General features: G+C 57.4%; 61 protein-coding genes and 1 pseudogene (1 of these 62 running past the window's edge). 30 read left to right on the top strand and 32 right to left on the bottom strand.

The genetic code is table 11. The annotated features are described in order from the left end of the window. Positions 1 to 1,517, bottom strand: partial view of a D-2-hydroxyglutarate dehydrogenase YdiJ gene (gene ydiJ, locus ACQ4MY_RS11005; RefSeq protein ID WP_440095081.1) — the 5' portion only. 1,510 nt of this gene lie to the left of the window's left edge; 1,517 of the gene's 3,027 nt are visible here — the first part of the coding sequence; its start codon is at positions 1,515 to 1,517; the stop codon falls past the left edge of the window. Positions 1,518 to 1,675: 158 nt separating this feature from the next. Here ydiJ and ACQ4MY_RS11000 point away from each other — a divergent pair, with 158 nt between their 5' ends. Continuing rightward, complete coding sequence (locus ACQ4MY_RS11000) at positions 1,676 to 2,560, top strand: LysR substrate-binding domain-containing protein (protein WP_440095080.1); 885 nt, start codon at positions 1,676 to 1,678, stop codon at positions 2,558 to 2,560. A gap of 97 nt (positions 2,561 to 2,657) precedes the next feature. Here the strand turns inward: ACQ4MY_RS11000 and ACQ4MY_RS10995 are convergent, their stop codons facing one another. Both ACQ4MY_RS10995 and ACQ4MY_RS10990 read right to left on the bottom strand, forming a co-directional pair. After that, positions 2,658 to 3,932, bottom strand: coding sequence for a glucarate dehydratase family protein (locus ACQ4MY_RS10995; protein ID WP_440095078.1), 1,275 nt, complete (start codon positions 3,930 to 3,932; stop codon positions 2,658 to 2,660). A 30-nt stretch (positions 3,933 to 3,962) separates the two neighbouring features. Further along, complete coding sequence (locus ACQ4MY_RS10990; RefSeq protein ID WP_008085802.1) at positions 3,963 to 5,330, bottom strand: MFS transporter; 1,368 nt, start codon at positions 5,328 to 5,330, stop codon at positions 3,963 to 3,965. Between the two features lie 120 nt (positions 5,331 to 5,450). On the opposite strand from ACQ4MY_RS10990, the gene ACQ4MY_RS10985 reads away from it, so the two are divergent. Further along, entirely contained in the window at positions 5,451 to 6,350 is a 900-nt protein-coding gene (locus ACQ4MY_RS10985; RefSeq protein WP_440095076.1) for a LysR family transcriptional regulator, read from the top strand. A gap of 143 nt (positions 6,351 to 6,493) precedes the next feature. Here ACQ4MY_RS10985 and ACQ4MY_RS10980 read toward each other — a convergent pair whose 3' ends face one another. Further along, positions 6,494 to 7,084 (bottom strand): DUF6338 family protein, encoded by a 591-nt coding sequence (locus ACQ4MY_RS10980; protein ID WP_440095074.1) that lies wholly within the window; start codon positions 7,082 to 7,084, stop codon positions 6,494 to 6,496. A gap of 164 nt (positions 7,085 to 7,248) precedes the next feature. Next, positions 7,249 to 8,454, bottom strand: coding sequence for an NAD(P)/FAD-dependent oxidoreductase (locus ACQ4MY_RS10975; RefSeq protein ID WP_440095072.1), 1,206 nt, complete (start codon positions 8,452 to 8,454; stop codon positions 7,249 to 7,251). Positions 8,455 to 8,746: 292 nt separating this feature from the next. On the opposite strand from ACQ4MY_RS10975, the gene ACQ4MY_RS10970 reads away from it, so the two are divergent. Next, on the top strand, positions 8,747 to 9,295 hold the full coding sequence (locus tag ACQ4MY_RS10970) for an RrF2 family transcriptional regulator (RefSeq protein ID WP_440095070.1): 549 nt from the start codon (positions 8,747 to 8,749) through the stop codon (positions 9,293 to 9,295). A gap of 79 nt (positions 9,296 to 9,374) precedes the next feature. Here the strand turns inward: ACQ4MY_RS10970 and ACQ4MY_RS10965 are convergent, their stop codons facing one another. Next, entirely contained in the window at positions 9,375 to 9,710 is a 336-nt protein-coding gene (locus tag ACQ4MY_RS10965; protein ID WP_008085810.1) for a hypothetical protein, read from the bottom strand. Positions 9,711 to 9,896: 186 nt separating this feature from the next. Here ACQ4MY_RS10965 and ACQ4MY_RS10960 point away from each other — a divergent pair, with 186 nt between their 5' ends. Beyond that, positions 9,897 to 10,136, top strand: a complete 240-nt coding sequence (locus tag ACQ4MY_RS10960; RefSeq protein ID WP_008085812.1) for a hypothetical protein — start codon at positions 9,897 to 9,899, stop codon at positions 10,134 to 10,136. A 65-nt stretch (positions 10,137 to 10,201) separates the two neighbouring features. Here ACQ4MY_RS10960 and ACQ4MY_RS10955 read toward each other — a convergent pair whose 3' ends face one another. Further along, complete coding sequence (locus ACQ4MY_RS10955; RefSeq protein ID WP_440095069.1) at positions 10,202 to 10,399, bottom strand: DUF2188 domain-containing protein; 198 nt, start codon at positions 10,397 to 10,399, stop codon at positions 10,202 to 10,204. 223 nt (positions 10,400 to 10,622) lie between these two features. On the opposite strand from ACQ4MY_RS10955, the gene ACQ4MY_RS10950 reads away from it, so the two are divergent. Next, positions 10,623 to 10,985 carry an NUDIX hydrolase gene (locus ACQ4MY_RS10950; protein ID WP_158830865.1) on the top strand — a complete coding sequence of 121 codons (363 nt, stop codon included), beginning with the start codon at positions 10,623 to 10,625 and terminating at the stop codon, positions 10,983 to 10,985. A gap of 4 nt (positions 10,986 to 10,989) precedes the next feature. Here ACQ4MY_RS10950 and ACQ4MY_RS10945 read toward each other — a convergent pair whose 3' ends face one another. The 3 genes from ACQ4MY_RS10945 to ACQ4MY_RS10935 all read right to left on the bottom strand — a co-directional run bounded on the left by ACQ4MY_RS10945 (position 10,990) and on the right by ACQ4MY_RS10935 (position 13,322). Beyond that, on the bottom strand, positions 10,990 to 11,232 hold the full coding sequence (locus ACQ4MY_RS10945; RefSeq protein ID WP_008085818.1) for a DUF1652 domain-containing protein: 243 nt from the start codon (positions 11,230 to 11,232) through the stop codon (positions 10,990 to 10,992). A 111-nt stretch (positions 11,233 to 11,343) separates the two neighbouring features. Then, positions 11,344 to 12,243, bottom strand: coding sequence for a polysaccharide deacetylase family protein (locus ACQ4MY_RS10940; RefSeq protein ID WP_440095066.1), 900 nt, complete (start codon positions 12,241 to 12,243; stop codon positions 11,344 to 11,346). Positions 12,244 to 12,374: 131 nt separating this feature from the next. After that, a complete protein-coding gene (locus ACQ4MY_RS10935; RefSeq protein WP_440095065.1) occupies positions 12,375 to 13,322 on the bottom strand; it encodes an ABC transporter substrate-binding protein in 948 nt (315 codons plus the stop codon). A gap of 295 nt (positions 13,323 to 13,617) precedes the next feature. Between ACQ4MY_RS10935 and ACQ4MY_RS10930 the strand changes: the two genes are divergently transcribed. From ACQ4MY_RS10930 to ACQ4MY_RS10915, 4 genes are all read left to right on the top strand, one after another. After that, complete coding sequence (locus ACQ4MY_RS10930; RefSeq protein WP_440095063.1) at positions 13,618 to 14,598, top strand: aliphatic sulfonate ABC transporter substrate-binding protein; 981 nt, start codon at positions 13,618 to 13,620, stop codon at positions 14,596 to 14,598. Positions 14,599 to 14,660: 62 nt separating this feature from the next. Next, positions 14,661 to 15,500: an ABC transporter permease gene (locus ACQ4MY_RS10925; RefSeq protein ID WP_440095061.1), complete on the top strand. Its 840-nt coding sequence runs from the start codon at positions 14,661 to 14,663 to the stop codon at positions 15,498 to 15,500. A 47-nt stretch (positions 15,501 to 15,547) separates the two neighbouring features. Then, positions 15,548 to 16,228: an SOS response-associated peptidase gene (locus ACQ4MY_RS10920; RefSeq protein ID WP_440095060.1), complete on the top strand. Its 681-nt coding sequence runs from the start codon at positions 15,548 to 15,550 to the stop codon at positions 16,226 to 16,228. A 345-nt stretch (positions 16,229 to 16,573) separates the two neighbouring features. After that, a complete protein-coding gene (locus ACQ4MY_RS10915) occupies positions 16,574 to 16,846 on the top strand; it encodes a hypothetical protein (protein WP_158830860.1) in 273 nt (90 codons plus the stop codon). Positions 16,847 to 16,893: 47 nt separating this feature from the next. On the opposite strand, the gene ACQ4MY_RS10910 is transcribed toward ACQ4MY_RS10915, so the two are convergent. The 4 genes from ACQ4MY_RS10910 to ACQ4MY_RS10895 form a co-directional block, all read right to left on the bottom strand. Beyond that, positions 16,894 to 17,040 carry a hypothetical protein gene (locus tag ACQ4MY_RS10910; protein ID WP_178116848.1) on the bottom strand — a complete coding sequence of 49 codons (147 nt, stop codon included), beginning with the start codon at positions 17,038 to 17,040 and terminating at the stop codon, positions 16,894 to 16,896. 63 nt (positions 17,041 to 17,103) lie between these two features. Continuing rightward, complete coding sequence (locus ACQ4MY_RS10905) at positions 17,104 to 17,415, bottom strand: AzlD domain-containing protein (RefSeq protein WP_440095314.1); 312 nt, start codon at positions 17,413 to 17,415, stop codon at positions 17,104 to 17,106. Then, positions 17,415 to 18,113: an AzlC family ABC transporter permease gene (locus ACQ4MY_RS10900; RefSeq protein WP_440095058.1), complete on the bottom strand. Its 699-nt coding sequence runs from the start codon at positions 18,111 to 18,113 to the stop codon at positions 17,415 to 17,417. The genes ACQ4MY_RS10905 and ACQ4MY_RS10900 overlap by 1 nt, the downstream gene beginning before the upstream one ends. Then, complete coding sequence (locus tag ACQ4MY_RS10895; protein WP_440095057.1) at positions 18,106 to 18,258, bottom strand: hypothetical protein; 153 nt, start codon at positions 18,256 to 18,258, stop codon at positions 18,106 to 18,108. Before ACQ4MY_RS10895 ends, ACQ4MY_RS10900 begins: the two co-directional genes overlap by 8 nt. A gap of 38 nt (positions 18,259 to 18,296) precedes the next feature. Here ACQ4MY_RS10895 and ACQ4MY_RS10890 point away from each other — a divergent pair, with 38 nt between their 5' ends. Both ACQ4MY_RS10890 and ACQ4MY_RS10885 read left to right on the top strand, forming a co-directional pair. Then, complete coding sequence (locus tag ACQ4MY_RS10890; RefSeq protein WP_440095055.1) at positions 18,297 to 19,232, top strand: GGDEF domain-containing protein; 936 nt, start codon at positions 18,297 to 18,299, stop codon at positions 19,230 to 19,232. Between the two features lie 52 nt (positions 19,233 to 19,284). Beyond that, the gene (locus ACQ4MY_RS10885; protein WP_158830856.1) at positions 19,285 to 19,665 is read left to right on the top strand and encodes a DUF2784 domain-containing protein; all 381 of its coding nucleotides are present in this window, start codon (positions 19,285 to 19,287) and stop codon (positions 19,663 to 19,665) included. Here the strand turns inward: ACQ4MY_RS10885 and ACQ4MY_RS10880 are convergent. Beyond that, positions 19,662 to 20,189: a DUF3087 domain-containing protein gene (locus ACQ4MY_RS10880; protein WP_440095054.1), complete on the bottom strand. Its 528-nt coding sequence runs from the start codon at positions 20,187 to 20,189 to the stop codon at positions 19,662 to 19,664. The two genes, ACQ4MY_RS10885 and ACQ4MY_RS10880, sit on opposite strands and share 4 nt — an antisense overlap. A 223-nt stretch (positions 20,190 to 20,412) precedes the next feature. On the opposite strand from ACQ4MY_RS10880, the gene ppnN reads away from it, so the two are divergent. Next, positions 20,413 to 21,786, top strand: a complete 1,374-nt coding sequence (gene ppnN / locus ACQ4MY_RS10875) for a nucleotide 5'-monophosphate nucleosidase PpnN (RefSeq protein ID WP_105704980.1) — start codon at positions 20,413 to 20,415, stop codon at positions 21,784 to 21,786. 218 nt (positions 21,787 to 22,004) lie between these two features. Further along, positions 22,005 to 22,739 (top strand): substrate-binding periplasmic protein, encoded by a 735-nt coding sequence (locus ACQ4MY_RS10870; protein WP_440095053.1) that lies wholly within the window; start codon positions 22,005 to 22,007, stop codon positions 22,737 to 22,739. Between the two features lie 261 nt (positions 22,740 to 23,000). Here ACQ4MY_RS10870 and ACQ4MY_RS10865 read toward each other — a convergent pair whose 3' ends face one another. Beyond that, positions 23,001 to 24,395: an FAD/NAD(P)-binding protein gene (locus tag ACQ4MY_RS10865; protein WP_440095052.1), complete on the bottom strand. Its 1,395-nt coding sequence runs from the start codon at positions 24,393 to 24,395 to the stop codon at positions 23,001 to 23,003. After that, entirely contained in the window at positions 24,396 to 24,959 is a 564-nt protein-coding gene (locus tag ACQ4MY_RS10860) for a helix-turn-helix domain-containing protein (RefSeq protein ID WP_440095051.1), read from the bottom strand. An 85-nt stretch (positions 24,960 to 25,044) separates the two neighbouring features. Here ACQ4MY_RS10860 and ACQ4MY_RS10855 point away from each other — a divergent pair, with 85 nt between their 5' ends. The 7 genes from ACQ4MY_RS10855 (at position 25,045) to ACQ4MY_RS10825 (ending at position 32,258) form a co-directional block, all read left to right on the top strand. Then, positions 25,045 to 25,983, top strand: coding sequence for a DMT family transporter (locus tag ACQ4MY_RS10855; protein WP_440095050.1), 939 nt, complete (start codon positions 25,045 to 25,047; stop codon positions 25,981 to 25,983). Between the two features lie 217 nt (positions 25,984 to 26,200). Next, entirely contained in the window at positions 26,201 to 29,119 is a 2,919-nt protein-coding gene (locus ACQ4MY_RS10850) for a monovalent cation/H+ antiporter subunit A (RefSeq protein ID WP_440095049.1), read from the top strand. After that, entirely contained in the window at positions 29,119 to 29,463 is a 345-nt protein-coding gene (locus ACQ4MY_RS10845) for a Na+/H+ antiporter subunit C (RefSeq protein WP_008085854.1), read from the top strand. The genes ACQ4MY_RS10850 and ACQ4MY_RS10845 overlap by 1 nt, the downstream gene beginning before the upstream one ends. Then, the gene (locus ACQ4MY_RS10840) at positions 29,460 to 31,139 is read left to right on the top strand and encodes a monovalent cation/H+ antiporter subunit D (protein WP_440095047.1); all 1,680 of its coding nucleotides are present in this window, start codon (positions 29,460 to 29,462) and stop codon (positions 31,137 to 31,139) included. The genes ACQ4MY_RS10845 and ACQ4MY_RS10840 overlap by 4 nt, the downstream gene beginning before the upstream one ends. Beyond that, positions 31,136 to 31,624: a Na+/H+ antiporter subunit E gene (locus ACQ4MY_RS10835; RefSeq protein ID WP_008085858.1), complete on the top strand. Its 489-nt coding sequence runs from the start codon at positions 31,136 to 31,138 to the stop codon at positions 31,622 to 31,624. The genes ACQ4MY_RS10840 and ACQ4MY_RS10835 overlap by 4 nt, the downstream gene beginning before the upstream one ends. After that, on the top strand, positions 31,621 to 31,899 hold the full coding sequence (locus tag ACQ4MY_RS10830) for a K+/H+ antiporter subunit F (protein WP_007910754.1): 279 nt from the start codon (positions 31,621 to 31,623) through the stop codon (positions 31,897 to 31,899). Before ACQ4MY_RS10835 ends, ACQ4MY_RS10830 begins: the two co-directional genes overlap by 4 nt. Further along, entirely contained in the window at positions 31,896 to 32,258 is a 363-nt protein-coding gene (locus ACQ4MY_RS10825) for a Na+/H+ antiporter subunit G (protein ID WP_008085860.1), read from the top strand. Before ACQ4MY_RS10830 ends, ACQ4MY_RS10825 begins: the two co-directional genes overlap by 4 nt. An 83-nt stretch (positions 32,259 to 32,341) precedes the next feature. Here the strand turns inward: ACQ4MY_RS10825 and ACQ4MY_RS10820 are convergent, their stop codons facing one another. After that, positions 32,342 to 32,782, bottom strand: a complete 441-nt coding sequence (locus ACQ4MY_RS10820; RefSeq protein WP_440095045.1) for a DUF3995 domain-containing protein — start codon at positions 32,780 to 32,782, stop codon at positions 32,342 to 32,344. A gap of 94 nt (positions 32,783 to 32,876) precedes the next feature. Here ACQ4MY_RS10820 and ACQ4MY_RS10815 point away from each other — a divergent pair, with 94 nt between their 5' ends. The 3 genes and pseudogenes from ACQ4MY_RS10815 to ACQ4MY_RS10805 all read left to right on the top strand — a co-directional run. Next, the gene (locus tag ACQ4MY_RS10815) at positions 32,877 to 33,266 is read left to right on the top strand and encodes a DUF2946 domain-containing protein (protein WP_008087349.1); all 390 of its coding nucleotides are present in this window, start codon (positions 32,877 to 32,879) and stop codon (positions 33,264 to 33,266) included. A 92-nt stretch (positions 33,267 to 33,358) separates the two neighbouring features. Then, on the top strand, positions 33,359 to 35,491 hold the full coding sequence (locus ACQ4MY_RS10810; RefSeq protein WP_440095044.1) for a TonB-dependent receptor: 2,133 nt from the start codon (positions 33,359 to 33,361) through the stop codon (positions 35,489 to 35,491). Between the two features lie 111 nt (positions 35,492 to 35,602). After that, a pseudogene (locus ACQ4MY_RS10805) lies at positions 35,603 to 35,704 on the top strand (hypothetical protein); the annotation flags it as partial. Between the two features lie 116 nt (positions 35,705 to 35,820). Here ACQ4MY_RS10805 and ACQ4MY_RS10800 read toward each other — a convergent pair. The 3 genes from ACQ4MY_RS10800 to ACQ4MY_RS10790 form a co-directional block, all read right to left on the bottom strand. Next, positions 35,821 to 36,834, bottom strand: coding sequence for an ABC transporter substrate-binding protein (locus tag ACQ4MY_RS10800; protein WP_440095043.1), 1,014 nt, complete (start codon positions 36,832 to 36,834; stop codon positions 35,821 to 35,823). A gap of 127 nt (positions 36,835 to 36,961) precedes the next feature. After that, positions 36,962 to 37,159 carry a hypothetical protein gene (locus tag ACQ4MY_RS10795; RefSeq protein WP_440095042.1) on the bottom strand — a complete coding sequence of 66 codons (198 nt, stop codon included), beginning with the start codon at positions 37,157 to 37,159 and terminating at the stop codon, positions 36,962 to 36,964. Next, positions 37,156 to 37,605 carry a hypothetical protein gene (locus ACQ4MY_RS10790; RefSeq protein ID WP_177323325.1) on the bottom strand — a complete coding sequence of 150 codons (450 nt, stop codon included), beginning with the start codon at positions 37,603 to 37,605 and terminating at the stop codon, positions 37,156 to 37,158. The genes ACQ4MY_RS10795 and ACQ4MY_RS10790 overlap by 4 nt, the downstream gene beginning before the upstream one ends. A 479-nt stretch (positions 37,606 to 38,084) precedes the next feature. Here ACQ4MY_RS10790 and ACQ4MY_RS10785 point away from each other — a divergent pair, with 479 nt between their 5' ends. Further along, on the top strand, positions 38,085 to 38,306 hold the full coding sequence (locus tag ACQ4MY_RS10785; RefSeq protein ID WP_256677687.1) for a hypothetical protein: 222 nt from the start codon (positions 38,085 to 38,087) through the stop codon (positions 38,304 to 38,306). Between the two features lie 48 nt (positions 38,307 to 38,354). Next, a complete protein-coding gene (locus tag ACQ4MY_RS10780; RefSeq protein WP_440095040.1) occupies positions 38,355 to 38,591 on the top strand; it encodes a DUF2789 family protein in 237 nt (78 codons plus the stop codon). Positions 38,592 to 38,597: 6 nt separating this feature from the next. Here ACQ4MY_RS10780 and ACQ4MY_RS10775 read toward each other — a convergent pair whose 3' ends face one another. The 3 genes from ACQ4MY_RS10775 to ACQ4MY_RS10765 form a co-directional block, all read right to left on the bottom strand. Next, complete coding sequence (locus ACQ4MY_RS10775) at positions 38,598 to 38,801, bottom strand: hypothetical protein (protein WP_008084245.1); 204 nt, start codon at positions 38,799 to 38,801, stop codon at positions 38,598 to 38,600. Positions 38,802 to 38,914: 113 nt separating this feature from the next. Further along, complete coding sequence (locus tag ACQ4MY_RS10770) at positions 38,915 to 40,138, bottom strand: methyl-accepting chemotaxis protein (RefSeq protein ID WP_440095313.1); 1,224 nt, start codon at positions 40,136 to 40,138, stop codon at positions 38,915 to 38,917. 605 nt (positions 40,139 to 40,743) lie between these two features. Then, on the bottom strand, positions 40,744 to 41,148 hold the full coding sequence (locus tag ACQ4MY_RS10765) for a TraR/DksA family transcriptional regulator (RefSeq protein WP_008084239.1): 405 nt from the start codon (positions 41,146 to 41,148) through the stop codon (positions 40,744 to 40,746). Positions 41,149 to 41,590: 442 nt separating this feature from the next. On the opposite strand from ACQ4MY_RS10765, the gene ACQ4MY_RS10760 reads away from it, so the two are divergent. The 5 genes from ACQ4MY_RS10760 to ACQ4MY_RS10740 all read left to right on the top strand — a co-directional run bounded on the left by ACQ4MY_RS10760 (position 41,591) and on the right by ACQ4MY_RS10740 (position 48,309). After that, entirely contained in the window at positions 41,591 to 42,499 is a 909-nt protein-coding gene (locus ACQ4MY_RS10760; RefSeq protein WP_440095038.1) for a MurR/RpiR family transcriptional regulator, read from the top strand. A gap of 62 nt (positions 42,500 to 42,561) precedes the next feature. Continuing rightward, the gene (locus ACQ4MY_RS10755; protein ID WP_440095036.1) at positions 42,562 to 43,167 is read left to right on the top strand and encodes a glutathione S-transferase; all 606 of its coding nucleotides are present in this window, start codon (positions 42,562 to 42,564) and stop codon (positions 43,165 to 43,167) included. Between the two features lie 2 nt (positions 43,168 to 43,169). Further along, a complete protein-coding gene (locus tag ACQ4MY_RS10750; protein ID WP_440095034.1) occupies positions 43,170 to 44,285 on the top strand; it encodes a DNA alkylation repair protein in 1,116 nt (371 codons plus the stop codon). 153 nt (positions 44,286 to 44,438) lie between these two features. After that, complete coding sequence (locus tag ACQ4MY_RS10745; protein ID WP_440095033.1) at positions 44,439 to 46,958, top strand: DEAD/DEAH box helicase; 2,520 nt, start codon at positions 44,439 to 44,441, stop codon at positions 46,956 to 46,958. 223 nt (positions 46,959 to 47,181) lie between these two features. Further along, positions 47,182 to 48,309: a PIN domain-containing protein gene (locus tag ACQ4MY_RS10740; RefSeq protein WP_440095032.1), complete on the top strand. Its 1,128-nt coding sequence runs from the start codon at positions 47,182 to 47,184 to the stop codon at positions 48,307 to 48,309. Between the two features lie 251 nt (positions 48,310 to 48,560). Here the strand turns inward: ACQ4MY_RS10740 and ACQ4MY_RS10735 are convergent, their stop codons facing one another. From ACQ4MY_RS10735 to ACQ4MY_RS10700, 8 genes are all read right to left on the bottom strand, one after another. Next, on the bottom strand, positions 48,561 to 48,953 hold the full coding sequence (locus tag ACQ4MY_RS10735; protein WP_440095030.1) for a DUF6124 family protein: 393 nt from the start codon (positions 48,951 to 48,953) through the stop codon (positions 48,561 to 48,563). A gap of 178 nt (positions 48,954 to 49,131) precedes the next feature. Continuing rightward, the gene (locus ACQ4MY_RS10730; protein WP_008083877.1) at positions 49,132 to 49,497 is read right to left on the bottom strand and encodes a DUF6124 family protein; all 366 of its coding nucleotides are present in this window, start codon (positions 49,495 to 49,497) and stop codon (positions 49,132 to 49,134) included. A 503-nt stretch (positions 49,498 to 50,000) separates the two neighbouring features. After that, entirely contained in the window at positions 50,001 to 50,654 is a 654-nt protein-coding gene (locus ACQ4MY_RS10725; protein WP_440095029.1) for a DUF2931 family protein, read from the bottom strand. Next, positions 50,654 to 52,195, bottom strand: coding sequence for a phospholipase effector Tle1 domain-containing protein (locus tag ACQ4MY_RS10720; protein ID WP_440095027.1), 1,542 nt, complete (start codon positions 52,193 to 52,195; stop codon positions 50,654 to 50,656). Before ACQ4MY_RS10720 ends, ACQ4MY_RS10725 begins: the two co-directional genes overlap by 1 nt. A gap of 139 nt (positions 52,196 to 52,334) precedes the next feature. Beyond that, entirely contained in the window at positions 52,335 to 52,505 is a 171-nt protein-coding gene (locus tag ACQ4MY_RS10715; protein ID WP_440095026.1) for a DUF6124 family protein, read from the bottom strand. Positions 52,506 to 52,617: 112 nt separating this feature from the next. Beyond that, positions 52,618 to 53,010 (bottom strand): DUF6124 family protein, encoded by a 393-nt coding sequence (locus tag ACQ4MY_RS10710; RefSeq protein ID WP_440095025.1) that lies wholly within the window; start codon positions 53,008 to 53,010, stop codon positions 52,618 to 52,620. 193 nt (positions 53,011 to 53,203) lie between these two features. Beyond that, on the bottom strand, positions 53,204 to 53,569 hold the full coding sequence (locus tag ACQ4MY_RS10705) for a DUF6124 family protein (protein WP_008083877.1): 366 nt from the start codon (positions 53,567 to 53,569) through the stop codon (positions 53,204 to 53,206). Positions 53,570 to 54,013: 444 nt separating this feature from the next. Next, positions 54,014 to 54,521, bottom strand: a 508-nt coding sequence (locus ACQ4MY_RS10700) for an IS3 family transposase (protein ID WP_440095024.1), incomplete at its 5' end; no start/stop codon positions are given.

Below are 54,521 nucleotides of genomic sequence, written 5' to 3'. Positions count from 1 at the left end.
GGCGCGTATTCCGAACGCAGACCTTTGCCGTGCTCGCCCCACAGCAGACCGCCGTAACGCTGGGTCAGCGCCGCGACGCCATCGGACACCGGACGCACCAGCGCGGCTTGCTGCGGGTCTTTCATGTCGAGAATCGGCCGCACGTGCAGCACGCCCGCATCGACGTGACCGAACATGCCGTACTGCAAACCGTGGCTGTCGAGCAGGTCGCGCAATTCGGCGATGTACTCGGCCAGATGCTGCGGCGGCACCGCCGTGTCTTCGACAAACGGCTGCGGCCGCGCTTCACCGGCGACGTTGCCGAGCAAGCCCACCGCCCGTTTGCGCATGCCGTAGACCTTGTTTACCGCCGCGTGACCGACCGCCAGTGTGTGGCCCAGACGCTCGACCGTGCGGTCGCTGCTCAAGTGCTCGACAAACGCCTCGACCCGCCGTTGCAACTCTTCCGGATCGTCACCACAGAACTCGACCAGATTGATGCCCAGAGTCGGCCGCTCGGCACTCGCCGGGAAGTATTCGGCGACACCGTGCCAGACGATGTCCTGCATCGCCAGCAGCAAGACTTTCGAGTCGACGGTTTCGATCGATAACGGCTTGAGCGCCATCAACGCCCGCGCATCACGCAAGGCGTCCATGAATCCGGCGTAGCGGATGTTCACCAGCATCGTATGCGTGGGGATCGGCAGCACATTCAGGCGTGCCTCGACCACGAAACCCAGCGAGCCTTCGGCGCCGCACAGCACGCTGTTGAGGTTGAAACGGTTGTCCGCTTCACGCAAGTGCGCGAGGTCATAACCGGTCAGGCAACGATTGAGATCGGGGAAGCGTTCTTTGATCAGCTCACCCTGCTCATCAATGATCTGCCGCGCACAGCGATAGACTTCGCCGACGCGATCTGTGCGGGCGCAGAGCGCTTGCAGTTCGCGCTCTTCCAGCGGCTGACCGTGCAAACGCTCGCCACCGCGCAAGACCATGTCGAGTTCAAGCACATGGTCGCGGGTCTTGCCGTAGGTGCAACTGCCCTGCCCGCTGGCATCGGTGTTGATCATGCCGCCGACGGTGGCGCGGTTGGAGGTCGACAGCTCAGGGGCGAAGAACAGCCCGGCAGATTTCAGTGCGGCGTTGAGCTGATCCTTGACCACCCCGGCCTGCACGCGCACCCAGCGCTCCTCGACGTTGATTTCGAGAATGCGGTTCATGTGCCGCGACAGGTCGACGACGATGCCATCGGTCAACGATTGGCCGTTGGTACCGGTGCCGCCGCCGCGTGGGGTGATCACCACGTGTTGATAGGCCGGCTCGGCGATCAGTCGCGCCACCCGCGCGACGTCATCGGCGTCCATCGGAAACACCGCCGCTTGCGGCAAGCGCTGATAGATCGAGTTGTCGGTCGCAAGCACCACGCGGCTGGCGTAATCGGCGCTGATTTCACCGCGAAAACCGCTGTTCTTCAGCGCATTCAGGAACTGTTGGTAATCGGCGGCCAGGGCTTTGGCGGGGGACAGCTGGGCAATCATCGGTCAGGAAATCTCGGTCAACATCGGGCTATGTGGCGCTGAACAGTTGTACGCAACGAATGATTGCGTCAGGCTGCGCCATCTAATGGTGCCCATGTTCATTGCTGAACGACCTTGGGACAACCGTAAATTCGACCCGCTATTGATGACTTTTACGAATGAATCCGCGCACGCTCACACCGTCGATGTCGTTATTGCTGGCGTTCGAGGCTGCCGCACGCCATGAAAGCTACACCCGCGCGGCGCATGAACTGTCGCTGACGCAAAGCGCGGTCAGCCGGCAAGTGCAGATTCTCGAGAAAATGCTCGGCATGCGCTTGTTCACTCGTGAAGGCCGGCAAGTGGTGCTCACCGACGTCGGGCGCATGTATCAGCGCGAGCTGGCAGAGGCGTTGGGGCAAATTCGCAGCGCGACATTGCAGGCGATGGCGTTTGGTTCCGGCGTTCACAGTTTGCGCCTGGCGACGCTGCCGACCTTCGGTTCGAAGTGGCTGCTGCCGCGACTCAAGGATTTCTACAACGCCCACCCAGGCATGACGGTGCACTTGCATTCGCGTATCGAAGCGATCGACTTTGATACCAGCGAAATCGATGCGGCGATTTGCGTCGGCAGCGGAGAATGGCCGGGGCTGACCGCCCTGCCCCTGCACACCGAAGAGCTGGTGGTGATCGCCAGCGCGCAGCTCTCGGCTGCCGAGCGTGATGACGCCGAACAGCGGATCGCCGGGCAACTGCTGCTCAACGTCAGCAGCAATGCGCAGGCATGGGCGGAATGGTTCAGTCATCACGGCCTGGCCCACCGCAGCATGCGCATCGGCCCGAGTTTTGAGATGACCTCGCACTTGATTCAGGCAGTGCGGGCGAATATCGGGGTGGGGTTGGTGCCGCGGATTTTGGTGGAGGATGAGTTATTGAATGGTGATCTGCTGCAACTCGGGGAAGCGATTACCAGCCGACGCAGCTATTACCTGGTGTATCCGCCGCGCAATGAAAATCTGCCATCGCTGAAAGCGTTTCGGGATTGGCTGGTAGAAACGTTGTAGCCGAGAGGACGCCAATCGCGAGCAGGCTCACTCCTACAGTTGGAATACGCTTCCCTGTAGGAGTGAGCCTGCTCGCGATGCCGTCAATTCAGACACCTCAAAACCTCGGTTTGACCGCCTTCCAGTCCGGCTTATAGCGTTGCATCTGCCGCACATCGTCACGCTGACGAATCCCGCACGTCAGGTACTGATCATGCAGCTTGCCCAACTGCTCGTGATCCAGTTCCAGCCCAAGCCCCGGCGCTCGCGTGATCTTCACGCAGCCGTCGACAATCGGCAGCTTGCCGCCCTTGATCACTTCTTCATCCGGCTCCTGCCACGGGTAATGCGTGTCGCAGGCGTAATCCAGATTCGGCACGGCCGCCGCCACATGCGCCATCGCCATCAGGCTGATGCCCAGGTGCGAATTGGAATGCATCGACACGCCAACGCCGAACACATCGCACATCTTCGCCAGCGTCTGCGTGTCGCGCAGGCCGCCCCAGTAATGATGGTCGGCGAGGACGATCTGCACGCTGTTCTGCGCGACACTTCTGCGGAACTCTTCGAAATCGGTGACCACCATATTGGTCGCCAGCGGCAGGCCCGTGCGCTTGTGCAATTCGGCCATGCCGTCGAGGCCCGGGGTCGGGTCTTCGTAATACTGCAGATCATCACCGAGCAACTCGGCCATGCGAATAGAGGTTGCCAGTGACCAGTTGCCGTTCGGATCGATGCGCAACGGATAACCGGGAAAGGCTTTTTTCAAGGCCTTGATGCACGCCACTTCATGCTCCGGCGGCAATGTACCGGCCTTGAGCTTGATGCTTTTGAAACCGTACGACTCGATCATCCGTGCAGCCTGCGCAACGATTTGCTGCTCGCTGAGCGCTTCGCCCCAGTTATCCGGTTTGTACGGCGAATCGACGTGCTGTGCGTACTTGAAGAACAGATAGGCACTGAACGGCACCTCATCGCGTATGGCGCCGCCGAGCAGGTCCACCAATGGCACGTTCAGGTAATGCGCCTGCAAATCGAGAAAGGCCACTTCGAACGCCGAATAGGCGTTGCTCACCGCTTTGCTCGCGTGGGAACCGGGTGCCAACTCGGCACCGGCAACACTGGCCGGTTTGTTGGCCGCGACGGTGGCCTGCACGATGGCGCGCAACTGGTTGAGGTTGAATGGATCGAGGCCGATCAGCTGCGACTGCAACTGCTGCTGGATCGCCAGCGCCGGGGCGTCGCCGTAGCTTTCGCCGAGGCCGATGTAGCCGTTGTCGCTTTCGATCTCGATGATCGAACGCAGGGCGAAGGGTTCGTGGATGCCGCTGGCGTTGAGCAACGGCGGATCACGGAAGGCAATCGGGGTCACGGTTACGCGGGTGATTTTCAAGGTAACGCTCCTGACAGATCAACAATCAATTCAATGGCTCGCGGCCGGGCTGGCCGTCACGACAACGGCGGCCCCGTCATGCGGCTTTGCAAGGTTTTTACCTTTTGCGCCGGGCGCCGTGCGGGCAAAAAAGATCACCACGGCGGCGATCAGCGACGTCGCGGCCAGGCCATACAGACCGCCCTCGATGGAGCCGGTGGTTTGCTCGAGAAAGCCGAACGCGGTGGGCGCCACGAAGCCGCCGAGGTTGCCGATCGAGTTGATCAATGCGATCACCGCAGCGGCGATGCGCGCATCCAGATAACTTTGCGGAATCGGCCAGAACAGCGCCGACGCTGCCTTGAAACCGATGGCCGCGAAACAGATCGCGACGAAGGCGAAGATCGGCCCGCCGGTGGTCGACATGAACATGCCGATCGCCGCGATCACCAGCGTCAGGGCGACCCAGGCTTGCTGAAACTTCCACTTGCCGGCCATCGCCGCGAAGCCGTACATGGCGACAATCGAGATAATCCACGGGATCGAGTTGAGCAGGCCGACCTGAAAGTCGCCGAGGTTGCCCATCTTCTTGATCATGCTCGGCAGCCAGAACGTCGCGCCGTAAATGGTCAGGGCGATGGAGAAATAGATGAAACAGAACAGCGCGATCTGCCGATCCGCCAACAGTTTGAACATCGACGGCTTGGCCTCTTGCACCGCCTCACGGGCTCGCTGCTCTTCGGCAATCGCCGCGACCAGCGCTTCACGCTCCTCTTCGCTCAACCATTTGGCCTGACGCGGATGCGATTGCAGCCAGAACCACACAAACCCACAGAGCACCACGGATGCCGCACCCTCAATCAGGAACATCCACTGCCAGCCATGCAGGCCCAGCCCGCTGATGTGCAGAAGCGCACCGGACACCGGGCCGGAGATCACCGAGGCAATCGCCGAACCACTGAGAAATACCGCCATGGTCTTGCCGCGCTCAGAGGCCGGCAGCCATTGGGTGAAGTAATAAATGATCCCCGGAAAGAACCCCGCCTCCGCCGCGCCGAGAATAAAGCGCAGCACGTAGAAACTGGTTTCACCTTTGACGAACGCCATGGCCATGGCGGCGGCGCCCCAGGTGAACATGATCCGCGTCAGCCAGACCCGCGCGCCGTAGCGTTGCAGCAGCATGTTGGACGGCACTTCGAACAGTGCGTAGCCCACGAAAAACAGCCCGGCGCCAAGCCCATAGGCCGCAGCGCCGATGCCCAGATCGGTTTCCAGGTGGCTGCGCACGAAACCGATATTGACCCGATCGATGTAGTTGACGATGAACATCACCACGAACAGCGGCAGCACATGGCGCTTGACCTTGGCGGCGGCACGGGCGAGTACCGTGACATCCGGCGAACTCTGCAGGGTTTTCAAGAGGCGACTCCCGATCTTGTTTTTTTAGGGATGGCGTGAAGCGATGGAGTCGATCATGGACGGCGATCATTGATCCCGTCTAATCTAACTTGGCATTCGATTGATACCTGGATTAGATCAATGTTCGAACTCACCCAACTACGCTGCTTCACCACCGTCGCCACGGAACTGAACTTTCGCCGCGCCGCCGAGCGACTGAACATGACCCAGCCACCGCTGAGCCGGCAGATCCAGTTGCTGGAACATCACCTCGGCGTCGAACTGTTTACCCGCAGCACGCGCAGCGTCGCGCTCACGGCGGCAGGCCGGGCTTTCTTCATCGAAGCACAGAACCTGCTCGAGCGCGCCCAGCAAGCCGCCGTCACCGCCCGACGGTTTGCCGAGGGCGATATCGGTTCGGTGAACATCAGCTTTGTCGGCAGCGCGGTGTATGAATTTTTGCCCAAGGTCATCGCCGAAGCCCGGCTGAAACAGCCGCAGGTGAAAATCGATCTCTCGGAGATGAACACCTACCAGCAGCACGAAGCACTGCGCGCGCGACGCATCGATCTGGGCATCGCCCGCGCTCCGTTGCTGGAGCCGGGCTACGCCACCGAATGCCTGGTGCGTGAACCGTTTGTGCTGGCAGTGCCGAGCAATCATCAACTGGCGACTGCGCTTGAAGTATCAGTCGGTGATCTGGATAAACAGCCGTTCCTGATGTACTCCCACGCTGCCTATCCGCCATTCAACGAACTGCTGACCGGCATGCTGCGCTCAGCCCGGGTCGCGCCGGATTATGTGCAGTGGCTGGGGTCGTCGCTGACGATTCTGGCGCTGGTCAACGCCGGCATGGGCCTGGCGCTGGTGCCGCGCTGCGCCACCAGTGTGGTGTTCCGGAATGTGGTGTTTCGCGAGATCGATCTGGGTGAAGGGGTGCAGAGCGAATTGCACCTGATCTGGCGGGAGAACAACGACAACCCGGCATTCGCGATGTTGCTGGAGGCGATTCGCCGGGCGGTGAAGGAAGGTTGGGGCTGAAAGGCGCTAGTTCTTCAGTGGGGGTGGCGCGCTCGGTGCTCTGGGCTGTGGATTCGCCACTGGTTTCCCGTCAGGCCCTGTGAATCGGCGCGCCACATTCGGTGGCATCGGTTGCGGTGCTCTAGCGGTCATGATGAACCCTCTTATGTCGGACTGAATTCAACCCATTTGACGTTCCCGGAATCTATCAACAAATACTCGGCGCCAAAAGCCGTCTCTGTCCCGTCAGCATTCAACCAGCGTGGATTTTGCATCACGAACTGACCACTTGTGGATTCCGGAGGCCACTCGACAGGCCAGCCAAAAACGCGTCTTTCGTCGTTCAAATGAAGCGTGATGAGTCGATGGTGCTGGGCGAAAAAACTGAACCATTCGCTCGGATAGGAAGATTGTTTCGTGACATTTCGACGGCGCAACCAGCTATGCAACCGATCATTCGTAGCCAGATAACAAGACAACAATCCAAGCGAACCGGACACCATAAATGCGCACAGCGTTTCTGACTTCGCATCCCATTGCCCTATGGAAAACCCTTTTGCACCTACCCAAAAACACAGAGTGGACATCCCCATTACGGCACCCTGAATCACAAATGTGAAGATCAGCGCCTGCACGATCTGACCGAATGTGTCAGGTCGCTTGAACGCTGTCAGGGCATAAAAAATCCACGTCGATAAAAACCCGGGAATCAAATACTGCAACAGCGGAATAACATCTTTCACCAGATCATCCATGATCCAAGCTCCTTGAAACAGCCAACAAACAAAAATGCCAGCCCCTCCCGGGGGCTGGCACTCAAAAGCCTAGTCGCTGCAGAAAAAACCCTCTGCCAGCAACTGTCACAGCGCATTGCGAACCGCCTCCAGCGCATCAGATCCGCGCCCTTCTCTGCCGTGGCTCAGGCGACCACAGGAATCATCGGATCCGCCGCTGCCAGCGCACTCACGCGATCAGCCGCCGGCGGATAGATCCATTGCGTATTGATTTGGGTCTTCAAGGTTTTGCCTTCCTGCTTGACCAGTTTCACCTGACGATCCCAGCCCTCGGTGTACACCGCGCCCCAGGCACCGAGGTCCAGGCAGGTCACGTACTTCGGCTGGCTGTACGGTGTCGGCTCGACCCCGAGCAGTTGCGCAGCAACGTTGTTACCGGCGTGCCGACCCAGCGAAATCGCGTGCTGGCAGGTCATCAGTGCATAGTTGCCGATATCGTCGGTGGCCGCGTAAGCCACGTCACCCGTGGCAAAGATGTCGTCCTGGCCGATCACTTTCAGGTGGGAATCGACATGCAGGCGACCCTGCTTGTCGCGCTCGGCCGGAATCTGCTCGGTCAACGAACTGGCGCGCACACCTGTAGTCCAGATCACCGTTTTCGCCTTGAGGTGCTGGCCGTCAGACAGTGTCACGCCACTGGCATCGACCGACTGCACCGAGACACCCAAACGCCATTCGACGCCCAGTTCTGCACTGGCCTCGATGATCGACTGGCTGATTTCTTCGCCCATCGAAATACCGATCTTCTGCCCGCGATCCACGATGATCACCTTGAGATCGGCCTGCTCACCGAGTATTTCGCGCAGACGCCCTGGCATTTCGGTCGCGGTTTCAATCCCGGTGAAGCCGCCACCAGCGACGACCACGGTGTTGCGTGCCGGACTCTCAGGCAGGTCTTTCAGGGATTTCAGATGCGTTTCCAGGCGGATTGCCGCCTCGATCTGATCAACGTCAAAAGCATGCTGCGCGACGCCCGGCGTGGCGGACTGAACCAGACCACTGCCACTGGCCAACACCAGCTTGTCGAAGTGGAAGGTTTTTTTGCTGCCGGAGGCATCGGTATAACCGACAGTTTTGGCCGCCACGTCGATGGTCTCGGCCGCTCCTTTGATGAAGTGAACGCCGACCGCTTCGAACAGTTCGTCCAGCGGTGCTGCCAGTTGATGAGCGTTCGGCTCGTAGAAACGTGGGCGCACACGCAGTTCCGCCTGGGGTGCGAGCACGCTGATTTGAACATCGTCACGGCCATGAATATCGACCAGACGTGTCGCGCTCAATGCCGACCACATGCCGCCAAAACCTGCGCCGATGACCAGAATCTGCTGCTTCATTTGTGAATCTCCAGAAAAGCCGTGCCCTTGAAAAGCGGCGTCATGAATAGGTCCGGAGGTGTTTGCTCTCGCTCCGATAGCGCCGACTGTATTGGTCGGATATAAATCCAACAAGTCAGATTATTCGATTGGTTTAATCTAATTAACCGATACTTAAACGCTCACATTTAACAGAAAAACCCTCAAATACATGGGTTGCAAGCCCGTAAAACGCTAAATCTGGCCAATCCAGCGGATTGCCGATCGCCGCTCGGACTGCTAGTATTTACGACAAATCAAGTCGGACTTATCTATGTCTCTTTACAGTGCAGGCGTCGAATACGGTATTCATTGCCTGGCCTTTCTGGTTGGCAACGGCGGTGACAGCCGCGAGGCCAGCGTGCGTGATCTCGCCGAATTGCAGGGCGTGCCAGTGGAGTATCTGGCGAAGATTTTCACCAAACTGGCCAAGGGCAAACTGGTGGTAGCCAGTGAAGGCGTGCGCGGCGGCTTCAGCCTGGCGCGGCCGGCTGATGAAATCACCTTGCTGGATATCGTCAACGCCATCGACGGGCGCAAGAATATTTTCGAATGCCGCGACATTCGCGGGCGTTGCGCGCTGTTTGAGGGTAATCCACCGGAATGGGCGATCGAGGGTACCTGTTCGATCCATGGTGCGATGATGACCGCGCAAAAACGCATGGAAGAAGCCCTCGCCCAACAAACCATCCTCGACATTGCGCGCAAGGTCGGGCGCAAGGCGCCGGCGCAGTTCGGCCAGCAAGTCGAGGACTGGATTCAGGATCGGCGGGAAAAAAAGGGCAACGTTGGCAGTATCCCGCTCACCGACATTTCAGACTGACGGCCTCGTGTCAAAAAGTCGAAAAAAAAGCAGAAGCCGTTGACCCGGCTTCTGCTTTTTTTGCACCTGAAAACAGTCGTTACAGGCAGTCGCGCACCGATTTGCGCAACGAACCCGACTTGGCCCACGGTGGCCCCTGGTACAAGGACACCCGGCTGCCATCCTTGTATTTGACGATGTCGAGAATTTCGTCAGCGGTAATGACGCTCGGCGCGGTGATGCGATAACCGTTGGAGATCGACGTTTGCGTAGTCTTGGCAACGTCTTGCTGCCACAACGGTAATACACACGCGGCATAGTCTTTGGGGGCCTTGCCACTGATCTTGCTGACATTCGGCTCACCCGGTACCAGTGACGCCGGCAACGAGCACCCTGCCAACATGACCAACGCCAAACTCCCGATCCACATCCGCATGGTGTTTCCCTGCTCTGAAAAAAAGCGAATGTAACGTGTAACCGGGTGTACATCCATCGTGGCACAGCGTCTTTGCGAAACTTTGGACAATTTTTCACAACCGCTCAGCCCAACGACAGGCAAGCCTTGCACCGCTGGCGGAAAATGCGACTACTATTTTCTACCGAGAACGTTCTGGAGGTGATCATGCGGCTCAATGAATACGAACACGAACTTCAACGCGACCTGCAAAGTGTCGCATCGGACCTGAGATGGTCGGCAGTCGACCTTAAACGTATCGCTGAACAGTTGCGCAAATCCGGCAATGAAGCGGACGCGCAGACTGTATTGAGATCCTGCGAAGTACTGCAAAGCGATGAAGAGCGCTTGCAGCTTTACGCCAAAGAAGTGAAAGCACGCGCCATCAGTCGAACCAAAGTGCACTGATCCCGAGCTCCACCCGACCCCAAACAACAGCCCCGGTCTATACCGGGGCTGTTTTTTTTCGCCAATCAGCTTGTTTTGTGACTTTGCACGCGTGTCGGGCGTTTTTGGTAGCCAGGCAGTGCTGCGGCATACGCCAGCGCTTCCTCTTTGCTGGCAAACGAGGCCAGACGATCGCCCTGGGTGCAAACCCGCCATGGGCCGTTATTTACGCTGAGCACGTCATACCCGTTCATGTGCATCTTGTTCAGCATCGGAATGCTCATGGGCACCTCCTTTTTGCTAACGGTGGATTCAGCTTCACGTTCTAACCTTACACCCGGATCCAAATCGGATGCCAACCGGGTGTCGCCAACGCAACAAGTCAAAGTGCCGGCACTTTTCACTCAGTCAAGCGCTCCTACACTCAACGGGAACCTTTAAATCCGGGCGCGGCTCGAATATTGCAGTTTCATTACATTTTCGTGACAAGCAGTAAACAGGTAACAGATGAAAGTACGTGCCACCGTCATTTGCGAACAGGATCGCCACATTCTCCTGGTGCGCAAACCCCACTGTCGCTGGACTTTGCCCGGCGGCAAAGTCGAGCCAGGGGAAACCCGAGCCCATGCGGCTGTGCGCGAATTGCAGGAGGAAACCGGGCTGGACGCCGACGATGTGCTGTATCTGATGGAACTGCAAACCGGCGGCACAAGGCATCACGTCTACGAAGCTTCAGTGCTGAACATCGATGAGGTGCGCCCGCAGAACGAAATCATAGATTGCATCTGGCACCCGCTGGACGCGGTGCAGAATCTCAATACCAGCGAGGCGACGCTGCGCATCGTGCAGGCTTTCCAGCGTCGCTTATAGGGGCTCAGCCCGCGAAGGCTCGGCGCCCCGCCGTCATTTCGGTGCGCAACTCGCCGATGAAGTTGGAAATGTCACGGATGGTGACGAGGTGCTCCGGGGAAACGCCATTGAGCAGTAAGTCCACCCGGCCACTTTCCGGCTCATACACCTTGATCTGCAAAAGCCCCTGTGCGGATGGCGTGCAGTCACATTTGAGCGCAGGAAAGCCGGACTCGACGATGCGGCAAATGTCGGTAATCGCAAGCATGGGCGGACGCCTCGCAGGCGGTAAATCGATCGATCCGTTGAGCATAGATGAGCAATGTGTGTCGTGCTCGATACAAAAATGCCAACTGGATCACAACTTTCATTTACCTCTTCATTCAGCGTCGTGATTCCAGATCCAGTTCCAGATGCCGGGCAGCTCCACCGCTTCCGAACTTTGCTGAACCGTTCGCGCCAGCGCGGCTTTCTCCAGGGCAGCGTGATCATCATAGAACGGCTTGTCCGCCAATCTCACCCCCGTCGCTGCGGCGCTGTCGAGCAGGATCTGCAGGTATTCGCGCGCATGCCGCGCGGTGTAACGGTTGAGGTCATGAAAGGTCACCACCACCGGAATCACGCCATCGACCGTCGGAAACTTACCCAGCGCCACCTCTTCCCGCACGACCGACAGTTGCCGCAGCATGTTTGCCCGGCGACGCGGGCTGGCATTGAATCCCCAGATTTTGCCGTCATTGGCGCTTATATCCGTGAGTAAAACGTGTAAGCCATGCTGCTGATAAGCGGCAAACGTGCGCTTGTCATAATTCCAGAATGGCGGGCGCAGCAATGTCGGCGGCGCCCCGGTGATCGCCGCGATATCAGCCGTGCCGTGAGTCAGCGATTCTTCAAGTTCTTGCGGATCGAGCGAGCGATGGTTGGTGTGCCAATGCGTGGCGGTGTGAAAACCGAGGATATGCCCTTCTGCGTATTCGCGACGCATGATGCCGCGGCCAATGTCGCTGTTGCCGGCGCGGGGGGCGCGGGTCTGGACGAAAAACACCGCTTTGATGCCGGGTTGCAGCGGATTGTCCTTGAGGCTGTCGAGCACGGTCGCCGATGGGTTCCAGAAACTCGACGCACTGGGGCCATCATCGAACGTCAGCAGGAAGCGCACGGGCGCCTGGGCCTTGAGGCGTGTTTCGGTTTGCGCGGTCATTTCGATGGGCGCGGCGATGCAGCCGGCCAGCCCTAGGGCAATCACCGCGGCCCACACAAGTTTGAATCCGGAGGTCATGTTTTGCCTTGCTTTCGACCACTGTGGTCAGGTTGTCGACTGGCAAAACTCCCTCGCCCTCATCCATCCTTGTGCCCGGCGCTACGAGCCGAGGTTGGATAAGGTACACAGGGTTTGGTTCCGACGCTCGTTCAGCGCGCAAACGCTTGTTGGAAAGAGTTGTCGATGATCCCCGCAGTCGCCAACGGTGTCGGCAGCGCTTTGACCTTGAACAGGAAGTCTGCGGTGCTTTGCAGGTCCGTCGCGGCTTGCTGATCCACCGGCCCGACGGTCATGTGCGCCTGGCGCAGCCAGTGCCGGGAAACCTGCTGATCGAGATTGGCCTTCTTCGCCCACAGATCGGCGTATTCATCGGTATGGTTGTCAACCCAGGCCCGCGCCCGCTTCAAACGCCCGAGAAAATCGGCGATCGCCTCTCGCTTGCTGTCGATCGACGGCGTCGAGGCCGCGATAGCGCTGAGCCCCGGCATCAGGTTTTTGGCAGTGAGAATCGGCCGTGCGCCGGAGAACAGGATCTGCTGGGAAATGTACGGTTCCCAGACCGGGAAGGCATCGATGCTGCCCTGCGGCAATGCGGCGGCGGCATCGATCGGCATCAATTTGACGAAGTCGACATAGTTTTCCGGCAGACCGCCCTGCTCCAATGCGCGCAGCGTCAACTGTTGACTCCACGCCCCCGGCCAATAGGCGACTTTCTTGCCCTTCAGGTCGGCAATGGTTTGCACCGGCGAGTCCTTCGGCACCAGCAGGGCAATGGTGTCGGGGTTCTGCCGTGAAACACCGATGAGTTTCACTGGTGCCTGTTTTGCCGCCAGAAACAGAAAGCCCGAGTCTCCGAGAAAGCCCAGATCCAGCGATCCAGTCTGCAAGGCTTCTGCCAGCGGCGCTGCGGCCTGAAAGTGTTTCCAGTCGACGGTGTAAGGCGCGTCCTTCAAAACCCCGGAGGCTTCCACCGAAGCGCGGATGTTGTAGTAATTCTGATCACCCACGTGCAGGACTAACGGCTCGGCGGCGTAGGAAAGTGGTGAGGTAAATAAAGCCGCGGTCAGCGCGCGACGTAGGAAACGGGAAAGCTTCATGGCGAGTCCTGCAAAGAGGGTTTGCATAGACCATAACGCTCTTAATATTTACTTTTGAAATTCGATTAACGCATAAGCTCAGCACCGTCACTATCGACTGTTGGCTGAGCAACAGTGGCCGTCCACACTGTTCCACCCGCAACACCTGAATACTCCTCCCAAGCAATAAATCCCCCGTATTCCGGGGCTTTGGCGCACATGGCACAGAGCCTGCAATATTCCATTCATGCAGGAAGCATTCGATAAAAATATCTTTTTGGACATAAGAAACCTGTGCCTTCGCCGGAGCGCGCCCATGACATCGTTCTTCCCTCGTATCAAGACACTGCTGGCTGCCAGCGCCATTGCCCTGAGCCTGCAACCCATCGCTCATGCCGCCGAAATCGCACCGGCGGAGGTGCACCTTGATTACGCCTATTACTCGCCGGTGAGCCTGGTGCTGAAGAATTTCGGCTTCCTCGAAAAGGCCCTGCCCAACACCAAAGTCAGCTGGGTGTTGAGCCAGGGCAGCAACCGCTCGCTGGAATACCTCAACAGCGGCGGCGTTGATTTCGCCTCCAGCGCCAGCCTCGCGGCAGTGCTGAGCCGTGCCAATGGCAGTCCGATCAAATCGGTTTACGTCTACAGCCGCGCCGAATGGACTGCGCTGGTGGTGCGCAAAGATTCGCCGTATCAATCCATCGCCGACCTCAAGGGCAAAAAGATCGCCGCGACCAAAGGCACCGATCCTTACCTGTTTACCTTGCGCAGCCTGCAACAGGCCGGCTTGAAAAAAGACGACGTCGAACTGGTGCACCTGCAACATCCCGATGGCCGCACGGCGCTGGAAAAAGGCGATGTCGACGCCTGGGCCGGCCTTGATCCGCATATGGCCGCCAGCCAGGTGCAGGCGGGTTCGCGCTTGCTCTACCGCAACCCGGCCTTCAACAGTTACGGGGTGATCAGCGTCACTGAGCAGTACGCCAAGGAGCATCCGCAAACCATCGAGACGGTGATCAAGGCCTACGAACAGGCCCGCGACTGGGCGCTGAAAAACCCTGACGCGTTCGCCGCCCTGCTCGCCAAGGAATCCGGACTGCCGCTGGACGTGGCCAAATTGCAGCTGTCGCGCACCGACCTGAGCAGCCCGCAACTGACGACAAACGATGTCAGTGCCTCCAAGGCTGCCGCGCCGATTCTGGTCTCCGAAGAGTTGGTGCGGCGTGGGGGGAATGTCGATCAAGTCATCGATCAATTGCTCGACAGCGGTGTGCAGCAAGCCGTCGCCCGCCAGTAACCGAACAGCTTCATGACAAATCCGCGCCCGTCGCGGTTTTGTCGTGAGCGGAGCCCGATTTCATGAACAGTCACAGCAAACAGCTGCCCGCGCCACTCGCCGCGCCGCGACACACGTCGCCCTTTCATCCGACCTGGCAGCGCCGTTTCAAAGGTCTGGCCTTACCGCTGCTGATCGTTGTGCTGCTGGAAATTATCGTACGCATCGGCTGGCTGCCGTCCTACCAGATGCCCGCGCCCAGCGAGATCGCCCTGACCCTCACCGACCTCGCCGAAGGCGCCTTGTGGAAGCACATCGGCGCGAGCCTGATTCGCGTGCTGTTGGGCTTCGCCATTGGCGCCAGTCTGGCGTTGGTATTTGCCGCGTGGGTCGGTTTGAGCCGCGAAGCCGAGGCGTACCTGGAGCCGACGTTCGCCGCCCTGCGCGCAATTCCGAGTCTGGCCTGGGTGCCACTGTTGTTGCTGTGGCTGGGCATTGATGAAACCTCGAAAATCGTCTTGATCGCCATTGGCGCGTTCTTCCCGGTGTACGTCAACGTCGTCGCGGCCATTCGCAACATCGATCGCAAACTGGTCGAGGTCGGTCATATCTACGGCTTCAGCCGCCTGCAATTGGTGCGGCGAATCTTGCTGCCCGCCGCCCTGCCCGGTTTGTTCACCGGGTTGCGCAGCGGCATGAGTCTGGCGTGGATGTTTCTCGTTGCGGCCGAGTTGATCGCCGCCACCAAAGGCCTGGGATATCTGCTCAGTGACGGCCGCGAAACCTCACGGCCGGACATCGTACTGGCGGCGATTATCGTGCTGGCCTTGCTCGGCAAGCTCAGCGACGGAGTGCTGGCGGTGCTCGAACGACGCTGGCTGAAATGGCGCGATACGTTCACCGGTCAGGGCGCACAGGATTGAGTGCGAAGAAGCAACTACGCTGAAATTTCCTACCGGAGATTCAGCCCATGTGCGGAAGACTCTCGCAGTACCGAGGCATCCACGACTTTGTCGCCGTCCTGAGCATTCCCGATGCGCTGATCAATCATGTCGGCGACGCACCATTGGCTCGCTACAACGCGGCACCGACCACCGCACTGGCCGTGCTCCATCAGCAGGGGCAAACGCTCTACGCCGACAACCTGCGCTGGGGTTGGCGTCCGCATTGGGCCAAGGATCGCGCCGCGCCAATCAATGCGCGGGTGGAGAAAGTCGCCCATGGCCCGTTCTTTCGCGCGATCTGGCGCCATCGGCTGATCGTCCCCGTCGACAACTGGTTTGAATGGGTCGATGACGACAACAAAACCCGACAACCCTGGCTGATTCGTCGGGCAGATCAAGGTCCGGTTTTCTGCGCAGCCATCGGTCAATGTCCTACGCCCGAGGCGCAGGCTCGGGACGACGATGGTTTCGTGATCATCACCGCCGACAGCGTGGGCGGCATGCTCGATATCCATGACCGACGGCCAGTGGTGTTCCGCGCAGCATTGGCGAACGAATGGCTCGACCCGGCGACGCCCGCCGAACGCGCCGAGCAAATGCTCCTGTTCGAAGGCGAAAGTCCTGAAACCTTCGAATGGCACAAAGTCGGCAAAGCAGTCGGAAACTCACGCAATCAGGGCGCCAACTTAATTATTCAGCAAGCCTAAACATCCCCCAACCTCCCCCGTTCACTCATGTAGGAGCTGCCGAAGGCTGCGATCTTTCGACGTTGATTCTTCGCAAACATTATCAAGATCAAAAGATCGCAGCCTGCGGCAGCTCCTACCGGTGAGCCGTTGGCGTTACAGGGGGTGTTTCATCCTTGAGACAGCTTGAATAAAACAGTCGTTTGAGTGAACTAACCGCCTGTCTGACATTTCAATCGTCATACATACATTTAGAAGCACTACGGCTAGCATGCGCGCCGCATTTCCGATTGGTATACCAGTTGACCAAAGAGTCAAGAAACCAGGAATCCACAACAACTTTTACAAGCCTTGCAGAGAAATAAGTTGCGCGACGATTTTGCAATCAAACAGGTCAGCGGCCTGGAGTGTGTTTATCTGTCGATGACAGAACGCTTTGAACTCGACTGTTTTATCGGCCACTACATCAAGACCCGAAACCTGCGTACCGTTCCCGACATCGAACGCGTCCTGCGCACCACCCTCGAAGGGTATCCCGGTCATCCGCCGGTGATGGTCAACGAGTTGAATGCCTGGATCGACAGAACCTTGGGATATCGGGCTTCACACCCCGATTTCACGCAGTTGGACGATCTCTGACACAACAAAAAGCCCCGCATTTGCGGGGCTTTTTTTGTGGTAACTGGTCAAAACTTGCGGTCAGGATCTGAAAGCTCTCTGCCGTCATCGTGCTTCCAGGTTTGTTCCTTGTGCTTCTCCCGCTCTATTTCTTCTTGCGTCGGCTCATCGTTGTCTTCGTCATCCGGTTCCGGATGCTTCTGCTCAGTCGCCATGCTCGCCTCCTGTCACAAGTAAAGGGTCATCCTTACAGCGTAGAACAGTTTCCATCAGACAACTTACAACCACCAACGCAGTAAAAAGAAGACCGCCATGCTCAATAACATGCTGAGCAAGGTATTGCGTGTGTAGATCACCAGGGCAATGGCCACCAGCGAACTAAGCAAATAAGGGTTGTCCCACTGCAGATTCAGCTGTTTGTCCGGCATGAATACGATCGGCCCGCAAATGGCGGTGAGCATGCCCGGCACCGCAAACCCGAGAAACTGCCGAGCATTGCTGCTCAAACGCACCGGCAAGCGCGGTTCGAGAAACACGTAACGGTTGAGGAACACCAGAATGCCCATGCCGAATATCACTGCCCAGACCATCATGCGCGCCCCCGATACAGCTTGTTGCAGATAAACCCGGCGGTCATGCCCGCCAACCCCGACAGCACCAGCGCCGAACCCCATTGCCAGTAACTGAACAGCACCGAACAGAACAGCGATACCGCCACGCAAACCACCGTCGGCACGTTACGCACCACTGGCGTGATCAAGGCAATGAAGGTGGCCGCGATCGAGAAATCCAGCCCGAGATGTTCCAGCCCCGGAATGCTGCTGCCCAAGACGATGCCAGCGAGGGTGAAGAGGTTCCAGGCGATGTAAAACGTCAGGCCGACGCCCAGCGCATACCAGCGATTGAACTGTTGGTGATCATGCTGACTGGTCAGCGCGAACAATTCATCGGTGAGCAAAAAGCCCAGTCCGATCCGCCAACGCCCCGGCAGCGGTGAAATCACCGAGCGCATGCTCATGCCGTACAACAAATGCTGCGAGGTCAGCAGCAACGTCGTCAGCAAAATCGAGAAAATCCCTGCGCCGCCCTTGAGCATGCCGATCGCCACCAACTGCGCAGCGCCAGCAAAGACAATGCTCGACAGGCCCTGACCTTGCAGCGGCGTAAGGTTGGCTTCAATCGCCATGGAACCGGCCAGCAGCCCCCATGGCGCGGTGGCCAGTGACAGCGGCATGATCGCCGCAGCGCCGCGAAGAAAAGCACTGCGCGGCATGAGTGAGTCAGACATAACGCTCTTCAACCGAGGAAACAGTCGCCAACTCTGCCAGTAATGGCTGTTTTTTGGCTTGAACAATCTTGCGCACTTGCAAGAAATCTCCGCAACGTCGCCGTTCATCGGCTTGCTGCTTGCAAGCATTGCGCGCCAACAACATGCTGGCAGCGCATTTTCCCTCCGAGACCGTGCCCCGCCATGACCGCCATCGACAGTGACGTGTACAAGACTCTGCTGGAATCGACCAAAGCCATCCCATGGCGGATCGACTGGCAAACCATGACCTTCAGCTACATCGGCCCGCAGATCGAAACCCTGCTGGGCTGGCAGCAGGACAGCTGGGTCGGGGTCAACGATTGGGTCGAGCGCATGCACCCGGATGATCGTGATTACGTCGTCGAGTTTTGCGTTTCGCAATCCCGCGCCGGCGTCGATCACGAGGCCGACTATCGCGCCCTGACCCGCAGCGGTGATTACGTGTGGATCCGCGACGTCGTGCACGTGGTGCGCAAGGACGGCGAAGTCGAGGCGCTGGTGGGGTTCATGTTCGATATCAGCGAACGCAAGAAAACCGAAGAACACCTGATCCGCCTGCAAAAGCAACTGGAAGAGTATTCGTTCCAGGACGGCCTCACCGGCATCGCCAACCGGCGGATGTTCGACACCGTGCTCGAACGCGAGTGGGTCAGCGCGCAGCGCAGCGGATTGCCGTTGTCGCTGCTGATCCTCGATATCGATTATTTCAAGCAATACAACGACCATTACGGCCATCTCAAAGGCGACGAATGCCTGCGCCAGGTGGCCAAGACGCTGTCGCTGGCGGCCAACCGACCACGGGATTTCATCGCACGGATCGGCGGTGAAGAGTTCGTCTGGCTCTTGCCGGAAACCGACGCCGAGTCAGCGCGCCTGGTGGCGCGCAAATGCCTGCACCTGATACGTCAACAGCAGATTGCTCATGCACATTCGCCGGTTTCGTCACTGGTCAGCCTGAGCCTTGGTGTCGGTACCGTGCAGCCGGCAATTGCCAGCGATCCCCTGCCCTTCATCGAACAAGTCGACAAACTGCTCTACCAGGCCAAACACAATGGACGGATGCGCGCCGAGTTTGCCGACTTTCGCAGTGAGCGATAACGCGCTCGCTGGCGTAACATAGCGGCCATCGCAACGACGTCAGGGAGACACCATGCTGTACCGAATCGCAGCCGACGGGCTGGTGCTGTTTCATTTGTGCTTTATTTTGTTCGTGCTGTTCGGCGGACTACTGGTGCTCAAGTGGCCGCGTTTGATGTGGCTGCACTTACCCGCAGCCGCCTGGGGCGTGGCGGTCGAAGTGCTGCACCTGACCTGCCCGCTGACGTACTGGGAAAACCTCATGCGCCACGCCGCCGGGCAGACCGAATACGCCGGCGGCTTCATCGAGCATTACATCTGGCCGATCATCTACCCTGCCGGGCTCACTCCGCAGATTCAACTGGCGCTTGGCAGCGTGGTGCTGGCGGTCAATCTGCTGGTCTACGGTCGCCTGTTCCGCGCATGGAAACTGCGCAGCAAGCAGGCGCTTTAACGCGAAGCCTGTTTGAGGTGTTCCAGCCACGCTGGATCCAGGCGCGTCTGTTCGGTATCGAGACCCAGCGCCTGCATCCGCTCCTTGTGCGCCTCGACTTCGCGCCACAGTTGCCCATGATCACTGGAGTTGCCATCCAGTTCATGCATCTGCGTCAGCCCCAGATGGTAGAAACGCAGCACTTTCATGGCCGTCGGATCATTCTTCTCGACGGCTGCCGTCACCTGATGCATCACATTGGTGATGCTCATCAGGCTGCGCTTGAGCCGCCAGCTGTACACCGCCGGGGCCATCCAGGTCTGATGCCAGAAGCGCCCGCGCAGCAAACCCGCCGTCAGCAAAAACGCCACAAACACGCCGCCGACATTGAACCGCAGGTTATCGCCGCCGGGCTCGCCGAACAGCGCCACCGCGACGCTGGAAAACAACATCGTCAGCACCAGGAACAGCACGGCGATGATGATCGTGCTGCGGCGGGTCTGCTGGCGAAAGGTGGCGGCATCCATCGGCTGAATCTCGAACATCACAAATGACTTCCTTGAGCGACAAAAGGGGCAATCAAAAAAACTCGTCGGCGCATTATCGCCTCCACGAGGGATTTAGCTATGCTGGGGCTCCTTTTCATCTTTTCAGCGTCCAACGGGGACATGGCGGTACAGCGCAGATCGTGCCATCTTCATTCATGGATACACACTATTCGGATGCCATCGCCTAGTCTTGAGATGACATCGTTTTAAGGATCATTGCATGACCCAACGACACGTAATCAATGCCTCGGTCAGCCCGAAAGGCAGCCTGGAAACCCTTTCTCAACGTGAAGTTCAGCAACTGAGCGAAGCCGGATCCGGCAGCACCTACACCCTCTTCCGCCAGTGCGCCCTGGCCATCCTCAACACCGGCGCCCATGTTGATAACGCCAAGACCATCCTCGAAGCCTACAAGGACTTCGAAATCCGCATTCACCAACAGGATCGTGGCGTACGCCTGGAGCTGTTGAACGCTCCGGCCGATGCCTTCGTCGACGGCGAAATGATCGCCAGCACCCGGGAAATGCTCTTCAGCGCCCTGCGCGACATCGTCTACACCGAAAACGAACTCGACAGCCAACGCATCGACCTGACCACCTCGCAAGGCATCAGCGACTACGTCTTCCACCTGCTGCGCAACGCACGCACCCTGCGTCCGGGCGTCGAGCCGAAGATCGTGGTGTGTTGGGGCGGCCACTCGATCAACACCGAAGAATACAAATACACCAAGAAAGTCGGCCACGAACTGGGCCTGCGCAGCCTCGACATCTGCACCGGCTGCGGCCCCGGCGTGATGAAAGGCCCGATGAAAGGCGCGACCATCGCCCACGCCAAACAGCGTATTCATGGCGGCCGCTACCTCGGCTTGACCGAGCCGGGCATCATCGCCGCCGAAGCGCCAAACCCGATCGTCAACGAGCTGGTGATTCTGCCGGACATCGAGAAACGTCTGGAAGCCTTCGTGCGCGTTGGCCACGGCATCATCATCTTCCCGGGCGGTGCCGGTACTGCTGAAGAATTCCTTTATCTGCTCGGCATCCTGATGCACCCGGACAACGCCGGCCTGCCGTTCCCGGTCATTCTCACCGGGCCGAAGCACGCTGCGCCGTATCTGGAGCAGCTCGACGCCTTCGTCACCGCCACCCTCGGTGAAGCCGCCAAGCAGCACTACGAGATCATCATCGACGACCCGGCCGAAGTGGCGCGGCAGATGACTCAAGGCCTGAAAGCGGTGAAGCAGTTCCGTCGCGAGCGCAACGACGCGTTTCACTTCAACTGGCTGCTGAAGATCGACGAAGGCTTCCAGCGCCCGTTCGATCCGACCCACGAAAACATGGCCAACCTGAAACTGCACCGTGACCAGCCACCGCATGAACTGGCGGCGAATCTGCGTCGGGCGTTCTCCGGGATCGTTGCCGGCAACGTCAAGGACAAGGGCATTCGCCTGATCGAAGAACACGGGCCGTATCAGATCCGTGGTGACGCAGCGATCATGCAGCCGCTGGATGCACTGCTCAAAGCCTTCGTCGCCCAGCACCGGATGAAACTGCCGGGCGGCGCGGCGTACGTGCCGTGCTACCGAGTCGTGGCATAACCCCCGGGTAGGGGTGAGCCTGCTCGCGATAGCGGTCTGTCAATCAGCATCAATGTTGATTGATTCGCCGCCATCGCGAGCAGGCTCACTCCTACAGCTTTTATCCATCCCGCCTAACCGATCCGTCCTGTTTTCTGACACAAAAGCCCCGCAGATTCCTCACGACAGCCACCCTCGGCCCGTACTAAGCTGCGCGATTGTTTTTTCAGGGACGTTTCATGAAACGGATTGCCGCGTGTCTGCTCTCACTGTTGGCCCTCACGGCCAACGCGGCGGATCTGCAAATGCTCAGCGACAACCACCCGCCCCTGCATTTCCTGCAAGGTGATCAACTGGTCGGCTACGGCGTCGACGTGGTCCGTGCGCTGGCCGAGCAAACCGGTGATCAGATCCACCTCCAACAAGTGCCGTTGCTGCGCGCGCTGCATCTGGCCAGTGAGCATCCGGACACCGGTGTGTTCACCGTGTTGCGCACCGATGAGCGCGACAATCGCTATCAGTGGGTCGGGCCGTTGATTGAAGTGGAAACTGCCCTGTACGCCCAGGACAACCAACACCCGCCGGTGCACGATTTGCGCGAAGCCGATGCAATCGGCCGCATCACCGTGCCGCGCAAATGGCTGGCCTACAGTTTTCTGCAACAGCAAAACCTGAACAATCTCTACGGCGTAGAAACACCCGAGCAGATGATGCGTCTGTTCAGTCTTGGCCGAACCGACTTCGTGGTCTCCGACACCTTGTCGATCGCCTCACTGGCGCGCGGCCAAGGCATGGAACCCGGGCGCTTGCAGTATCAGATCCCGCTGATGAAACAGGACACCTACATCGCCTTCTCGCTGCAAACCGATCCGCACCAGGTCGCCCGCTGGCAACGCGCCCTGAACAAATTGCGCGCCAATGGTCGGCTGGAACAGCTGCGTCAGCGCTGGCTGGTAGGTGCACTGCCAAGATAGCTACTGGCTCAAAAGGCCCCATCGCTGGCAAGCCAGCGCCCACAGGGATTCAGGGGGCTCAAGATTAATGGCTACACACAATCCCTTGTAGGAGTGAGCCTGCTCGCGATCGCGGTGTATCAGCCTGGATGAATGGGGCTGACACACCGCTATCGCGAGCAGGCTCACTCCTACAGGGATCTGGATTGAATGAGGACTTTGTGGCGGCAGCAGAAACCTGTGGGAGCTGGCTTGCCAGCGATGGGGCCAATTCAGGCAGCCTCAAACCACAAGACGCGCCGCCAGTGCCTTCGCCTGCAACGCAACATCGGTCACCGCCGTACTCTCCCACCACATCCCCCGCAACGGCGGCCCCATGGCGAACAACCGCTCGGCGGGCACTCCGTTCGCATCCAGCACCGCGCCTTCAGCTGTCGCTGCAATCCCCAACGCCAACGGCCCCGGTTGCACCAATCCGCGAGCCAGCAACTGTTGCGGCAACGGTCGTGCGACACGGCGCCAGTCGTACTCGATGCCACTGGAATTGATCAACGCCGCGCCCTGCACGACGCACGTCTCGTGTTCGCCACGACGACGGATGCGAATGCTCACAGCAGCGTTCGAATCGGGCTCAAGGCCTTTGAACGAGGCTGCGTGAATACGCAACCGACCTTGGCTGTGCAACCGCTGCAGCAGTTCGGCGCTCATCGGCGGTGAGCGATGATGATGGCTCTCCCACCACGGCCGCACGTGACGTACGAATTGTCGACGCTGCACGTCAGTCGCCTGACTCCACAATCGGGCAATGTGCACACGCACGGTGTCCAGGGGTGCTTGCCAATCGATGCCTTGGGCGATTGCGTCACGACACTGCCGACGTAATTCGCGCAGCAACTGTCGCGGCGAACGGAGGCTGTGATCTTCGCCCAGAAAATCCACCCAGGCCGGTGGTTGTCGACGTACATGGGGTAACAGGCCGTGCCGGGAAAACACCTCGATCGGCCCGCGATGCCCGGCCTGCTCCAGTGAGACGACAGCATCGACCATGGTCAGGCCGGAGCCGATGATCAGCACGGTCGATTGCGGATCGAGTTGGCGCATGGCCGCAACGTCCCACGGATCCAGCGCGGCCGCGTTAACGCCGCTGGATTCGGTCTGCGGGGTGCGAGCCGCAGGAAACATGCCTGTTGCAATGACCGCAAACCCGGCCCGCAATCGTTGCCCATCGCTCAAAGTCAGCTGCACGGCATCGACATCCGCCTGCAGATCAACCACCTCCGCCCGCACATGCTCAACCGTCGAACCGTACGTCGCACCAATCGCCTGCGCTTCGGCCAAGCGCTGCTGTACATACACACCAAACAGCCCGCGCGGCGGGAACAGTTCACTGATCGGCACAGGCTGCTCGGCCGATTCCGGCCAGCCACCGGCGGCAATGTGCGCGGTCAGCCATTGCGTCAGGTCATCAGGGTTGTCCGGGTCGACACTCATCCGTGCCGCGTTGCCATTGAGCGTATGGCCCAACTCGACGGCGCTATAGGCCTCGCCACGCCCCAACTCGGTACGCGGCTCGACAATCACAATCGTGCGCTGGCCGGGCAGGCGCAGCAGTTGCACCGCCAGCATCGTGCCGCTGAGGCCCCCGCCAATGATCAGGATGTCTGCGTTCTGACTCATTCAAATCACCACATTACGAACGAACCGCGCCGCGACGTCGCCATCATTGCGATAGGTGTGCGGCTGATTGCTGGCGAACATGAAAAACTCGCCGGTGCCAATGTGCTGCGGCTGATCGCCGAGCATCAACGTCAGGCAACCTGCGAAGACATAAATCTGCTCGCTCCAGCCCTCGGCATCCGGTTGCGAGGGATAGACTTCGCCCGGTTGCAGGCACCACTCCCACTGCTCGACTTCGCGGGTGGCGGTGGCTTTCGACAGCAGCACCGCTTTGCTGCCCGGAATGGTACCCGCCCACGCCAGCTCATTGATCCGGCTCGGGTCGCGCGCCTCCGGGGCCTGGATCAAATCACTGAAGGCGACTTCCAGCGCAGCGGCAACGCGATCGAGCGTGGTCAGGCTGACATTTTTCTCACCGGCCTCGATCGCCACCAGCATCCGCCGACTGACGCCGGACTTTTCCGCGAGCACGGTCTGACTCATGTCCGCCGCATGGCGCAGGCGCCGAACATTCTGACTGACGTGCTGAAGGACGGACATTCTTGGGCTGGAATCTTTGGGCACTATATTGCTCACTCGGTGGGGTTGGGCAGTATACTGCGCAACGTTGGGCGCATTGTGCGTCCTGCCTTTTACAGTGCGCAAGGTCATGATGTCGGTGAACAACTCCCCCACCTCCCTCCGTTTCTCGAAATTCAGCAAAGCCGAATGCGTGCTGGTACTGATCACCATGATCTGGGGCGGCACCTTTTTGCTGGTTCAGCACGCGATGACCGTCAGCGGACCGATGTTCTTCGTCGGCCTGCGCTTTGCCGCAGCGGCATGCATCGTCGCGCTGTTCTCCTGGCGTCACCTGCGCGACCTGAGCCTGTTCGAACTCAAGGCCGGTGCCTTTATCGGCGTGGCGATCATGCTCGGTTACGGCTTGCAGACGGTTGGATTGCAGACGATCCCCAGCAGCCAGTCGGCATTCATTACCGCGCTTTACGTGCCGTTCGTGCCGCTGCTGCAATGGTTGGTGCTTGGTCGGCGTCCGGGATTGATGCCGAGCATCGGCATCATGTTGGCGTTTACCGGTTTGATGCTGCTGTCGGGGCCATCGGGCGCCGCGCTGAATTTCAGCCCCGGTGAAATTGCCACGCTGATCAGCGCCATCGCGATTGCGGCGGAAATTATTCTGATCAGCACCTACGCCGGCCAGGTCGATGTACGCCGGGTGACTGTTGTGCAACTGGCGACGACGTCAGTGTTGTCGTTTTTGCTGGTGGTGCCGACCGGTGAATTGATTCCGGACTTTTCCTGGACGTTGCTGGTGACTGCGCTGGGGCTGGGCGCGGCGAGTGCGGCGATTCAGGTGGCGATGAATTGGGCGCAGAAGAGTGTTTCGCCGACTCGGGCGACGTTGATCTATGCCGGTGAGCCGGTGTGGGCCGGGATTGTCGGGCGGATTGCGGGGGAGCGGCTGCCGGCGATTGCGCTGGTCGGGGCCGGATTGATTGTCGCGGCAGTGATTGTCAGTGAGTTGAAGACCAAGGGTAAGGTTGTTGCTGAAGTCGATGAAGAGTTGGAGGGTGAAAGCAGCAACTGAAAGCAAAATCAAAAGATCGCAGCCTGCGGCAGCTCCTACACGGAATTAATGTAGGAGCTGCCGCAGGCTGCGATCTTTTCGGCCTCCACGAACTCCTCGAAACAATGCCAAACATAAACATTCGGACTACTTTGTAGGATTCTGAGACATCCTGGCGTTTGGTGATCGGGGAACTGGCACGTATGATGCTTCACAAACTTCCGCAGATTAGAAGCCTATGTCCCTGATAGTTCTACTGCTTCTGCCATTCATTGGCAGCTGTCTGGCAGCGGTGCTGCCACACAACGCGCGTAATACCGAATCCCTGCTGGCGGGTCTGGTCGCTTTGATCGGCACCGTCCAGGTTGCGTTGTTGTACCCGCAAATCGCCCATGGCGGCGTCATCCGCGAAGAGTTCATGTGGCTGCCCAGCCTCGGTCTGAACTTTGTCCTGCGCATGGACGGCTTTGCCTGGCTGTTCTCGATGCTGGTACTGGGCATCGGTACCCTCGTCTCTTTATACGCGCGTTATTACATGTCGCCGGATGACCCGGTGCCGCGTTTCTTCGCGTTTTTCCTGGCGTTCATGGGCGCCATGCTCGGCCTGGTGATTTCCGGCAACCTGATCCAGATCGTGTTTTTCTGGGAGCTGACCAGCCTCTTCTCGTTCCTGTTGATTGGCTATTGGCACCACCGCGCCGATGCGCGTCGCGGCGCTTACATGGCGCTGATGGTCACCGGTGCGGGCGGGTTATGCCTGCTGGCGGGGGTCATGATTCTCGGCCATGTCGTTGGCAGCTATGACCTCGACAAGGTCCTGGCCGCCGGCGACATGATTCGCGCACACGCCCTCTACCCCATCCTGTTACCTCTCATCCTCATCGGCGCACTCAGCAAAAGTGCCCAATTCCCGTTTCACTTCTGGCTGCCCCACGCCATGGCGGCGCCCACGCCAGTCTCTGCGTATCTGCACTCGGCCACCATGGTCAAGGCCGGGGTTTTCCTGCTGGCGCGCCTGTGGCCGTCACTGTCCGGCAGTGAAGAATGGTTCTACATCGTCAGCGGTGCCGGCGCGTGTACGTTGTTGCTCGGCGCCTATTGCGCGATGTTCCAGAACGATCTCAAGGGATTACTGGCGTACTCGACCATCAGCCACCTCGGCCTGATCACCCTGTTGCTGGGCCTGAACAGCCCGCTGGCGGCCGTCGCAGCGGTGTTCCATATCCTCAATCACGCCACATTCAAAGCCTCGCTGTTCATGGCGGCGGGCATCATTGACCATGAAAGCGGCACCCGTGACATCCGCAAACTCAGCGGCCTGATCAAACTGATTCCGTTCACCGCGACACTGGCCATGGTCGCCAGCGCCTCGATGGCCGGCGTGCCATTGCTCAACGGTTTCTTGTCGAAAGAGATGTTCTTCGCCGAAACCGTGTTCATCAATGCCACGGCGTGGGTCGAAGCGGCGTTGCCAATTGTCGCGACCATCGCCGGTACGTTCAGCGTCGCCTACTCGCTGCGCTTTACTGTCGACGTGTTCTTCGGCCCGCCGGCCACCGACCTGCCGCACACCCCTCACGAACCGCCGCGCTGGATGCGCGCGCCAGTCGAGCTGCTGGTGTTTACCTGCCTGCTGGTGGGGATTTTCCCGGCGCAGATCGTCGGCCCGCTGCTTGCTGCTGCTGCGTTGCCAGTGGTGGGCGGCACGTTGCCGGAATACAGCCTGGCGATCTGGCACGGCTTGAACGCACCGATGATCATGAGCCTGATCGCCATGTCCGGCGGCATCGTCTTGTATCTGCTGTTGCGCAACCAGTTCAAGCTCGGCCGTTTCAAATATCCGCCGCTGGTAGGCCGCTTCAACGGCAAGCGCCTGTTCGAGCGCAGCCTGGTGGTGATGATGCGCATGGCCCGTCGCGTCGAGCGACGTCTGGGCACCAAGCGCCTGCAGATGCAATTGTTCCTGATGGTGCTGGCGGCAGTGCTCGCCGGCATGATCCCGATGTTGCACAGCAGCCTGAGCTGGGGCGACCGGCCGAAGATTCCCGGTTCGATCGTCTTCGTCACCCTGTGGCTGCTGGCAATTGTCTGCGCCCTCGGCGCCGCATGGCAGGCCAAGTATCACCGTCTCGCCGCACTGACCATGGTCAGCGTCTGTGGCCTGATGACCTGCGTGACCTTCGTCTGGTTCTCCGCACCGGATCTGGCCCTGACGCAACTGGCGGTCGAAGTGGTGACCACGGTGCTGATCCTGCTCGGTCTGCGCTGGCTGCCACGGCGGATCGAAGAAGTCTCGCCATTGCCGAGCACCCTGCGCAAGGCGCGCATTCGTCGTCTGCGCGACTTGCTGCTGTCGATTGCCGTCGGTGGCGGCATGGCGCTGCTGTCCTACGCGATGCTCACGCGGCAGACGCCGAACGACATTTCCTCGTTCTACCTCAGCCGCGCCATGCCCGAGGGCGGTGGCAGCAACGTGGTCAACGTGATGCTGGTGGACTTCCGTGGCTTCGACACGCTCGGTGAAATCACCGTTCTGGTCGCGGTGGCGCTGACCGTGTTCGCCCTGCTGCGACGCTTCCGCCCGCCGAAAGAAAGCCTGCAACTGCCAGCCCAGCAGCGCCTGCTCGCGCCCGACGTGGTCACCGACCTGGTCAACCCGCGTTCGGCCAGCGACACCGCACTCGGCTTCATGATGGTGCCGGCGGTGCTGGTGCGCCTGCTGCTGCCGATTGCGCTGGTGGTGTCGTTCTATCTGTTCATGCGCGGGCACAACCAGCCGGGCGGCGGTTTCGTCGCCGGGCTGGTGATGTCGGTGGCGTTCATCCTGCAATACATGGTCGCCGGTACACAGTGGGTCGAAGCGCAAATGAGCCTGCGACCGCTGCGCTGGATGGGTACCGGGCTGCTGTTCGCCACGGCCACAGGCCTGGGCGCAATGCTGGTCGGTTATCCGTTCCTGACCACGCACACCTGGCATTTCAGCCTGCCGGTGCTGGGTGACATCCATGTCGCCAGCGCACTGTTCTTCGACATCGGCGTGTATGGCGTGGTGGTCGGTTCGACGCTGTTGATCCTCACTGCCCTCGCCCACCAATCGGTGCGGGGTCACAAGACTGCATCGCTGCCCAAGTCCGTCGCCAGCAAAGGAGCCGTCTGATGGAAGAAGTCATCGCAATCGCCATCGGCGTCCTCGCCGCCTCGGGCGTCTGGCTGATCCTGCGGCCACGGACCTTTCAGGTGGTCATGGGCCTCTGCCTGCTGTCGTACGCGGTCAACCTGTTCATCTTCAGCATGGGCAGCCTGTTCATCGGCAAGGAACCGGTGATCAAGGACGGCGTCACGCAAGACTTGCTGCACTACACCGACCCGCTGCCGCAGGCACTGGTCCTCACCGCGATCGTCATCAGCTTCGCCATGACCGCATTGTTCCTCGTCGTTCTGCTCGCCTCGCGCGGCCTGACCGGCACTGACCACGTCGACGGCCGGGAGCCTAAAGAATGATGGCGATGACTCACCTGATCGCCGCACCGATTCTGCTGCCGCTGCTGACCGCCGCCATCATGCTGATGCTCGGCGAACGGCATCGGCCGCTGAAGGCGAAAATCAACCTGTTCTCCAGCCTGGTCGGCCTGTTCATCTCGGTGATGCTCCTGCAATGGACGCAAACCACCGGTGTGCCCGGCTCCATCGGCGTGTACCTGCCGGGCAACTGGCAGGCTCCGTTCGGCATCGTCCTGGTGGTCGATCGTTTGTCGGCACTGATGCTCGTGCTGACTGGGATCATCGGTGTCAGCGCCCTGCTCTTCGCGATGGCGCGCTGGGACGGTGCTGGTTCAAGTTTCCATGCGCTGTTCCAGATTCAGTTGATGGGGCTGTATGGCGCGTTCCTCACGGCGGACCTGTTCAACCTGTTCGTGTTCTTCGAAGTGTTGCTCGCTGCATCCTATGGCCTGTTGCTGCACGGCTCGGGCCGGGCGCGGGTGTCGTCGGGGCTGCATTACATTTCGATCAACCTGCTCGCTTCGTCGTTGTTCCTGATCGGTGCGGCACTGATCTACGGCGTCACCGGCACGCTGAACATGGCCGACCTCGCGCTGAAGATTCCGCTGGTGCCGGAAGCCGACCGTGGCCTGTTGCACGCGGGCGCGGCGATTCTGGCGGTAGCGTTCCTGGCCAAGGCTGGCATGTGGCCGCTGAACTTCTGGCTGGTGCCAGCCTATTCCTCGGCCAGTGCCCCGGTGGCGGCGATGTTCGCGATCATGACCAAGGTCGGCATCTACACCCTGCTGCGCCTGTGGACGCTGCTGTTCTCCGGGCAAGCCGGGGCGTCGGCATTCTTCGGCGGCGACTGGCTGATCTACGGCGGCATGGCGACCATGGCCTGTGCGGCGCTGGCGATTCTTGCCGCGCAACGGCTGGAACGCATGGCCAGCCTGAGCATTCTGGTGTCGGCCGGGATCCTGTTGTCGGCCACTGGCTTTGCCCAGCCGAACCTGATCGGCGCGGCGCTGTTCTATCTGGTCAGCTCGACGCTGGCGCTGAGCGCACTGTTCCTGCTGGCCGAATTGATCGAACGTTCGCGCTCGGCCAATGAGATCCCGCTGGAAGACGAAAGCGAATTGCTGCCGCGCCCGCAGGAATCCCTGCAACCGCCCAAAGGCATCAACCTCGACGACGAGCAAAAAGCCGTGGTCGGCCAGGTCATCCCGTGGACCATGGCGTTTCTCGGCCTGAGCTTCATTGCCTGTGCGCTGTTGATCATCGGCATGCCGCCGCTGTCCGGCTTCATCGGCAAACTCAGCCTGATCGGGGCGTTACTCAATCCGCTGGGCCTGGGCACTGGCGCGCCGATTTCCACTGGCGCGTGGGCCTTGCTGGCGCTGTTGATTCTCTCCGGGCTGGCCTCGCTGATGGCGTTCTCGCGTCTCGGCATTCAGCGTTTCTGGACACCCGAGGAGCGCCCTTCGCCACTGCTGCGCAAACTTGAATGCGCGCCGATCTTCCTGCTGCTGGGGCTGAGCATTGCCCTGACCTTCAAGGCAGAACCGCTGCTGCGCTACACCCAGGCCACCGCCGAGGCGCTGAACAATCCGCAGCAATACGTGATGGCGGTGCTCGGTACCCGCGCGGTACCGAGCCCGGCAAGCAAAGCCGCCATGCTCGAGGTGCAGCCATGAAGCGCGTGTTTCCTGCACCCTTGCTGTCGCTGGCGCTGTGGGCCTTGTGGCTGACGCTGAACCTGTCGATCAGCCCGGGCAACTTGCTCATCGGCGCAATACTCGGTTTTGCCGCGCCATTGATGATGCGCAAACTGCGCCCGAAACAAGTGCGCATCCGTCGTCCCGGGACGATCGTGCGACTGTTCTTGCTCGTTGGTCGTGATGTCGTGGTGTCCAATCTGATCGTCGCCTGGGGCGTGCTCAATGCCGGTCGCCGTCCACTGCGCTCACGCTTCGTCAAAGTGCCGCTCGACCTGCGCGACGCCCACGGTCTGGCGACACTGGCGATGATCTGCACCGTGGTGCCCGGCACGGTGTGGTCGGAGCTGGCGCTGGATCGCAGCATTCTGTTGCTGCACGTCTGGGATCTGGACGACGAAGCGCAGTTCATCGAGCACTTCAAGAGCACTTACGAGCGGCCGTTGATGGAGATTTTCGAATGAGCCCCTTACTGTCAAACGCGATCCTGCTGACGCTGTTCCTGTTTTCGCTGGCGATGGTATTGACGCTGGTGCGTCTGTTCAAAGGGCCGTCAGCGCAGGATCGGGTCCTGGCGCTGGACTACCTGTACATCGTCGCCATGCTGATGATGTTGACCCTGGGCATTCGTTATTCCAGTGACACTTACTTCGAAGCAGCGCTGTTGATTGCGCTGTTCGGCTTCGTCGGCTCGTTTGCCCTGGCGAAATTCCTGCTGCGTGGCGAGGTGATCGAATGACCGCTGAATTGTCTTTGTGGGTGGAAATTCCGGTGGCGATCCTGCTGGTGCTCAGCGGCGTGTTTGCGCTGATCGGTGCGCTAGGGTTGTTGCGGATGAAGGATTATTTCCAACGCATGCACCCGCCAGCACTGGCTTCGACGCTGGGCGCCTGGTGCGTGGCATTGGCGTCGATCATCTGCTTCTCGGCGCTGAAGTCCGGGCCGGTGGTACACGCCTGGCTGATTCCGATTTTGCTGGCGATCACCGTGCCGGTGACGACATTGCTGCTAGCGCGGGCGGCGTTGTTCCGCAAGCGTATGGCTGGCGACGATGTGCCGGCCGAAGTCAGCAGCCGTCGCACCGAAAGCGGCAGTTAACCCGTAAAAGATCGCAGCCTTCGGCAGCTCCTACATTGATCCCTGTAGGAGCTGCCGAAGGCTGCGATCTTTTGATCCCGCTCTTACACCCAAGCCACCGCCAACAACCCTGACCCCAAGATCGCGCACAACGGCGAATACACCCACGTATCCAGCCGCGCGAACCGCGATCCCTTCACCTCCTTGAAAAAACCCACCAGATTCGAATCACCAATCGAGCGGGCAAACATCATCAACGCAATCGCACTGATCACCCACTGCAACGCCTTGTGATTCACCGCCGGCATGCCCCAGCCGACACGCATGCACACCAGCGCAGCAATCACCAATAACGCCGCCGCTACCACCAACGTCAGCCAGCCTGACGGTTTGAACGCCGGGCGCACCGTCGCCACAAAACCGTCCACCGGTATTTGTGGCACCACCACTGCCGCCGCCCACTGCCCACCCAACGCCCAATACACGTGCATCAAGGCGATCACTGCAAAAATTGTCACCAGCCATTGAGCCAACACAAAGGTCATGGTTGAAATCCTTGGAAAGGGATTTGAACAAATCATCCTAGTCGGATTTTTTTCAAGTGCACGACCGATCAGCGGTACGGTAAAGTGCCGCCCCATGAAATTCTCCCGAACCGATCGCTCACTGCTGGCCTGGATGCTTTATTGCTGCGTCCTGTTCAACGTGTTCGCGTGCAGCATCGGTCACGGACAAATGGTCGGCATGCAGCTCAACGGCATCGGCGGCCAATTCTGTACAGTCGACCCGGCCACTCAAGCGCCGTTGGCATCCAATCCCACCGAAGAACAACTGCCGACCCTGTCCAAGGCATTCGGCTGCCCGCTGTGCTCGGTCGGTGGCGGCATGGGCCCGGCGTTCAACTCCAGCCTGACCCTGGCGATCCTCCCGGAACAGCACAGCCCGCCGCTGGCGCCCATCGTCAGCGCCGACCTCCCTGTCCGCTTCACCTGGCCCTCGGCCAACCCTCGCGCCCCGCCGCTCGCCTGAGTGTCCCTGCCTTTTTGATTTGTCAGCCCACTGCGCCAACGCGCGGCGTTCGCCTGTGCGCTGACTCCTAGACAAGCATTCAGGATTCAATGATGAAACAACTCACTCTGCTGGCGAGCCTGTGCGGCTGCCTGTCCGTTAACGTCTGGGCGCAATCCACTGTGGATCTCGCGCCGATCACCATAGATGGCGAATCTGCCAATGAGCCGGGCCTTGCCCTCGACCAGTCCAGCGGCATGGCCTCACGCCTCGGCTTGAGCGTGCGTGACACGCCGGCCTCGGTGGCCATCGCCAATCGCAACGACATCGAACGCCACGGCGCGCAGAATTTCCAGGACGCCGCCAACACCCTGCCCGGCGTCAACGCCAGCGCACCGCCGGGCTTCGGCGGTTTCGTCTCCTATCGCGGCTTCACCAGCAGCCAGATCACCCAGATGTTCAACGGCATCAACGTGTCCGGCGGCCTCGCCCGGCCGGTGGATGCGTGGATCTATGATCGGGTTGAACTGGTCGGCGGCCCATCGTCGCTGATCAACGGCGCAGGTTCCGTGGGTGGCTCGCTCAACTACGTGACCAAACTTGCCTCCCGCCAGGAGCAGGCCATTGAAGGCCGCGTCAGCTACGGCACTTATGACACCACCGAAACCGCGTTCGGCCTCAACCACGCCCTGACCGACCCAAGCGCCGACGTGCAGCACTACGCGCGGCTCGACGTCAGCCACAACACCGGCAACGGCTACATCGACCGCCAGGAGCGCGATGCCTGGAGCGTGGCGTTCTCATTACTCAGCGACCTCACCCCCAACCTCTCGCACACCCTCGCCCTGGAATATCAGGACGAACACGAAGACAGCCCCTATTGGGGTACGCCGGTACTCAACCCCAAGGCCGGCGAGTTGAAGATCGACAAACACAATCGCTTCAACAACTACAACGTCGAGGACGGCCGTTACGAACAGCGGACGATCTGGGTGCGCTCGATCATCGACTACCGCATCAACGACAGCACCACACTGCGCAATACGCTGTACCACCTCGACAGCCAGCGCGATTACCGCAACCTCGAAACCTATCAGTACAACGCCGACAACACGGCGGTGAATCGCTCCACCGCCTATCAAGTGCGCCATCAGGGCGAGCAGAACGGCAACCAGTTCGAACTGCGCCACGACAACACGTTGCTTGGCCTCGATACGACCTGGTCGGGGGGCTTCGAGTACAAGGTCAACCAGACCACCAACTCACCGCTCAATATCAAAGGCGCGAGTACGGTCGATCCGGACAACTATCGTCCGGGGTATTTCTATGACATTCCTGGCACCAACCCCAAGCTGGTCAGCGACAAGACCAACGAGGTCACCACCCAAGCGTTGTTCGTGGAAAATCGCCTGGCGCTGACCGACAAACTGTCGCTGCTCACTGGCCTGCGTTACGACGACATCGACCTCGACGTAACCAATCACCGCGCCGTGACCGCCACCAATCCAAAACACCTCAAGCGCAGTTGGGAACCGCTGACCGGACGCGCCGGCCTGACCTACCAGTTCATTCCATCGGCCAACGTTTATGTGCAATACAGCACCGCCGCCGAGCAACCGAATGGCACACAGGACTTTGACGTCTCGACGGGCAAGCAGTGGGAAATCGGCAGCAAATTCGATTATCTGAATGGCCGTGGTTCGGCGACAGTCGCCGCTTACACGATTGAGCGAAAGGACTTCGCCGTGACCGACCCGCTGGACCCGACCAGCAGTATTCCAGTCGGCCAGCAGACCTCGAAAGGCATAGAGATCGCCAGCTCATTGCGAATCACTGACAAGCTGCTGGCCGAAGGCAATTTCGCCTGGGTCGACGCGCAGTACGACGATTTCACCGAAAAGAATGCCGCCGGCGTGGTGGTTTCACGCAAAGGGAATACGCCCACCAACGTGCCGGATCGGGTCGGCAATCTGTGGCTGACCTATGATTTTTCGCCGCAATGGCAAGGTGGGGTGGATGCGCGATACGTGGCGTCGGTGTACGCCGACACCGCCAACACCATGACGGTGCCGTCGTACACATTGTTCGGCAGTTTCCTCAGCTACAAGGTCGACTCGCACACCACCGTGACCGGCCGGGTACGCAACCTGACCAATGAGGTGTACGCCGAGTTTGCGCATGTTTCGCCCGCGTATTACCTCGGCACCCCACGCACCTTCGAATTGGCCATACAAACCCGCTTCTAAATCCCACCCTGTAGGAGCTGCCGCAGGCTGCGATCTTTTGATCTGTTTTTTTACAGACAGGATCAAAAGATCGCAGCCTGCGGCAGCTCCTACATGAAGCGGTGCGGTTAGGTGACCGGTCGGGTGCGCAACTTGACCAATGAGGTGTATGCCGAGTTTGCGCATGTTTCGCCCGCGTATTACCTCGGCACCCCGCGCACCTTCGAATTGGCCGATTCTAAACACCGACCTGTAGGAGCTGCCGAAGGCTGCGATCTTTTGATCTTGTCTGTAAAAAAAAACAGATCAAAAGATCGCAGCCTGCGGCAGCTCCTACATGAAGCGGTGCGTTAGAGGTTGGTGGATACTTTTTCCGCCACGTCTTTCGGCAACCACGCCTGCCACACGTCCGGGTGCGCCTTCATGAACGCGACCGCCGCGTCGCGTGGCGCGGTGTGTTTTTCGCTCATCTCGGCCAGCGCCTTGTTCAGCGGCTCGATCGGAAAGTCGACCTTGCTGAAGAACTCGGTGATCTGCGGATATTGCTTCTGAAACGGCGTCGACACGCCAATCGACAACTTCGAGGCCAGCGAGCGCGTGGGTTTCGGATTGGGGTTGTCCGCGTCGGTCAGGGTCTTCCAGGCTTCGGCATCGAACGCGGGTTCTTCCAGCTGCACCAGTTTGAATTTGCCCAGCAGCGGCGTCGGCGACCAGTAGTAGAACAACACCGGTTTGCCGCGACGGATCGAAGAACTGATCTCCGCGTCCAGCGCCGCGCCGGAGCCACTGCGGAAATTGGTGAAGTCGTCCTGCAGCCCATAAGCGGTCAGCTTCTGTTTGTTGACCACTTCCGAGGTCCAGCCGATCGGGCTGTTGAGGAAACGCCCCTTGCTTGGGTTCTCCGGATCCTTGAACACATCCTTGTATTTTTTCAGATCACTGACACTGCGCAAGTCCGGCGCCAGCGCTTTGATGCCCTTGGCCGGGTCGCCCTTGATCACGTATTCCGGCACCCACCAGCCTTCGGTGGCGCCCTTGACCGTATCGCCGAGGCTGACCACTTTGCCTTCGGCTTCAGCCTTGACCCACACCGGACTGCGCCCCGCCCACTCTTCGCCAATCACCTGAATGTCGTTGTTGGCCAGTGCGGTTTCCAGCGTGATGGTAGTGCCGGGCAACGTGTCGGTCGGCAACCCGTAGCCCTTCTCGACGATGATCCGCAGGACATCCGTGATCAGGCTGCCACTTTCCCAGTTCAGGTCGGCAAAATGGATCGGCGTCTCTGCCGCGACCACCGTTTGCGCTGACGTCAGCAAACCGAATGTGGCCACGCTCGCGGCCAACAACCGTCGAAATCCGTTCATGCATTGCACCTCGTGCTGTTCACAGCAATAGCAGGATGGCCTGACAGAAGACCGCAAGCCTCTGAATACTCAGTCAACTGACTGTAGCCGAGGTTCCTGCTTTTTCCGGGCCCGAACCCGGACGAGGTTACGAATCAGACTTTTCCTGCAAGCTTTGCAGCTCGCGTCTGACCATGCTGGCGTATTCCGCTGGACGTAACGTGTAGATCTGCACCGCCACCCAACTCAACCACGCGCCTTGCAACTCGGCCTTCGCAGCGAACAATCGCTGGGCCTCCTCGCGCGCGGTGTCGATGTTTTGCGCATGGAAATCGGCGCGACTCACTCGCTGGCCTTGAAGGTCACCAATTCGCCCTTGCGCCACTTGGCGGCTTTGGCGGTGACGGCTTTGAGGGTCTTGGTCAGGCCTTCCTGCAACTGCGCATGAGCGGCAAACACGGTCACCACGCTATGGCCTTCCTTGAACAGAATCGCGCTGCCGTCAGCCGTCTCGACGAAGGCGTAATCGCCCAGGCCATACACCGTCAGTTTGATTTCGCGAAAACGGATATCCATCTTGCCGCCTTCACGGCTGGGCAGGACCGAGGCGCTGAAATGATCGCCAACCTTGAGCTTGAGCCCCGGTTTGTCATCGACCACCAACGCGCTTTCGGTGTCGATCTCGGCGACGTAAATGCCTTCGGGATTTTGCTCGGTGATGTAAACAAAACGCGACTGGAACAACTTGACCAGCTTTGCGCGCAAATCACCCAGCACGAACAAAGCATGCATATCGAGGTTACTGACTGCCAAAGAAACATCCCCACATCTGAAAAAACCGTCCACGGAAAACGCGCACGGCAAAAAAAACGGCCAGGCCGACGGTGCTGCCAAATGACTCAAATAAAAGCCCGAAGTGAGCAGAGTGCTCAATCGATCGCGAGGCTCGTAAGACTACTGGAATGTCACTCGCGAAACTTGCCCCGATGTCGCCAAACCTTGAAGGAAAAATCCTTACTGGCGGACAGAGAAAGCTGACTACGAACTTTAGGGAAAATTCTCACGAAAAAAAGCACTTTTCCGACATATCGCCCGTGAAAAATTGCTTTAGATAAGCCCTGTCGTCAACAGGTACTGGCGATTCTAGAGCAGCAATGCTCATTACGACTACCCGAAACGGCCGGTAAATAGCTGCCGACCGATGAAAAGGACTTCATATGTGCACTCTGACTCACTTTGCCTCAAAGCCTGACGCCACCAACCAATCACCGATGACGCTGCATATCAGCCCGCTCAAGAATCCGGCGGAGCCAGCCGAGCGCTCCAGAAACCCACGTTTTCTGGTGATCCCGGCCGGGACGGCGTTCTTCCATATCCAGGAAATCTCGACCGGCCGCGTAAGAGGTTTCCGCAAGGACCACAACGAAGCCTGCGCCCTCGCCCGCTCACTGGAGTCGAAAATCGAACTCCTGGCGAGTGGTTGCCTCAGATAAAGAGAGTGATCGACCGTGCCATTTCGGCATCAACCCAAGGAGCACACGATGGAACTGCCAGCCTACGATCTGAAAACCCTGTTCGACCAACTGGGCCTGCCTTCCGAAGGCAATGCAATTGACGACTTCATCGAAGCGCATCCACTGGACGCCAACACCAAACTGATCGACGCCGAGTTCTGGTCGCCGCAACAGGCGCAACTGCTCAAGGAATGGTTACGTGCCGACGGCGAAGAAGCGGTCGTGGTCGATGAGCTGAACGTGCGCCTGCACCCCGGCAAGTAAATCTGATCAGTGCAGGCTGTCACCGGCCTCGGCTTGCAATTGCGCGAGCCAGGCAGCCTTGCACTCTTCGGCCTCGTCGCGACTGGCAAACGCGGTACCGCGTCGCTCACCGTTGAGCAACACCACCCAGCAAACGCTTTGCCCCATCGCGCGCAAACCGGCGGGTACACCGCTGCCGATCATCACCGCAACATCAACTCTGCACTGCATGCAGACCTCCCGAAATCATTAGCAACCTAACTAAGTGGTCAGATTAATGCTTTCTGTCGAGAGGAAACAGCAACCGCCGTGCACAGATTCATTGCATCGGCGGTAACAATCGCTCAGCGCGCGCGTTCCGGCTTATAGCCCAGGCGCAAACCACCCCAATGCCGGCCCTTGATCATGATCGGCACCGACAGGTCATGCATCAGCTCACCGGTATCGCGCGTGTATGTTTGCAACAGCACCGGTTGTTGATGGCTGCCGCAACGAATCCCGGTGCGATCGGCGAACTTGCGCTTGGTGCGGTTGTTGACGGCATCGACCTGCACATCGCCAGTCAACGGCTGACTGAACAGCTGATTATGCGTCGGCACATAACCCTGCTGCGTGCAGGCGATGGCAAACACCAGGCCTTCGTGACGCGGCAACAAAGGCTCCTGAATCGCCGGCAGGACCTGATCGGTATAACGGTCGAAACGGGTTTGATACTTGGGTGGCTGGGTATTGCCGATCGCTTGATACTGGCGATCGAACAGATCTTCGAGGCTGATCCGCCCCTGCTCGACGTCCGCCTCGAAGCGCGCGGCAATCTGGCTCGCACCCTCGCGCGCCAAGTCGTAGATGCGCTGGTGATAGTCATCCAGACCGACTTCGGCCAGACGCTCGCTAATCGTTTCGGCCTGCCCTTCCATCTGCACGGCGGCGTCGGCGAGGCGCCGGGTCTGCTGATCGCTGATCGCCAAGTCGCTGCGCATCTGCTCGATCGCCTTGAACAGACTGTCGAGTTGTTCGCGGTTGGTCTCGGCGCCACGGGCAATCTCGCCCACCTGACCTTCCACCCCGGCGGCCAGTCGCGCGATGTTCTGCAGGTGCTGACCGGTCTGCTCGACCTGCTCGACACCGGTGTGCAGATCGCTGGACAGCTCGCGAATCTGCTCCACCACTTGCGCCGTGCGTTGCTGAATGTCGGCAACCATCTCACCGACCTCGCCCGTCGCCGCCGCCGTCCGCGCGGCCAGGCCACGCACCTCATCCGCGACCACGGCAAAACCGCGCCCATGCTCACCAGCCCGCGCGGCTTCAATCGCCGCGTTCAGCGCCAGCAGGTTGGTCTGGCTGGCGATGGACTGAATCACCAGCGTCACGCGCTGAATGTCATCGCTGCGCACGCTCAAGGCTTCGATCAGTTCACGGCTGGCATTGGCGCGCTGGCTGAGCTGGTGCATCAGCGCAATCGAATCGACCAGTTCGCTACGCCCGGCCGCACTGCTGTGATGCGCCTCGCTGGCGGCTGCCAACGCTTCACGGCTGAGCTGCGAGGTGGCGTGTTCGGTGGCGATCATCGCCTCGGCGTTGCTGACGATCTGCGCCGCCGCATCGAGTTGCGATTCGAGTTTGCTGGCCAATTCCTTGACCGAAAACGCCACGCCCGCTGCCGACAACGCGTTATGGCTGGTGGTGTAGGAAAGGTCGCGGGTCAGTTCAGACATTGCGCTGCCGGTGTCGGCAGGCGTTACAGCGGGGACGGCTCGGGAACGCAGGCGCGGCAGCCAGACAATCAGCACCGCTAACGGCATACCGAGGTAAAGCGACCACTCACCCAGCGTCATGCCGGCCAGCAACAACATCAGGGCGATGCTTTGCAGGGTCGGAGCGATCCAGCGGTTTTTCGGCAAAAGCACTGGTGCAGGCAGAGCCCCAACCAGAGATCCATCTCTCGTCATATCAACACCCCACGCTTGTTCTCATTGTTGTGACTGCATTAAACGCCACTACAACGCCATTATCCATGGTCCGTTAGTCGTGGGCTCTGCAGCAGGTCAATGAACCGCGTGGAAATATCACAGACGACAAAAAACAAAGATCGCAGCCCCAACAACCCCTGTAGGAGTTGCCGAAGGCTGCGATCTTTTCCAGGCGCCCCTATTCAAGGGGTCACCCCACAGAATCAGGCCTGACGCTGGTGCTTGTCGATCTGCTCGTGACGCTCTTGAGCTTCGATGCAGTACTTGGTGGTCGGGCTGATCAGCAGGCGCTTCAGGCCAATGGCCTCGCCGCTGTCGTCGCACCAGCCAAAACTGTCTTCCTTGATGCGCTCAAGGGCTTGTTCCAGTTGCGGCAGCATGCGCTGGTCGCGATCGATCGCGTTGACCAGCCAAGTGCGCTCTTCTTCAACCGAAGCCGCGTCCGCCGGGTCAGCCGGGGTGTCCAGGCTTTCGATGGCGATACGATTTTGCTCAATGCGCTCATGGGTTTCGACTTTCATGTTCTGCAACAGCTCAGTGAAGAAAGCGTGTTGCTCGGAATTCATGTAGTCATCTGCCGGCATGGCCAGCAACTTGTCCTTTGTCATTGATATCTCTATAAAAAAACGTGCATTAAGGCGAAATAGGGAGCGTTCCGGCGAACCGTGTCCGGTCGACGAAAAGGCATCGTTTATTGCAAACGCCACCCGGCACTCAATTTACGAGGGGCGGCAGTCTAAGGCCCGTTTGAGGCCTCAGCAACTGTAAATACAGGGAATTTGTCCGACAAAGCCCGGAAACTGCTCTGACACGAGCTTCACAGCGGTCATCGGAGTGCGTTTATAGCAAGAAATTCAGTCGAGTGGAGGTATATAGAAGACAAACGGCTAAACCAGCCGCAACCCGCCGCAACATTTTCATCAACCGGTGCATCGTTTCAGCACAGCAGAGCCGGCGAAGGCCTCCTAATATCAGCCGCAACCTAGCACTTTGTGGTGAGGAAGCAACTTCCCTCGCCACAGGTTGATCGACCAGCCCGAAGGATACTTTATGCCCCGCCCCGATCTGCCGGCTCACGAAGAGCGCCCGCTCGCCAGCCTTCCGATCAATGCCGAGCGCCTGCTGCACCTGATCACCGAGCAATACGAAGCCCTGCCGCGCCAGCTCAAACGCGTCGCCAGCTACATGAGCCAGCAGAGCGACCGGATCATGGTCGACCGCATCAGCGACATCGCCCGCGAGTGCGAGGTGCATCCGTCGGCCATCGTGCGTTTCTCGCAGCGCTTCGGTTTCAGCGGCTTCAGTGAGATGCAGGCGCTGTTTCGCACCGCCTACACCCACAAAGCCTCACCGGTGCAGAACTATCAGCAACGCATCCGCAGCATGATCGCCAACCAGTCGCAGCAAGCCAGTGACGGCGACCTCGCCCGTGAATGCATCGACGCCACGCGCTCCGGCATCGAACGCCTGGGCCGCGAACTCGACGACGTCGCCTTCGAAAAAGCCGTCGACCTCATCGTCAATGCCGACAACATCTACGTCATCGGCGTGCGCCGCTCCTTCGCCGTCGCCGATTACCTCGTTTACAACTTGCAACACACTCACAAGCGCATTCACCTGGTCTCGGGGCTCGGCGGCAGCTATCGCGAGCAGATGCGCAGCGTGCGCGCCAACGACCTGGTCATCGCCATCAGCTTCACCCCCTACGCCAAGGAAACCCAACACTGCCTGCGCTACGCCCACCAACAGCAGGCCAACACACTGATCCTCACCGACAGCCACCTCTCGCCTCTGGCCAAACGCGCGAACAGCGTCTTGCTGGTCAACGAAGGCAGCGCCCTCGCCTTTCGTTCACTGAGCGCAACGTTGTGCCTGTGCCAAGCGTTGTTCGTGGCAGTGGCCTATCGCCTGGAACTGAATGTCGATGAGATTCACGAACAAGCGGGATTCGACGACTGACAATTGCTTCAAGCTCGGCTAGGTTATGCCTACCCCACCGGTTCGACTTGAAGGAACGCGTCATGAAACTGATCGGCATGCTGGACTCCCCGTACGTGCGTCGCGTGGCGATCTCCGCCAAACGCCTGGGCATCGACCTCGAACACGAGTCAGTCTCGGTGTTCCGTCACTTCGAACAATTCCAGCAAATCAACCCGGTGGTCAAAGCGCCCACGCTGATCCTCGACGACGGGGTGGTGCTGATGGACTCGACACTGATCCTCGACTACCTCGAAGCCAGCGTCAGCAAAAGCCTGCTGCCGGCCGACCTCAAACAACGCGCCCACGCCCTGCGCCTGATCGGCCTCAGCCTCGCCGCCTGCGAAAAATCCGTGCAGCTCTACTACGAACGCAATCTGCGCCCGGCCGACATTCAATACCAGCCGTGGGTCGAACGCGTCGAAGGCCAACTCGCCGCCGCATTCACCGCCCTCGAACAAGAACTCGCGCAAAACGGCCTGCCCACCGACGGCACCCTGACCCAGGCCGGCATCAGCCTCGCCGTCGCCTGGAGCTTCACCGACCTCGTCGTCCCCGACCAGATCGACACCCGCCGCTACCCCCACATCGCCCAATACACCGCCTACGCCGAAACGCTCGAAGCGTTCGTCAGCACGCCGTTGACCTGACCATGAGCACCACCGACACCGCCGCCCCGGCGTTAAAGGAAATCTTCAACGCCGAACGCCTGCGCCATATCGCTGAGCAAATGAGCGCCGTGTATCCCGCGTTCAAGGCCAAGGCGTTTCTAAAACAGGCTCAGGACGGACTCGCTGAATTATCAGTGATGCAACGCATGGCGCGAGTCAGCGAAAGCCTGCATGCCGTGCTGCCGCTGGGTTACGAAGATTCACTCGACGTACTTTTCCAGCTAGCACCACGGCTGAACAGTGGATTCGTCAGCATGTGCCTGCCGCACTACGTGGCGAGCTACGGCGGGCACGCGTTTGACACCTCGATGCAAGCGCTGAAGTACTTCACCACTTTCGGCTCATCCGAATTCGCCATCCGCCACTTTCTGCGCAGCGACCTGGAGCGCTCGCTCGAATTGATGCACGACTGGGCGCAAGACGACAACCATCACGTCCGCCGCCTGGCCAGCGAAGGCAGCCGCCCTCGCCTGCCTTGGTCGTTTCGGCTGGAAGCGGTGCAAGCCAATCCTCGGTTGGCCGCAGGGATACTGGACCGGCTGAAGGCCGACGACAGCTTGTACGTGCGCAAGTCGGTGGCGAATCACCTGAATGACCTCACCAAAGAGCACCCGGAATGGGTGCTGGATGTGATTGAGGGGTGGTCGCTGGAGAACAAACACACCGCGTGGATTGCCAAGCATGCGTTGCGGAGTTTGATCAAACAGGGGGACGTGCGCGCGCTGACGGTGATCGGCGCGGGGGCGAAGGCTGAGGTGGAGTTGCTGGATGTGCGGGTTGAGCCGGCGGTGGTGCGGTTAGGCGAGACGATTACGTTGTCGTTTACAGTGAAGTCGACCGTGCCGGTGGAACAGCGGTTGGTGATTGATTATGCGATTGACTATGTGAAGGCGAATGGCGGGGTTTCGGCGAAGGTTTTTAAGTTGAAGACGTTGGAGTTGGCCGGGTTTGGGAGTGAGGTGGTGCGGCGGAGTCAGCAGATTAAGGACTTCACTACGCGTAAGCATCATGTTGGGCAGCATGTGGTTCGGGTGATGGTTAATGGGAAAATATTGACCGGCACATTGTTCGATATCAGCAACGAACCCGGCGCCTAAAGTAATTTTTCTCAAAAAGCGCACCAAGAGATAACACACGAACTTTTCTAAAAAATACCGATTAATAGGCCTATTTGGAGCTACCGTTTCAGCAGTGAGCTTTAACAACTTTAGACGGATTTTACAGCACGCTTAAATACAAGGAGTATTTCAATGGTTGATTTCAAGAAAAAGCTGAAAAACAAAAATGTCGAAAAACGGATAGATCCCACTGAAATATACGATTCATTGGATCGAAGAAGCGAAGCGGGGCCGCTGCGCCCTTCTCAAGAAACGTTGTTATTAGAATGGCATAGCACTAGAAGAAATTTGAAAGACAGTGTTGTCAAACTGCACACAGGTGAAGGTAAAACCCTAATTGGGCTTCTTATGCTCCAATCAAAGTTAAACGAGTCTGGTAAACCATGCGTATTCTTATGCCCCAATATCTACCTCGCAAAACAAGTAACATCTGAAGCAAAAAAGTTTGGCATCCCTTTTTGCGAAATCGGAAGGGATCGAGAACTACCTGACGAGTTTGTCGCGGGCAAAACCCTCCTAATCACCCACATCCAAAAACTCTTCAACGGAAAAACAAAATTCGGTCTTTATAACAAATCAATAGAAGTTGGATCGATTGTTTTAGATGATTCACACGCATGTATAGATTCGATCAGAAGCGCGCTCACAATCAAGATTGATCGTAAACACCCTCTTTACGAAAAATTTATTAGACTCTTCGACCAAGATCTTAGAGAGCAAGGAGAGGGCAGCTTCCTTGAAATCGAGAGCGGCAGCTACAATACAATGCTGCCAATACCTTACTGGTCATGGATAGACCGTAAAGACGAAATGATACAGCTCCTTCTGAACTATAAAGATGATAAAGAAATTGCTTTCGCATGGGAGCTAATAAAAAACAATCTTGAGAACTGCCAAGCTTTCATTGCTGGCACCTATTTAGAAATATCTCCAATCCTTATACCAATAAATGCATTTGGCTCATTTTCCCGAGCAGAACATCGAATATTAATGTCAGCAACTACTCAAGATGACTCTTTTTCGATCAAGGGCCTCGGCTTTGATATCGAGGCCATTAAGACCCCTCTCACCAATACGATTCTAAAATGGTCGGGTGAGAAAATGATATTAATTCCAACATTAATCGATGCCTCTTTAGACAGAGAAAATATTGTTGACTGGCTGGCAAAACCACAGAAAGATCGCCATTACGGAATAGTATTTTTAACACCGGACTTTTCAAACAAAACTCAGTTCCAACGCCTAGGGGCGATTGTTGCAGAAACAGAAACGATTTTCGAAAACGTCCAACAATTAAAAACTGGAAAAACATCATCATCTATGGTCTTTGCTAATAGATACGATGGTATCGACTTACCCGATGACGCTTGCCGCATTCTCATATTAGACTCCAAACCCTATTTCGACTCTCTCCTTGACCGGTATGAGGAGGACTGTCGCACGGGCAGCGACATAATGAATGTAAAAATCGCACAAAAAGTAGAACAAGGCTTGGGGAGAAGCGTAAGAGGTGAAAAGGATTACAGCGTAATCTTGATCGTAGGTGGCGATCTTACAAAATTTATAAAAAGCCAATCAACTCACAAATACTTTTCCGCCCAAACTAAAAAACAAATTGAAATTGGCCTACAAATTGCCGAAGACGCAAAGGCAGACCTTATAACAAAGTCGAGCGAGTATGAGGTTTTAATCGACCTGATGAAGCAAGCCCTTACTCGAGATGAAGGCTGGAAAGAATATTATGTTGAAGAAATGGATGAAATAGGCAAAACAAACCAGAGTACGTCTCTATATGATGTTTTGAAAATGGAGTTCGATGCCGAAGTAGCATTCGCTTCTGGTAACGAAAAACGAGCATGTGAATTAATCCAAAAACTCTCAGATACATTCCATGACGAACCCGCCGAAAAGGGATGGTATATACAGCAACTCGCCCGATATACTTATCGAGTTAGCAAATCGGATGCCAACACGATCCAGGGAACTGCCTTCAGATTAAATACTCAGCTTCTTAAACCTAAAACCGGCGTCAACTACAAAAAAATATCATTCATTAATGAAAATCGCATATCACGAATTCATTCTTGGTTAAGAACATTTAAGAATCATGAGGAACTGCAGCTTTCCGCAAATGGAATTCTAGACAATCTCGCATTTGGGGTGGCCTCCGAAAAATTTGAGTTAGCGCTCAAAGAATTAGGACTTGGATTAGGCTTCGAAAGTCAGAGACCAGATAAAGAAATCAAAAAAGGGCCTGATAACCTTTGGTGCACTGGAGTCAACAAATACATATTTCTAGAGTGCAAAAATGAAGTCGAATCAAACCGAGTAGAAATAAACAAAAACGAAGCTGGACAAATGAACACGCATTGCGGTTGGTTTGAAGAAGTGTACGGAGAAGCCGAATGCACAAGAATCCTGGTGCATCCAACAAAAAAACTTTCCTACGATGGGAATTTTACGCACAGCGTTTCGATAATGCGAAAACGATCGCTCAACAAATTAAAAGAGAATTTTCGAGCTTTCATTATGGAGCTTCAGAAATTTGACATCCATAGCATTTCGACTGAACAAACAAACAAACTATTAGACTTCCACAGTTTAGATGCAGAAAATCTAACAAAATCCTACTCAGAGCCTTTTATAAAATAACGCACCAAGGGGCAAGTTTTATTTATATTCGACTTACCCCTTTATTTTTTCACTATTACAATTTATTATTCTTACTCGAGATATCACACCCATCAATACAGGACCAAAAAAGGGGATGAATTTATTTTCACTAAATCCAAAACTTCATACAGCCGCCACCATACAACAAAATTAACACCAGATTTCTTCTCAACTCAACCAGATAGAACTTCCGGCTTATTCCATGAACGTATTTCTAGACACAAATATTTTTCACAACAACTGGCATCTCAAATCAGCCCCACTAAGGCTTTTATTCCATTATCTAAATAACGAAGGAGGTGTGCTGCTAGCGTCGCGACTAGTCATGCAAGAAGTAGAAAACCTATATAAACGAGGGCTTGATGAAGCATATCGAAACATCCACAGCATCGAAATCGAATTTAGAAAGCTTTATCCAAATGCAAAAATAGAAACCACTACACGTAGTGAAATAGGCTTATATGATTTCCGCTCACTGCTAAAAAACAGAGTCGAACACCTTGATATTTTTGAGTACGAGGGAATTTCACAAACTCTATTGGCTAGTAGAGCGATGTTAAAAGTCAGACCTTTTCGCGAAAACGAAAAAGGGTTTAGAGACACTCTTATTTGGATTTCACTACTTGACCACATAGAAAAAAACAACATAAATAAAGACTTGTTTTTTATCACCGGAAACACAAGCGACTTCATGGGGGCGAAGGGCCAATTCCACGATGATCTACAACGAGATATCGCATCAAGAAAACTTTCTTGCAAAATCCATCTAATATCTTCTCTTCAAGATTTTTTAAAAGCACATGTCGATATAAATCAACATGCATTGGACCGAAATAAAGCAGAAAGTGATTTCTCTAGCTATCTAGAAGAAAACGCCATTAAATTTTTAGAAAGTTCAGAAAAACACATCACCAAAAACTTAAGCGAGCATTTATTTTCTAACTCCGAAATCCTCTCCACATCCTCTCCCGTAACCGCAGAAGTAGTTGAGGGCGTAGAAGATTTCTACTTCATAGAAACCGAGAGACTCGACAATAACGACATATATATATCTTGCATCTTTGAATTGCGGATTGTAGAGCTCAAAATTGACATCACATCTCGAGAGTTTGAAAACAATCGCAACGCAATATTGAGAAACGAATTTGTTTTTGAAGTAGAACAACAAAATGAGTTAGCCACAGCAATTATGTACATAAGACCAGGATTTCTCGCTAGCTTCACATACAATGAAATAACAGAAGAGTGCAACGGATTCACCGTAGAAAGCTTTGCACTAGTAAAAAGAGGAAGATCATTGAGAAATACTTTCAGAAACAAAATTGACTAATATTTATTTCAGGAAAACATTCTAGCCTACCATTTTTATGTATCGCTCCTGTTTCCTGCCCGTTGCCAATAGAAAACAATAGAATGAGTTCAAATGACGATATCTTTCACAACACAAACTAATGCTCCCTTTGAAATAGGAGACGGATTGATTTCCTGGAAAAAAGTCAGCTTGCTTGATTCGCTGGTTAAGTGACGAAGGGAGATTAGCGCTGAGCAAGCTCCCTCGCCACAGATTGTGGGCAGCTCGGACTATTTCATTCCGGTTGCGGGCTCTGAAACTGGCTGCTTCAGTTCAACGTTATCCAACGCCTGGTTGACCGCCAATTCCCCCAACATCACCACTTGAGCGATGCCTTGCAAGGTGTGGCGATTCGGCCCGTCCAGCGTGCCGGCGAAATCGCCGAGCATTACCGTTGCCGATGCGAGGGACTCGCAGGCGTTTGCCAGTAATGACTCGGTGTCGGTTTGCGGGTTGACCATGAACATGCTGCTGGGGCTGTAGAGCTCGGGTTTGATCGTGCCTGCTGGTAAAAGGTAATGATCGAGGGCGCGCTCTGCGGCTTCGTGGAGCTTTCTTGAGTTTATGGATTCGTAGGGCGATATCGGATCTGTGAGCGCTGACTGGGTTGTGGTTTCAGGCATCTGGAACTCCAGGGTACTTCGAAAAATGACAAACTGTAGGAGCTGCCGCAGGCTGCGATCTTTTGATCTTGATATTGATTGTGAGAAAACAAGATCAAAAGATCGCAGCCTGCGGCAGCTCCTACATGGAACTCTGATTTGTGTATGAAGGGGGGGGGCCCTTCATATGGTCTGTCGGCTAGTTGGGTAGGCGGCGGCTATCCAGTATTCGATTGACCATGAGTTCGCTCAGCATGATCACTTGATGCAGCATCAACATGGCTCGGCGCTGGGAGTGGTCGACGACGTCGCCGATGTCGCGTGCCATGTCGCTGGCGGCTGCCAATGATTCGCAGGCTTCGACGAGCAGGGTTTCTTCGTCCACGGAGGGGTCGACGAGGAAGATCTTGCTGGACTTGCGGGAGGGGATTGAGAGTTTCAGTGAGCCAGGGTTGAGATAGAAGTTGATGGCGCGGTCGGTCGCCTCTTTTATCTTTTGAGGTTCAAGCGTTGGGTCGTACGGGATCGGATCGGCGTCCGGTGGGTTTGGCGTTACTTTGAACATAGATGAAGTCTCGTATCGAAATAAATAAGAGCCCTCACCCTCGCTACCAAACGATGGGTGGCGGCCATGCGCGGGTTGGTAGACCGGTCGATACGAAACCCGGCGCTCACGAATGAGCCCCACGCATGTCCCCCAAAAAAACGCAGTCAAATAGAATGACGACATAAGGTGGCGCAATACGAACGTATCAAAGCGGGCTACCAAACCCGATCACTGTTTTGCAGTGACCGGGAAACGATATAGCCCGCCCCATAGCGGCGTATGCCGGCGGATTCTGTAGTAGGCGTAGGCAACGGCGCAAGCTGACGTAGCCTTTATGGAGTAACAGTTCGTGTAATTTAAACGCGCTTCAAGCGTTACGTTTACGCGCGGAAAACGCCCGCCTCCTTCGTGGTGTTTTCCTACAAACCGTTACTGATCCAGCCGCACAGGTCCCGGGGAGAAGTCGGCGCCAGGCCACGATTAAATCCTGCCACCGCCCTTTTCCTTTATTGCATGACGGTTTACCAACTCCCGTAAGGAATGCCCCATTTCTCGATATACCGTTTGGACTTCTCACTGACGGGATAGGCGTATCGTCCTTGGGTTTTCCCCTGACTTGGCCCCAACGGCTCGATTTCGGCCTGAGCTTTCGCCACTTCGACCGGATGGTGACATGAATCTCTTACCCAAACCTGGATGGCACCGCCGGGAGCTAAACCCAGATAGACCGAAGATATATAGGTAGCTGTCTGGTCTGGAGTTTTCGCGCAGCGTTGATTCACCGATGTCAGCATCAGTTGTCTGGCCTCTTCGGGTATATCCACCCAGGCTCGATAGGTCTGAGGTTCTACGATGGACTGCCAGCGAACGAAGATTCGCTTGGGAAGATCGGCGCCGACTACCGGCCTCGCAGAGGCGCCAACTCCGTCCCAGCCACGGGCAGAATCTGTTCCGTCTTCTGGCTGCCCGCCCGAGGCGGACCCACCGCCAGTGCGTGGGATCGTCTTCCCCTTGATGTCCTCAACTGCCGTATCTTCAACCCAGACTTTCATGTAATCCGGTTCGACAAAGCCAAGCTCCCACCATGGGGATTTCGGGTCTTTTTTTGCAGAGAGTGGGTCAGCATTACAACCGGACACTAACAATATGCAGAGCGAGGCCAGTATTAATTTCATTACCAAAGCGTCCAGTCGGGTACATGAGGGTGCCGAACTCGTACCGAATCACTCGTGGGGGCGTTGATGTAGACCGCTCTCAAGCCGCTCCCATCACGTCGCCCTAGCGGGTGATTCCAGTTGGCAGATGTATGAATGTACTTAAGCCTTAGCATTTGCTCTTCTTGGGGTGTAGTCGTGTAATCGCCAGAGACAAACCGATCACATAAGGCTTGAAGCTCCTCTGGAATTGCAAACTCTGCCGTTTCGGGGATTTCTTGGAAACGAACACCTTTCGCTTTTGCCTGCTGATACATGACGCGTAAATGCACCCTCGACAGCATTCCACTCACCGGCCGTTTAAGCTGTACAGCGGCGTAGATGCGTTTGACTTGAGGACTCATTCGATCCTGTGAACTGTTCGGTATCAGCAGCGCAGGCGGTGTAACAATTTCCAACATTTCAGACGGCCAGCCTCTCGCTAGCCATTTATTTTTTACAGCTACTGCGTCCTGGTAGATCGATGTGGTTGCGACGTCGGTGTGGATAGACACTTCCAATGTTTGCATTGGGCTGACGAGCACGCATTCTTCAGCGTCCTCAAGATAGCCTCCACCAATATCGGAATGAACACCAGGCAGTACGATCTCTGCATGATCGGGAGCTACGCGACTGAGCGCGAAGTTACCTCTGCATTCATCACGAGCAACCAATTGGACAACATCGGTGAAAAACCGTCGATCCAGATAGAGCCGGATGCCCGTCGCGATCGAACTTTTGATGTTGCCGAGATTAGACCAGCCGGCAATTGATGGAACAGTATCAAACAAGCCGATAAAACCCATGTTGATATCCGACTTGTATTGATCAACGAAGGTCTGACTGAAGGCATCGGAATTGCTCCGAAGGACGTCACCTAGTGGACCCTGCTTGCCGCGAACGATTTCGTTGGCAAAGTGCCGAGCTGCTGCCGCGCCACGACTGAAACCGAAAGTATCGAAAGTCAACGATGTGATTTCACAGCCTGGATTTTTCTCCAAGACCTCAGTGATACGTTGGCTGATCGACGCAAAAGAAGATTGGACACGCCCTGCGACGCCCGTTTCGCCTCGTCCGGCCCCCGCTCCCAGGGTACTGTCTTCTTCACCTGAGCGGGTGCCAATACCTTCGACATAGACCATACCAAAAGCTTTTTTCCGAGCCCCCGGCCCTTCAGCAGCTCGAGGAACGTCATACAAATCGCTCAGCTTCTTCACATTACTGACATCGTTACCGTAGCTGCTATCCGGATTACTCATGTACGGCTGGCAGCTAGCAGGAATGTCTTTGGGCGCAATAGGGTGATGCGCACCACAGATCAGGCCTGCGGCAGCATTATTTGCGTTGTTGCCTGTGCCATCGAAGAACACCCCAATCCTCAGAGCGATCCCGACTTTCTCAGGTTCACGCGCTGGCTCTTTCCCGTGCTTCTCATACTCAGCCCAACGCTGGGCATGAATATCGACGGGTTTGGCTTCTGCGTAGCGATGGTTTTTTGGTGGGTTGGGGACGTAACCACTCAATCCTTGATTCCTTGTTCTGATCCTTGAAGAACGGCGCGAAGGGTGACAGTCGAGACTGCGCGGCACAAGCCGTGGCCCTGTGCCAGCGTTGTTCAGACCGCGTTTAGTGACGAGGGTTTCCCCTCGTCGCGGTGGGTGGTCAGAGGGCGATTTTTACGCTGTCCAACGCCTGATTTACTGCGAGTTCGCCGAGCATCACGTTCTGCGCAATGCCGAACGCAGTCTTGCGGTGGGACTTGTCGAACTCGGGGCGAAGTTGATGAGCATTGCACTGGCCGAACCGAGGGCTTTGCTGTCGTTGGTGAGGCATTTATTTTCGAAAAGCACGCCGGTCTTGTTTGATTCGCTGGTTTAGTGACAAAGGGAAGTTCGCGCCTGATCGGGAGCAAGCTCCCCTCGCCACAGATTGTGGGCTGCTCGGACTATTTCATTCCGGTTGCGACCTCTGAAACTGGCTGCTTTAGTTCAACGTTATCCAACGCCTTGTTGACCGCCAATTCCCCCAACATCACTACTTGAGCGATGCCTTGCAAGGTGTGGCGATTCGGCCCGTCCAGTGTTCCGGCGAAATCGCCGAGCATCACCGTTGCCGATGCCAGGGACTCGCAGGCGTTTGCCAGTAATGACTCGGTGTCGGTTTGCGGGTTGACCATGAACATGCTGCTGGGGCTGTAGGGCTCGGGTTTGATCGTGCCTGCTGGTAAAAGGTAATGATCGAGGGCGCGTTCGGCGGCTTCGTGGAGCTTTCTTGAGTTTAGGGATTCGTAGGGGGATATCGGATCTGTGACCGCTGATTGGGGTGTGGTTTCAGGCATCTGGAACTCCAGGTGAGTACCCATCGGTACTGCGAAAAAATGAACATCCTGTAGGAGCTGCCGAAGGCTGCGATCTTTTGATCTTGTTTTTTCACAATCAATATCAAGATCAAAAGATCGCAGCCTGCGGCAGCTCCTACATGGAACTCTGATTTGTGTATGAAGGGGTGGGGCCCTTCATATGGTCTGTCGGCTAGTTGGGTAGGCGGCGGCTATCCAGTATTCGATTGACCATGAGTTCGCTCAGCATGATCACTTGATGCAGCATCAGCATGGCTCGGCGCTGGGAGTGGTCGACGACGTCGCCGATGTCGCGTGCCATGTCGCTGGCGGCTGCCAACGATTCGCAGGCTTCGACGAGCAAGGTTTCTTCATCCACGGAGGGGTCGACGAGGAAGATCTTGCTGGACTTGCGGGAGGGGATTGAGAGTTTCAGTGAGCCAGGGTTGAGATAGAAGTTGATGGCGCGGTCGGTCGCCTCTTTTATCTTTTGAGGTTCAAGCGTTGGGTCGTACGGGATCGGATCGGCGTCCGGTGGGTTTGGCGTTACTTTGAACACGGTGAAACTCCTAGTTAATAAAAAGGAGCCTTCACATTCGCTACCAAACGAAGGTGGCGGCCATACGCGGGTTGGTAGACCGGTAACTAGGACCCGGCACACCCGAAGGTGTCCTGCGCATGGCCACCATTGAGCAGCGACCTGGAGAGGTCTGCAAACGGTGTGCGATGCGACTAGTTATGGCGGGCTACCAAACCCGATCACTGTTTTTCAGCGACCGACAGACAATAGAACCCGCGAGCTAGGCGCACAAGCCAGCGGATTCTGGCTTAGTCGTAGGCAATGGCGCAAGGCGTTGTAGGGCTTAGGTGGTTGCTGGAGGCTTCGTTTAAACAAGCGGGTTATTTCCTGTTTAGTGGTCAGCGGCATGGATTTGGCTTGGCTCGTTTGGGTTTTAGCTGGATTGGATTTTTTGGTGCGGCTGAAGGCGTCTTCGTGTAGTGGTCAACTAATCCCGGACACGACGTTAAGTTTTTCTTCGGCCCGAGCTGGCGCCAACCCACCGTTGAATTGATGGGGTCGAACCCAGTTGTACTGATGCATCAAGAAGTGACTGATATCGCGCTGGGCTTCTTGAGCCGTTCTGTAACCCGTGGTCGGTATCCATTCCGTTTTCAAGCTGCGAAACACGCGCTCCATTGGCGCGTTGTCCCAGCAATTTCCCCGCCGGCTCATGCTCTGGCGCATCCGATAACGCCACAGCCGCTGGCGAAATAGACGACTCGCATACTGTGACCCTTGATCCGAGTGAAACAGCAGGCCTTGAGGTTTGCCTCGTTGCTCGTAAGCCATATCCAGCGCCTTGATAACCAGATCGGCGTCCGGCTTTTCCGACAACGCCCAGCCCACTACCCGGCGTGTGCAAAGATCCAGCACGACAGCCAGGTAATGCCATTTCCCCTGGGCCCAGATGTAGGTGATGTCGCCGCACCACACCTGGTTGGGTGCCGGA

Source organism: Pseudomonas sp. SM4 (assembly GCF_051913165.1).
Taxonomy (GTDB): Bacteria; Pseudomonadota; Gammaproteobacteria; order Pseudomonadales; family Pseudomonadaceae; genus Aquipseudomonas.
This window is presented reverse-complemented; position numbering and strand designations above follow the sequence as displayed.

Bases quoted from the DNA above. Each gene is read 5' to 3' on its own strand.
- ACQ4MY_RS10750 (WP_440095034.1), top strand. From the start codon at position 43,170: ATGAGCACCACCGACACCGCCGCCCCGGCGTTAAAGGAAATCTTCAAC.
- ACQ4MY_RS10730 (WP_008083877.1), bottom strand. From the start codon at position 49,497: ATGTTCAAAGTAACGCCAAACCCACCGGACGCCGATCCGATCCCGTAC.
- ACQ4MY_RS10815 (WP_008087349.1), top strand. From the start codon at position 32,877: ATGAAATTCTCCCGAACCGATCGCTCACTGCTGGCCTGGATGCTTTAT.
- ACQ4MY_RS10770 (WP_440095313.1), bottom strand. From the start codon at position 40,138: ATGATCGCCACCGAACACGCCACCTCGCAGCTCAGCCGTGAAGCGTTG.
- ACQ4MY_RS10925 (WP_440095061.1), top strand. From the start codon at position 14,661: ATGAACAGTCACAGCAAACAGCTGCCCGCGCCACTCGCCGCGCCGCGA.
- ACQ4MY_RS10755 (WP_440095036.1), top strand. From the start codon at position 42,562: ATGAAACTGATCGGCATGCTGGACTCCCCGTACGTGCGTCGCGTGGCG.
- ACQ4MY_RS10960 (WP_008085812.1), top strand. From the start codon at position 9,897: ATGCGGCTCAATGAATACGAACACGAACTTCAACGCGACCTGCAAAGT.
- ACQ4MY_RS10965 (WP_008085810.1), bottom strand. From the start codon at position 9,710: ATGCGGATGTGGATCGGGAGTTTGGCGTTGGTCATGTTGGCAGGGTGC.
- ACQ4MY_RS10890 (WP_440095055.1), top strand. From the start codon at position 18,297: ATGACCGCCATCGACAGTGACGTGTACAAGACTCTGCTGGAATCGACC.
- ACQ4MY_RS10820 (WP_440095045.1), bottom strand. From the start codon at position 32,782: ATGACCTTTGTGTTGGCTCAATGGCTGGTGACAATTTTTGCAGTGATC.
- ACQ4MY_RS10765 (WP_008084239.1), bottom strand. From the start codon at position 41,148: ATGACAAAGGACAAGTTGCTGGCCATGCCGGCAGATGACTACATGAAT.
- ACQ4MY_RS10775 (WP_008084245.1), bottom strand. From the start codon at position 38,801: ATGCAGTGCAGAGTTGATGTTGCGGTGATGATCGGCAGCGGTGTACCC.
- ACQ4MY_RS10930 (WP_440095063.1), top strand. From the start codon at position 13,618: ATGACATCGTTCTTCCCTCGTATCAAGACACTGCTGGCTGCCAGCGCC.
- ACQ4MY_RS10895 (WP_440095057.1), bottom strand. From the start codon at position 18,258: ATGTTGTTGGCGCGCAATGCTTGCAAGCAGCAAGCCGATGAACGGCGA.
- ACQ4MY_RS10745 (WP_440095033.1), top strand. From the start codon at position 44,439: ATGGTTGATTTCAAGAAAAAGCTGAAAAACAAAAATGTCGAAAAACGG.
- ACQ4MY_RS10835 (WP_008085858.1), top strand. From the start codon at position 31,136: ATGAAGCGCGTGTTTCCTGCACCCTTGCTGTCGCTGGCGCTGTGGGCC.
- ACQ4MY_RS10790 (WP_177323325.1), bottom strand. From the start codon at position 37,605: ATGCATGCTTTGTTCGTGCTGGGTGATTTGCGCGCAAAGCTGGTCAAG.
- ppnN (WP_105704980.1), top strand. From the start codon at position 20,413: ATGACCCAACGACACGTAATCAATGCCTCGGTCAGCCCGAAAGGCAGC.
- ACQ4MY_RS11000 (WP_440095080.1), top strand. From the start codon at position 1,676: ATGAATCCGCGCACGCTCACACCGTCGATGTCGTTATTGCTGGCGTTC.
- ACQ4MY_RS10970 (WP_440095070.1), top strand. From the start codon at position 8,747: ATGTCTCTTTACAGTGCAGGCGTCGAATACGGTATTCATTGCCTGGCC.
- ACQ4MY_RS10710 (WP_440095025.1), bottom strand. From the start codon at position 53,010: ATGCCTGAAACCACACCCCAATCAGCGGTCACAGATCCGATATCCCCC.
- ACQ4MY_RS10760 (WP_440095038.1), top strand. From the start codon at position 41,591: ATGCCCCGCCCCGATCTGCCGGCTCACGAAGAGCGCCCGCTCGCCAGC.
- ACQ4MY_RS10950 (WP_158830865.1), top strand. From the start codon at position 10,623: ATGAAAGTACGTGCCACCGTCATTTGCGAACAGGATCGCCACATTCTC.
- ACQ4MY_RS10715 (WP_440095026.1), bottom strand. From the start codon at position 52,505: ATGCCTCACCAACGACAGCAAAGCCCTCGGTTCGGCCAGTGCAATGCT.
- ACQ4MY_RS10975 (WP_440095072.1), bottom strand. From the start codon at position 8,454: ATGAAGCAGCAGATTCTGGTCATCGGCGCAGGTTTTGGCGGCATGTGG.
- ACQ4MY_RS10985 (WP_440095076.1), top strand. From the start codon at position 5,451: ATGTTCGAACTCACCCAACTACGCTGCTTCACCACCGTCGCCACGGAA.
- ACQ4MY_RS10810 (WP_440095044.1), top strand. From the start codon at position 33,359: ATGAAACAACTCACTCTGCTGGCGAGCCTGTGCGGCTGCCTGTCCGTT.
- ACQ4MY_RS10740 (WP_440095032.1), top strand. From the start codon at position 47,182: ATGAACGTATTTCTAGACACAAATATTTTTCACAACAACTGGCATCTC.
- ACQ4MY_RS10725 (WP_440095029.1), bottom strand. From the start codon at position 50,654: ATGAAATTAATACTGGCCTCGCTCTGCATATTGTTAGTGTCCGGTTGT.
- ACQ4MY_RS10920 (WP_440095060.1), top strand. From the start codon at position 15,548: ATGTGCGGAAGACTCTCGCAGTACCGAGGCATCCACGACTTTGTCGCC.
- ACQ4MY_RS10900 (WP_440095058.1), bottom strand. From the start codon at position 18,113: ATGTCTGACTCACTCATGCCGCGCAGTGCTTTTCTTCGCGGCGCTGCG.
- ACQ4MY_RS10980 (WP_440095074.1), bottom strand. From the start codon at position 7,084: ATGGATGATCTGGTGAAAGATGTTATTCCGCTGTTGCAGTATTTGATT.
- ACQ4MY_RS10780 (WP_440095040.1), top strand. From the start codon at position 38,355: ATGGAACTGCCAGCCTACGATCTGAAAACCCTGTTCGACCAACTGGGC.
- ACQ4MY_RS10885 (WP_158830856.1), top strand. From the start codon at position 19,285: ATGCTGTACCGAATCGCAGCCGACGGGCTGGTGCTGTTTCATTTGTGC.
- ACQ4MY_RS10905 (WP_440095314.1), bottom strand. From the start codon at position 17,415: ATGGTCTGGGCAGTGATATTCGGCATGGGCATTCTGGTGTTCCTCAAC.
- ACQ4MY_RS10840 (WP_440095047.1), top strand. From the start codon at position 29,460: ATGATGGCGATGACTCACCTGATCGCCGCACCGATTCTGCTGCCGCTG.
- ACQ4MY_RS10865 (WP_440095052.1), bottom strand. From the start codon at position 24,395: ATGAGTCAGAACGCAGACATCCTGATCATTGGCGGGGGCCTCAGCGGC.
- ACQ4MY_RS10955 (WP_440095069.1), bottom strand. From the start codon at position 10,399: ATGAGCATTCCGATGCTGAACAAGATGCACATGAACGGGTATGACGTG.
- ACQ4MY_RS10735 (WP_440095030.1), bottom strand. From the start codon at position 48,953: ATGCCTGAAACCACAACCCAGTCAGCGCTCACAGATCCGATATCGCCC.
- ACQ4MY_RS10935 (WP_440095065.1), bottom strand. From the start codon at position 13,322: ATGAAGCTTTCCCGTTTCCTACGTCGCGCGCTGACCGCGGCTTTATTT.
- ACQ4MY_RS10940 (WP_440095066.1), bottom strand. From the start codon at position 12,243: ATGACCTCCGGATTCAAACTTGTGTGGGCCGCGGTGATTGCCCTAGGG.
- ACQ4MY_RS10830 (WP_007910754.1), top strand. From the start codon at position 31,621: ATGAGCCCCTTACTGTCAAACGCGATCCTGCTGACGCTGTTCCTGTTT.
- ACQ4MY_RS10880 (WP_440095054.1), bottom strand. From the start codon at position 20,189: ATGTTCGAGATTCAGCCGATGGATGCCGCCACCTTTCGCCAGCAGACC.
- ACQ4MY_RS10785 (WP_256677687.1), top strand. From the start codon at position 38,085: ATGACGCTGCATATCAGCCCGCTCAAGAATCCGGCGGAGCCAGCCGAG.
- ACQ4MY_RS10855 (WP_440095050.1), top strand. From the start codon at position 25,045: ATGATGTCGGTGAACAACTCCCCCACCTCCCTCCGTTTCTCGAAATTC.
- ACQ4MY_RS10845 (WP_008085854.1), top strand. From the start codon at position 29,119: ATGGAAGAAGTCATCGCAATCGCCATCGGCGTCCTCGCCGCCTCGGGC.
- ACQ4MY_RS10870 (WP_440095053.1), top strand. From the start codon at position 22,005: ATGAAACGGATTGCCGCGTGTCTGCTCTCACTGTTGGCCCTCACGGCC.
- ACQ4MY_RS10945 (WP_008085818.1), bottom strand. From the start codon at position 11,232: ATGCTTGCGATTACCGACATTTGCCGCATCGTCGAGTCCGGCTTTCCT.
- ACQ4MY_RS10850 (WP_440095049.1), top strand. From the start codon at position 26,201: ATGTCCCTGATAGTTCTACTGCTTCTGCCATTCATTGGCAGCTGTCTG.
- ACQ4MY_RS10910 (WP_178116848.1), bottom strand. From the start codon at position 17,040: ATGGCGACTGAGCAGAAGCATCCGGAACCGGATGACGAAGACAACGAT.
- ACQ4MY_RS10800 (WP_440095043.1), bottom strand. From the start codon at position 36,834: ATGAACGGATTTCGACGGTTGTTGGCCGCGAGCGTGGCCACATTCGGT.
- ACQ4MY_RS10825 (WP_008085860.1), top strand. From the start codon at position 31,896: ATGACCGCTGAATTGTCTTTGTGGGTGGAAATTCCGGTGGCGATCCTG.